This is a genomic window from Brevundimonas sp. 01N35, assembly GCF_056399785.1.
This window is the reverse complement of record NZ_JBFTRZ010000007.1, coordinates 55402-109598: the sequence shown is the minus strand read 5'-3', so window position 1 is coordinate 109598 and position 54197 is coordinate 55402. Positions and strand designations below refer to the sequence as shown.

General features: G+C 67.0%; 62 protein-coding genes and 2 tRNA genes (1 of these 64 running past the window's edge). 38 read left to right on the top strand and 26 right to left on the bottom strand.

Annotation, left to right across the window (positions count from 1 at the left end; all coding sequences use genetic code 11):
- The first annotated feature begins 171 nt into the window (after positions 1-171).
- Positions 172-888 (top strand): hypothetical protein, encoded by a 717-nt coding sequence (locus tag AC1DJ5_RS09215; protein ID WP_477020398.1) that lies wholly within the window; start codon positions 172-174, stop codon positions 886-888.
- 117 nt (positions 889-1005) lie between these two features.
- Here the strand turns inward: AC1DJ5_RS09215 and AC1DJ5_RS09210 are convergent, their stop codons facing one another.
- From AC1DJ5_RS09210 to AC1DJ5_RS09175, 8 genes are all read right to left on the bottom strand, one after another.
- Positions 1006-1710 (bottom strand): SOS response-associated peptidase, encoded by a 705-nt coding sequence (locus tag AC1DJ5_RS09210; protein ID WP_477020397.1) that lies wholly within the window; start codon positions 1708-1710, stop codon positions 1006-1008.
- A 274-nt stretch (positions 1711-1984) separates the two neighbouring features.
- Positions 1985-3244, bottom strand: coding sequence for a Y-family DNA polymerase (locus AC1DJ5_RS09205; protein WP_477020396.1), 1260 nt, complete (start codon positions 3242-3244; stop codon positions 1985-1987).
- Entirely contained in the window at positions 3241-3681 is a 441-nt protein-coding gene (locus tag AC1DJ5_RS09200; RefSeq protein WP_477020395.1) for a LexA family protein, read from the bottom strand. The genes AC1DJ5_RS09205 and AC1DJ5_RS09200 overlap by 4 nt, the downstream gene beginning before the upstream one ends.
- A 2-nt stretch (positions 3682-3683) precedes the next feature.
- Positions 3684-3908 carry a hypothetical protein gene (locus AC1DJ5_RS09195; protein ID WP_477020394.1) on the bottom strand — a complete coding sequence of 75 codons (225 nt, stop codon included), beginning with the start codon at positions 3906-3908 and terminating at the stop codon, positions 3684-3686.
- Entirely contained in the window at positions 3905-4069 is a 165-nt protein-coding gene (locus AC1DJ5_RS09190; RefSeq protein WP_477020393.1) for a hypothetical protein, read from the bottom strand. The genes AC1DJ5_RS09195 and AC1DJ5_RS09190 overlap by 4 nt, the downstream gene beginning before the upstream one ends.
- 205 nt (positions 4070-4274) lie before the next feature.
- Positions 4275-4349 (bottom strand) — tRNA-Val (locus tag AC1DJ5_RS09185).
- Positions 4350-4435: 86 nt separating this feature from the next.
- On the bottom strand, positions 4436-5725 hold the full coding sequence (locus AC1DJ5_RS09180) for a dicarboxylate/amino acid:cation symporter (RefSeq protein ID WP_477020392.1): 1290 nt from the start codon (positions 5723-5725) through the stop codon (positions 4436-4438).
- A 269-nt stretch (positions 5726-5994) separates the two neighbouring features.
- On the bottom strand, positions 5995-6681 hold the full coding sequence (locus AC1DJ5_RS09175; RefSeq protein ID WP_477020391.1) for an HAD-IA family hydrolase: 687 nt from the start codon (positions 6679-6681) through the stop codon (positions 5995-5997).
- A gap of 73 nt (positions 6682-6754) precedes the next feature.
- On the opposite strand from AC1DJ5_RS09175, the gene glmU reads away from it, so the two are divergent.
- On the top strand, positions 6755-8122 hold the full coding sequence (gene glmU / locus AC1DJ5_RS09170) for a bifunctional UDP-N-acetylglucosamine diphosphorylase/glucosamine-1-phosphate N-acetyltransferase GlmU (RefSeq protein WP_477020390.1): 1368 nt from the start codon (positions 6755-6757) through the stop codon (positions 8120-8122).
- A complete protein-coding gene (gene rpiA / locus AC1DJ5_RS09165) occupies positions 8119-8802 on the top strand; it encodes a ribose-5-phosphate isomerase RpiA (protein ID WP_477020389.1) in 684 nt (227 codons plus the stop codon). Before glmU ends, rpiA begins: the two co-directional genes overlap by 4 nt.
- A 12-nt stretch (positions 8803-8814) precedes the next feature.
- Here rpiA and AC1DJ5_RS09160 read toward each other — a convergent pair whose 3' ends face one another.
- On the bottom strand, positions 8815-9759 hold the full coding sequence (locus tag AC1DJ5_RS09160) for a hypothetical protein (RefSeq protein ID WP_477020388.1): 945 nt from the start codon (positions 9757-9759) through the stop codon (positions 8815-8817).
- Positions 9760-10163: 404 nt separating this feature from the next.
- Here AC1DJ5_RS09160 and gor point away from each other — a divergent pair, with 404 nt between their 5' ends.
- From gor to AC1DJ5_RS09085, 15 genes are all read left to right on the top strand, one after another.
- Positions 10164-11552 carry a glutathione-disulfide reductase gene (gene gor / locus AC1DJ5_RS09155; protein ID WP_477020387.1) on the top strand — a complete coding sequence of 463 codons (1389 nt, stop codon included), beginning with the start codon at positions 10164-10166 and terminating at the stop codon, positions 11550-11552.
- A 77-nt stretch (positions 11553-11629) separates the two neighbouring features.
- Positions 11630-12376, top strand: coding sequence for a class I SAM-dependent methyltransferase (locus AC1DJ5_RS09150; protein WP_477020386.1), 747 nt, complete (start codon positions 11630-11632; stop codon positions 12374-12376).
- Between the two features lie 249 nt (positions 12377-12625).
- Entirely contained in the window at positions 12626-13525 is a 900-nt protein-coding gene (mmsB, locus tag AC1DJ5_RS09145) for a 3-hydroxyisobutyrate dehydrogenase (RefSeq protein WP_477020385.1), read from the top strand.
- A gap of 328 nt (positions 13526-13853) precedes the next feature.
- Positions 13854-15080: a 5-aminolevulinate synthase gene (gene hemA, locus AC1DJ5_RS09140; protein ID WP_477020384.1), complete on the top strand. Its 1227-nt coding sequence runs from the start codon at positions 13854-13856 to the stop codon at positions 15078-15080.
- Positions 15080-15262, top strand: coding sequence for a DUF6898 family protein (locus AC1DJ5_RS09135; RefSeq protein WP_441456325.1), 183 nt, complete (start codon positions 15080-15082; stop codon positions 15260-15262). The genes hemA and AC1DJ5_RS09135 overlap by 1 nt, the downstream gene beginning before the upstream one ends.
- A gap of 211 nt (positions 15263-15473) precedes the next feature.
- Positions 15474-16757 (top strand): serine hydroxymethyltransferase, encoded by a 1284-nt coding sequence (gene glyA / locus AC1DJ5_RS09130; protein ID WP_477020383.1) that lies wholly within the window; start codon positions 15474-15476, stop codon positions 16755-16757.
- 12 nt (positions 16758-16769) lie between these two features.
- The gene (gene nrdR, locus AC1DJ5_RS09125; protein WP_441456323.1) at positions 16770-17249 is read left to right on the top strand and encodes a transcriptional regulator NrdR; all 480 of its coding nucleotides are present in this window, start codon (positions 16770-16772) and stop codon (positions 17247-17249) included.
- Positions 17249-17875: a RibD family protein gene (locus tag AC1DJ5_RS09120; protein WP_477020382.1), complete on the top strand. Its 627-nt coding sequence runs from the start codon at positions 17249-17251 to the stop codon at positions 17873-17875. Before nrdR ends, AC1DJ5_RS09120 begins: the two co-directional genes overlap by 1 nt.
- Positions 17876-17967: 92 nt before the next feature.
- Positions 17968-18570 (top strand): riboflavin synthase, encoded by a 603-nt coding sequence (locus AC1DJ5_RS09115; protein ID WP_477020381.1) that lies wholly within the window; start codon positions 17968-17970, stop codon positions 18568-18570.
- Positions 18570-19703 carry a 3,4-dihydroxy-2-butanone-4-phosphate synthase gene (gene ribB / locus AC1DJ5_RS09110; protein WP_441456320.1) on the top strand — a complete coding sequence of 378 codons (1134 nt, stop codon included), beginning with the start codon at positions 18570-18572 and terminating at the stop codon, positions 19701-19703. Before AC1DJ5_RS09115 ends, ribB begins: the two co-directional genes overlap by 1 nt.
- The gene (gene ribH, locus AC1DJ5_RS09105; protein WP_477020442.1) at positions 19700-20161 is read left to right on the top strand and encodes a 6,7-dimethyl-8-ribityllumazine synthase; all 462 of its coding nucleotides are present in this window, start codon (positions 19700-19702) and stop codon (positions 20159-20161) included. The genes ribB and ribH overlap by 4 nt, the downstream gene beginning before the upstream one ends.
- A gap of 41 nt (positions 20162-20202) precedes the next feature.
- Positions 20203-20697, top strand: a complete 495-nt coding sequence (gene nusB / locus AC1DJ5_RS09100; RefSeq protein ID WP_477020441.1) for a transcription antitermination factor NusB — start codon at positions 20203-20205, stop codon at positions 20695-20697.
- Positions 20684-21673, top strand: a complete 990-nt coding sequence (gene thiL, locus AC1DJ5_RS09095; RefSeq protein ID WP_477020380.1) for a thiamine-phosphate kinase — start codon at positions 20684-20686, stop codon at positions 21671-21673. The genes nusB and thiL overlap by 14 nt, the downstream gene beginning before the upstream one ends.
- A 43-nt stretch (positions 21674-21716) precedes the next feature.
- Complete coding sequence (locus AC1DJ5_RS09090) at positions 21717-22151, top strand: hypothetical protein (protein WP_477020379.1); 435 nt, start codon at positions 21717-21719, stop codon at positions 22149-22151.
- 202 nt (positions 22152-22353) lie between these two features.
- Positions 22354-24504, top strand: coding sequence for a sodium-translocating pyrophosphatase (locus AC1DJ5_RS09085; RefSeq protein ID WP_477020378.1), 2151 nt, complete (start codon positions 22354-22356; stop codon positions 24502-24504).
- 104 nt (positions 24505-24608) lie between these two features.
- On the opposite strand, the gene bamE is transcribed toward AC1DJ5_RS09085, so the two are convergent.
- Complete coding sequence (bamE, locus tag AC1DJ5_RS09080; protein WP_477020377.1) at positions 24609-25088, bottom strand: outer membrane protein assembly factor BamE domain-containing protein; 480 nt, start codon at positions 25086-25088, stop codon at positions 24609-24611.
- Positions 25089-25175: 87 nt separating this feature from the next.
- On the opposite strand from bamE, the gene AC1DJ5_RS09075 reads away from it, so the two are divergent.
- The 7 genes from AC1DJ5_RS09075 to AC1DJ5_RS09045 all read left to right on the top strand — a co-directional run bounded on the left by AC1DJ5_RS09075 (position 25176) and on the right by AC1DJ5_RS09045 (position 29331).
- Entirely contained in the window at positions 25176-25703 is a 528-nt protein-coding gene (locus AC1DJ5_RS09075; RefSeq protein ID WP_477020376.1) for a ubiquinol-cytochrome C chaperone family protein, read from the top strand.
- Positions 25700-26233: a YceD family protein gene (locus AC1DJ5_RS09070; protein WP_477020375.1), complete on the top strand. Its 534-nt coding sequence runs from the start codon at positions 25700-25702 to the stop codon at positions 26231-26233. The genes AC1DJ5_RS09075 and AC1DJ5_RS09070 overlap by 4 nt, the downstream gene beginning before the upstream one ends.
- A 98-nt stretch (positions 26234-26331) precedes the next feature.
- On the top strand, positions 26332-27405 hold the full coding sequence (plsX, locus tag AC1DJ5_RS09065) for a phosphate acyltransferase PlsX (protein WP_477020374.1): 1074 nt from the start codon (positions 26332-26334) through the stop codon (positions 27403-27405).
- Positions 27402-28379 (top strand): beta-ketoacyl-ACP synthase III, encoded by a 978-nt coding sequence (locus AC1DJ5_RS09060; protein WP_477020373.1) that lies wholly within the window; start codon positions 27402-27404, stop codon positions 28377-28379. The genes plsX and AC1DJ5_RS09060 overlap by 4 nt, the downstream gene beginning before the upstream one ends.
- Positions 28380-28452: 73 nt before the next feature.
- The gene (locus AC1DJ5_RS09055; RefSeq protein WP_441456311.1) at positions 28453-28761 is read left to right on the top strand and encodes an integration host factor subunit alpha; all 309 of its coding nucleotides are present in this window, start codon (positions 28453-28455) and stop codon (positions 28759-28761) included.
- A gap of 5 nt (positions 28762-28766) precedes the next feature.
- Complete coding sequence (locus tag AC1DJ5_RS09050) at positions 28767-29183, top strand: MerR family transcriptional regulator (protein WP_477020372.1); 417 nt, start codon at positions 28767-28769, stop codon at positions 29181-29183.
- Positions 29184-29254: 71 nt separating this feature from the next.
- Positions 29255-29331: transfer RNA gene (locus AC1DJ5_RS09045), tRNA-Pro, on the top strand.
- 133 nt (positions 29332-29464) lie between these two features.
- On the opposite strand, the gene AC1DJ5_RS09040 is transcribed toward AC1DJ5_RS09045, so the two are convergent.
- From AC1DJ5_RS09040 to AC1DJ5_RS09030, 3 genes are all read right to left on the bottom strand, one after another.
- Complete coding sequence (locus AC1DJ5_RS09040) at positions 29465-30406, bottom strand: FkbM family methyltransferase (protein ID WP_441456309.1); 942 nt, start codon at positions 30404-30406, stop codon at positions 29465-29467.
- A gap of 105 nt (positions 30407-30511) precedes the next feature.
- Positions 30512-30721, bottom strand: a complete 210-nt coding sequence (locus AC1DJ5_RS09035; protein WP_477020371.1) for a DUF2842 domain-containing protein — start codon at positions 30719-30721, stop codon at positions 30512-30514.
- The gene (locus tag AC1DJ5_RS09030) at positions 30721-30975 is read right to left on the bottom strand and encodes a transglycosylase (protein WP_477020370.1); all 255 of its coding nucleotides are present in this window, start codon (positions 30973-30975) and stop codon (positions 30721-30723) included. The genes AC1DJ5_RS09035 and AC1DJ5_RS09030 overlap by 1 nt, the downstream gene beginning before the upstream one ends.
- Before the next feature lie 131 nt (positions 30976-31106).
- Here AC1DJ5_RS09030 and AC1DJ5_RS09025 point away from each other — a divergent pair, with 131 nt between their 5' ends.
- Positions 31107-32174, top strand: a complete 1068-nt coding sequence (locus tag AC1DJ5_RS09025) for a COX15/CtaA family protein (protein ID WP_441456306.1) — start codon at positions 31107-31109, stop codon at positions 32172-32174.
- 1002 nt (positions 32175-33176) lie between these two features.
- On the opposite strand, the gene cobS is transcribed toward AC1DJ5_RS09025, so the two are convergent.
- Both cobS and AC1DJ5_RS09015 read right to left on the bottom strand, forming a co-directional pair.
- Positions 33177-34181 (bottom strand): cobaltochelatase subunit CobS, encoded by a 1005-nt coding sequence (gene cobS, locus AC1DJ5_RS09020; protein ID WP_477020369.1) that lies wholly within the window; start codon positions 34179-34181, stop codon positions 33177-33179.
- Between the two features lie 59 nt (positions 34182-34240).
- Positions 34241-34669, bottom strand: a complete 429-nt coding sequence (locus AC1DJ5_RS09015; RefSeq protein ID WP_441456239.1) for an organic hydroperoxide resistance protein — start codon at positions 34667-34669, stop codon at positions 34241-34243.
- Positions 34670-34800: 131 nt separating this feature from the next.
- On the opposite strand from AC1DJ5_RS09015, the gene AC1DJ5_RS09010 reads away from it, so the two are divergent.
- Positions 34801-35070, top strand: coding sequence for a hypothetical protein (locus tag AC1DJ5_RS09010; protein WP_477020368.1), 270 nt, complete (start codon positions 34801-34803; stop codon positions 35068-35070).
- Here AC1DJ5_RS09010 and AC1DJ5_RS09005 read toward each other — a convergent pair.
- Positions 35030-35701 carry a J domain-containing protein gene (locus AC1DJ5_RS09005; protein WP_441456237.1) on the bottom strand — a complete coding sequence of 224 codons (672 nt, stop codon included), beginning with the start codon at positions 35699-35701 and terminating at the stop codon, positions 35030-35032. The genes AC1DJ5_RS09010 and AC1DJ5_RS09005 overlap by 41 nt on opposite strands.
- 60 nt (positions 35702-35761) lie before the next feature.
- On the opposite strand from AC1DJ5_RS09005, the gene AC1DJ5_RS09000 reads away from it, so the two are divergent.
- From AC1DJ5_RS09000 to AC1DJ5_RS08980, 5 genes are all read left to right on the top strand, one after another.
- Positions 35762-36049: a BolA family protein gene (locus tag AC1DJ5_RS09000; RefSeq protein ID WP_477020367.1), complete on the top strand. Its 288-nt coding sequence runs from the start codon at positions 35762-35764 to the stop codon at positions 36047-36049.
- Positions 36050-36151: 102 nt separating this feature from the next.
- Positions 36152-37960 carry an ATP-binding protein gene (locus AC1DJ5_RS08995; protein WP_477020366.1) on the top strand — a complete coding sequence of 603 codons (1809 nt, stop codon included), beginning with the start codon at positions 36152-36154 and terminating at the stop codon, positions 37958-37960.
- A 91-nt stretch (positions 37961-38051) separates the two neighbouring features.
- Positions 38052-38975, top strand: coding sequence for a mechanosensitive ion channel family protein (locus tag AC1DJ5_RS08990; RefSeq protein WP_441456234.1), 924 nt, complete (start codon positions 38052-38054; stop codon positions 38973-38975).
- A gap of 3 nt (positions 38976-38978) precedes the next feature.
- The gene (locus AC1DJ5_RS08985; RefSeq protein WP_477020365.1) at positions 38979-39995 is read left to right on the top strand and encodes a threonine aldolase family protein; all 1017 of its coding nucleotides are present in this window, start codon (positions 38979-38981) and stop codon (positions 39993-39995) included.
- Between the two features lie 49 nt (positions 39996-40044).
- The gene (locus tag AC1DJ5_RS08980; protein WP_477020364.1) at positions 40045-41931 is read left to right on the top strand and encodes an ABCB family ABC transporter ATP-binding protein/permease; all 1887 of its coding nucleotides are present in this window, start codon (positions 40045-40047) and stop codon (positions 41929-41931) included.
- Here AC1DJ5_RS08980 and AC1DJ5_RS08975 read toward each other — a convergent pair.
- The 6 genes from AC1DJ5_RS08975 to AC1DJ5_RS08950 form a co-directional block, all read right to left on the bottom strand.
- Positions 41919-42401 (bottom strand): chemotaxis protein CheE, encoded by a 483-nt coding sequence (locus AC1DJ5_RS08975; RefSeq protein WP_441456232.1) that lies wholly within the window; start codon positions 42399-42401, stop codon positions 41919-41921. The two genes, AC1DJ5_RS08980 and AC1DJ5_RS08975, sit on opposite strands and share 13 nt — an antisense overlap.
- The gene (locus AC1DJ5_RS08970) at positions 42398-42973 is read right to left on the bottom strand and encodes a response regulator (protein ID WP_441456231.1); all 576 of its coding nucleotides are present in this window, start codon (positions 42971-42973) and stop codon (positions 42398-42400) included. Before AC1DJ5_RS08970 ends, AC1DJ5_RS08975 begins: the two co-directional genes overlap by 4 nt.
- Positions 42974-43061: 88 nt before the next feature.
- Positions 43062-44012 carry an acetyl-CoA carboxylase carboxyltransferase subunit alpha gene (locus AC1DJ5_RS08965; protein WP_477020363.1) on the bottom strand — a complete coding sequence of 317 codons (951 nt, stop codon included), beginning with the start codon at positions 44010-44012 and terminating at the stop codon, positions 43062-43064.
- 84 nt (positions 44013-44096) lie between these two features.
- Complete coding sequence (locus AC1DJ5_RS08960) at positions 44097-44264, bottom strand: type II toxin-antitoxin system HicA family toxin (RefSeq protein WP_441456245.1); 168 nt, start codon at positions 44262-44264, stop codon at positions 44097-44099.
- A 29-nt stretch (positions 44265-44293) separates the two neighbouring features.
- Entirely contained in the window at positions 44294-44518 is a 225-nt protein-coding gene (locus AC1DJ5_RS08955) for a DUF1902 domain-containing protein (RefSeq protein WP_441456229.1), read from the bottom strand.
- A gap of 17 nt (positions 44519-44535) precedes the next feature.
- Positions 44536-45438: a site-specific tyrosine recombinase XerD gene (locus AC1DJ5_RS08950; protein ID WP_477020362.1), complete on the bottom strand. Its 903-nt coding sequence runs from the start codon at positions 45436-45438 to the stop codon at positions 44536-44538.
- 60 nt (positions 45439-45498) lie between these two features.
- Here AC1DJ5_RS08950 and AC1DJ5_RS08945 point away from each other — a divergent pair, with 60 nt between their 5' ends.
- From AC1DJ5_RS08945 to AC1DJ5_RS08935, 3 genes are read left to right on the top strand one after another with little or no spacing between them, the layout of a single operon-like run.
- On the top strand, positions 45499-46080 hold the full coding sequence (locus tag AC1DJ5_RS08945) for a shikimate kinase (RefSeq protein ID WP_441456244.1): 582 nt from the start codon (positions 45499-45501) through the stop codon (positions 46078-46080).
- On the top strand, positions 46077-47183 hold the full coding sequence (aroB, locus tag AC1DJ5_RS08940) for a 3-dehydroquinate synthase (RefSeq protein WP_477020361.1): 1107 nt from the start codon (positions 46077-46079) through the stop codon (positions 47181-47183). Before AC1DJ5_RS08945 ends, aroB begins: the two co-directional genes overlap by 4 nt.
- Positions 47180-47767 carry a GNAT family N-acetyltransferase gene (locus AC1DJ5_RS08935; RefSeq protein ID WP_477020360.1) on the top strand — a complete coding sequence of 196 codons (588 nt, stop codon included), beginning with the start codon at positions 47180-47182 and terminating at the stop codon, positions 47765-47767. Before aroB ends, AC1DJ5_RS08935 begins: the two co-directional genes overlap by 4 nt.
- Here the strand turns inward: AC1DJ5_RS08935 and AC1DJ5_RS08930 are convergent.
- Positions 47764-48183 carry an MliC family protein gene (locus AC1DJ5_RS08930; RefSeq protein WP_477020359.1) on the bottom strand — a complete coding sequence of 140 codons (420 nt, stop codon included), beginning with the start codon at positions 48181-48183 and terminating at the stop codon, positions 47764-47766. The two genes, AC1DJ5_RS08935 and AC1DJ5_RS08930, sit on opposite strands and share 4 nt — an antisense overlap.
- Positions 48184-48199: 16 nt before the next feature.
- Positions 48200-48679 (bottom strand): tRNA adenosine(34) deaminase TadA, encoded by a 480-nt coding sequence (gene tadA, locus AC1DJ5_RS08925; protein WP_477020358.1) that lies wholly within the window; start codon positions 48677-48679, stop codon positions 48200-48202.
- A 12-nt stretch (positions 48680-48691) separates the two neighbouring features.
- Here tadA and AC1DJ5_RS08920 point away from each other — a divergent pair, with 12 nt between their 5' ends.
- Genes AC1DJ5_RS08920 through AC1DJ5_RS08910 form a run of 3 tightly spaced genes read left to right on the top strand, consistent with a single transcriptional unit; the run spans position 48692 to position 52154 of the window.
- Positions 48692-50539 carry a pseudouridine synthase gene (locus AC1DJ5_RS08920; protein WP_477020357.1) on the top strand — a complete coding sequence of 616 codons (1848 nt, stop codon included), beginning with the start codon at positions 48692-48694 and terminating at the stop codon, positions 50537-50539.
- Between the two features lie 3 nt (positions 50540-50542).
- Positions 50543-51115 (top strand): 16S rRNA (guanine(966)-N(2))-methyltransferase RsmD, encoded by a 573-nt coding sequence (gene rsmD / locus AC1DJ5_RS08915; RefSeq protein ID WP_477020356.1) that lies wholly within the window; start codon positions 50543-50545, stop codon positions 51113-51115.
- 19 nt (positions 51116-51134) lie between these two features.
- Positions 51135-52154: a Kelch repeat-containing protein gene (locus tag AC1DJ5_RS08910; RefSeq protein WP_477020355.1), complete on the top strand. Its 1020-nt coding sequence runs from the start codon at positions 51135-51137 to the stop codon at positions 52152-52154.
- Here AC1DJ5_RS08910 and AC1DJ5_RS08905 read toward each other — a convergent pair.
- Positions 52144-52614, bottom strand: coding sequence for a low molecular weight protein-tyrosine-phosphatase (locus AC1DJ5_RS08905; RefSeq protein ID WP_477020354.1), 471 nt, complete (start codon positions 52612-52614; stop codon positions 52144-52146). The genes AC1DJ5_RS08910 and AC1DJ5_RS08905 overlap by 11 nt on opposite strands.
- 169 nt (positions 52615-52783) lie before the next feature.
- On the bottom strand, positions 52784-54197 hold the 3' portion of the coding sequence (gene mutL / locus AC1DJ5_RS08900) for a DNA mismatch repair endonuclease MutL (protein WP_477020353.1). Its footprint extends 509 nt past the window's final position; only the last 1414 of its 1923 coding nucleotides appear in the window; the start codon falls outside the window, past its right edge; its stop codon occupies positions 52784-52786.

Genomic DNA, 54197 nt, shown 5'->3' with positions numbered 1-54197 from the left:
CAAGCTACGAGCAAGGGCCGCGAATAGGACGTGTTCAGTTTCGCTGGAGCTGGCCGTGCTTTTTCGCTGCGAGTTAAGTCATCATCTAACGTTCGAACGCTGAGGCGTTCGCCAGCATGCCTTTATTAGAAGAACCGCTGGAAAAGCATTTGAATTGAAGGGGCGATAGTCTTGGCCAATCCTCGTTGGGGTATCGCTTTGCGAGGTGGCGACGCTGACTTGGCTGATTGGCGGTTCATGCTCAGGCCGCCCTTTGATCCGTGGGTCGAACAGCGCACCGTGCATGGACAGGATATGCCGGTACTGTTTGCGGCTATTCTGGAGGAGGCCGCGAGCGCGCTTGATGTTCGTCAGATAGCCGACGTTTTAGTTGGCCGGGTTAACGGCGCGATCGCTCTCAGCGGTCGCGGCGCCAGGGTAGCCATTGCGGGTGTGGTGGATGCCGGTGATGGCGTTCCGGTGCTCCATACGTTTGTAACTGGCAGTGCTGTGCTCCCGGCTTTGCAATCATCGGCTACCGTTACCGTGAGGAACCCGGACGGTAGCATTCCCGCTCCGGCCCCTCCGGCCCTTCCAGCCGCTTCTCTGGCGCAGCTTTGGCTCGATGCAGGTGCGACAGACTATGTTGAGGAGCTTCTCGTCTATGCAGGCCGGGCGGACAATTGGTTTGACCTATACAAGCTGATCGAAGTGTCAGAGGTCATTCATGGCGGTGAGCATGCGCTGCGGGAGGCCTACCCTGACATCAAGGCCGCCAAGGTTACCGCCAACATTTATAGGCACAGTCGGGCAAAGGGGCTCCAGTTGCCCCCCAATTTGCTGGCCTTTGAAGACGTAAAGGCGCGTGCCTTTCACGCGGCTAGGTTGGCGCTAGAGCGATCGCGCTAACTGCCTAGCGGTATGACGAGCTATCAAAACTTCAGAAGCCGCTTTGTTTTCAAGAGCGCCCTTATTGTTTGGTAGTGTAGGCCAATCCCAATGGCCATTTCGTCAATTGCCCGATCGTCAGATCGGCACAAGCGCGTCGGCCGGCAAGGCGCGCTGCAGTTCTTTCGCGACCTCCCACGGCGCCGACATCCACATCTCGATCTCGTCGGGTTCCGTTAGGATCACCGGCATGGCCTTGGGGTGAACCGATTTCACCGGCTCGCTGGGCTCGGTCGTCAGGAAGGCGAACAGGTCGCAGGTCTCCTTGCCGGTCTTGATCTTGCGCACGCAAGACCAGTCGCGGACGTAGACACCGGCGAAGAAGGCCAGAGGATCGTACTGGGTCTGGTCCAGTTCGAACCAGACCGGCTGGTACTTGCCCTCGGCGTCGCGGCCGGGCTCGCTGAAGGCGTCGAACGGGACCAAGCACCGGTTCTCAGGCTTCAGCCAGGGCTTCCAATGCGACGACGACGTGTTGCGGACGTTTGTGGTTCCGCTGTCGGGCTCCAGCTCCAGCAGCTTGGGAAAGTCCACGTCATTGCCCTTGGCGCGCAGCTTGTCCGCCCGCTTGGTCGCGGCGTCGAACTGCGCCTTCTTTGACGACGGCATGCCCCAGCGGGCCACGGCCAGCTCACGGACGCCGTCGGCGCCGGTCCTGACGATGGGCGCGGCGTAGTCGGGGTAGATGTCGCGCGGCTCCATGTTGCCAACGTCGGAGCGGATGGCCCTCGCCAGATCGAGGATCGCCTGGGGCCCGCTGCGCTGTCGGTAGAGGTTGCACACTGTCAGAGGCAGGTGGGGCAGAGGGGGTATTCGGCGGAGGTCGCCTCGTAAGCAGGGAAAGTACATCTGCAATGCAGGCACTCCGCCACCATGGGGCCGGTTGGGGCGGGCGGGCGCTGCCGTCGCCGCGCCTCTGCCTCGCGCTCTTCATCTGTAAAACTGGACATGGCTCCTCCTCGGCGAAGCCTCTCATGATGATCAACGTTTGTGGAGTCGCGATAAGCAGTCGTCGCTGTATGAGCGGTAGCCCGGCCATCAGCGCCGCTCAGTTGTCCTACGCTCTCGCGATCGGGGTTTCGTTCAGGCGGGTGGTCCAGCGCGGACTGCGCATGTCCTGTTTCAGTCCCCATGGCTTCTGATAGGTGACGCCTGCGGGCGCGAGGGCGTGACGTCCGAACCTCAAGTTCACCGCGTCCATCGCTCGCATCAGGTCCTCGCGGCGCGGGTCGGGTTGGTTCCACAGATCCAGTGCCGCGTCCGCCGGGGCGATCAGGCCTTCCAGCATGACGCCTGCCTTGGCGTAGAGGTAGCCGTCGGCCCATAGGCGTCGCGCCAGACGGCCAGCGGCGGCAGACAAAACAAGGCTGTCGTTCGTTGCGACGGGGAAGGTTTCGACGCCTGAGGCCGATCGCTGAGGCCCGGCGCGGTGGCGTGAGGTGAAATAGAACACTTGCAGCTGAGGTGCGGCGCGTTGATGTCTGCGCAGCTTCTCGCCCGCCCGCACGGCGTGGGTGCGGATGGCCTGCTCCATCTCCGCCAAGGTCGTGACCGGTCGGCCGAAGGACCGGGTGACGGCTATGCCTTTTCTCGCTGGAGCTGAGACTTCCAGATCGCTGCAATGGATGCCCGCCAGTTCAAGCGCGATGCGTTCGCCGGTGACCGACAGGATTTGCCGTGTCGACTTTGGGGGCAGGGCCGCGACGTCGGCGGCGGTGTGTACCCCATGCGATGCAAGGCGTGCAGTCAGGGCGCGGCCGATGCCCCAGATGTCGGCGACGTCCAGGGTCGCCAGCAGTTCCATGCGGCGGGATGGATCGGTCAGGTCGCAGACGCCTTCGAACGCGGGCCGCTTCTTGGCCAGGTGGTTGGCGGCCTTGGCCAGTACGCGGGTCGGGCCGAGGCCGACGCACGTCGGGATGCCCGTCCAACGCAACACCGTGTCGCGCATACGTCGCGCATGGGCGATCGGGTCAGGCGATCGGGTCAGGTCGAGGAAGCTTTCGTCGATCGAGTAGACCTCGACGTCGTCAGCGAACTGCTCATAGACGGCGTTTACCCGGCGGCTCATGTCGCCATAGAGGGCGTAGTTGGAGGAGCGCACTCGGCCGCCTGCCTTCAGATAACCATCGCGGATTTCAAACCACGGCGCGCCCATCGGAACGCCAAGGGCTTTAGCCTCTGGCGTGCGGGCGACTACGCAGCCGTCGTTGTTGGACAGGACGACGACGGGTTGTCCGATCAGCGATGGATCGAACACCCGTTCGCAGGAACAGTAGAAGCTGTTGCCATCTGACAGGGCGTAGACGCGGGTCATGATGGGGGGCGGTGGGCCGTCAACGACCATGTTACCACGCCCCAGATCATTGCCTCGGACGCTTCGTCCAAGATCAGGTGCGCCATTACCGGGTTGTCGAAGTCCAGGGCGAGGTGTCCGCCGCCAAGGCGACGCACCCGTTTGACGCTGGGCAGGCCGTCAATAATTGCGACGACGACATCGTTCGGCTTCACTTTCAGCGATCGATCGACCACGACGAAGTCCCCATCGTTGATCCCAGCGCCGATCATCGATGAGCCGGACACGCGCCACATGAATGTGCTGATCGGGTTCGTTACGATCAGATGTGCGGGGTCAAGGGCTTCTTCGACATAGTCGTCAGCGGGGCTGGGAAAGCCAGCGCATACAGATGACCCCATCAGCGAGATCGGCAGGAGCGCGCCGGTACGCAATTGCACGGCAGACAGGGGTTTCATCTTCAGACTGCTGAGGCAGCTCCGGGGTGGTCGCCATGCGCGTACATGACCTCGAACGTCGCCCGCACCTTGTCCACGGTGCCGGGTGCGATGCGGTTCAGATAGGCTGCGTGCCGGGCGAGCATGTTGATCATGACGGGGTCGTGCTGCGCCGCTTCACCGTGGCGCCAGATGGCGACCATCTGAGCGAGGGCAGTTTCGATCTGCGTGGGCGTGGGGGCGCTCATCGTGCAGGCCTCCCGATATGGGTCATGCCAGCGATCAGACCGGCCAGAGGGCTGATCGTCTTCTCCTGCCTTTCCGTCTTGCGCCGAGCATCGAGTTCACGGTCGAGTTCAGCTAGGTCGCGGGTAAACGTTTCATCCGGGCTGCAGGGTTGCGTGTCCATATTCCATCCTCCGAGTTGCCGACCCGGTTGGACTCGTAGTGGCGAACCCGGCTTGCGAGCAAGTCACTTGTTCGCGTTATGTTCTCATATCCACAGGCGCGCCAGCCAGCCATCTGGCGGATGGATGCCGAGCGTTTCAGGAGTATTTCTGGGGGAGTTTCTGGGGGGCACTTAGTGCCTCAATCACCCAAGTGATTGAAAGAAATGGTGGACGCGACAGGGATTGAACCTGTGACCCCCTCGGTGTGAACGAGGTGCTCTCCCGCTGAGCTACGCGTCCAGCGCAGAACGGCCAAATCGAAAAGGCTTGGGCCGTCGGGAGGCGCGATGTAGCCCGCGATTCCGACGACGGCAAGCCTCATTCGATCAAATACCGGCGGCGCGGACCCCTTCCGGCGTCTCGGTGTCGGGGTCGCCAGGCAGCCAGGCGACGTGACCGTTGTAGATGTTCTCGTTCAGGATCTTCTCTTCCTTGGCGACCAGGACCGGGACCAGCATTTGGCCGGTGACGTTGGTGGCCGTGCGGATCATGTCGATGATCCGGTCGATGGCGACGATATAGCCGATGCCTTCCAGCGGCAGCCCCGCCGTCGACAGGGTCAGGGTCAGCATGACGATCGAGGTGCCGGGAACGCCAGCGGTCCCGAGCGAGCCCAACACTGCCGTCAGGCCGATCAGGACGTATTGGGTCAGGCTGAGGTCGATGCCGAAATACTGGGCGATGAAGATGGCCGCGATGGCCGGGTAGATGGCGCCGCAGCCGTCCATCTTCACATTGGCGCCCAAAGGCACGGCGAAGGCGGCGTAGCCCTGGGGCACGCCCAGACGCTCGACCGTCTGGCGCAGGGTGATCGGCAGGCTGCCCATCGACGAGGAGGTGGCGAAAGCCGTCTGCTGCGCCGCGAAGGCGCCGCGGAAGAAGCTGGTGATCTTCAACCCGTGCAGCTTCAGCAGGCCCGAATAGACGATCAGGATGTGGAACAGGCAGGCGGCGTAGATGGCGAAGATGAACTTGCCCAGCGGCAGCAGCGCCTCCCAGCCGTAGCCGCCGACGACCGAGCCGATCAGGCCGAATACGCCGAAGGGCGTCAGTTGGATCACCCAGCGGGTGATGCGGAAGATCAGCGCCGCGCCCTCATCCACCAGCCGCCGCGCGTTCTGCGCCCGGTCGCCCAGCGCCACCAGCGCCGCGCCTACCAGGGCCGAGAAGAAGATGATCTGCAGCACCTTGCCCTCGCTCAGCGCCGCGAAGGGGTTCGTGGGCACGATGCCCAGCAGCACTTGCAGCGGGGTGGGGATATCGCGCGCCTTCACCTCGCCCAGCGGCAGGTCCGACAGGCCGACGCCGGGATTGATCAGATGGCCGAAGGCGAAACCGACCAGCACCGCCAGCAGCGAGGTGATGGCGAACCACACCAGTGTCCGCACCCCCAGCCGCACCGCGCCGACGCCTTCGCCCAGCTTGGCGATGGAGCTGGCGATGGTGAACAGCACCAGCGGCGCCACCACCATGCGGATCAGGTTCAGATAGACGTCGCCGATCGGCTTCAGCCAGACGGTCGCCTGCTCGCGCAGGATCAGGCCGGCGATGATGCCCAGGGCGAAACCGGCGGCGGTGCGTTGCCAGAGGGGGATGGCGAAGAAGCGACGGAACATGACGACCTTTGGGGAGGAGCGGTCGGTCTATGTGTTTGCAGGCGTGCGTTACGGCAACCGCGACGGGCGCAGATGGCGCGCAGAAGTTCTGTCTGGATGTTTAGATTTTCTAACTCTGATCCTTCTCCCCTTGCGGGAGAAGGTGGCCCGTCAGGGCCAGATGAGGGGTCTCGCTACGCTCTGAAGGCGGCGAGTTGAATGTCCCGCAACCCCTCATCCGTCAGCCTTCGGCTGCCACCTTCTCCCGCAAGGGGAGAAGGGAAGATGCGTTAAGGCATCACCTCGGCCAGCGCCGCTTCGAACCCGTCGTAGTGGTCGATCACCACATCCCCGCCCAACTCGTCGCGCGGCACGTCGTTGTAGCCGAAGCCGACGACGATGCAGGCCACGCCCGCGTCCTTGGCCGCCTTGGTGTCGGTGGTGCTGTCGCCGACCATGACGCAGCGCACCGGATCGCCGCCCGCCTTCTGCACCGCCTCATGGATATGGGCGCCGCTGGGCTTGCGGGCCGAGACCGCGTCCGGCCCGGCGATGAAGGCGAAGTGCTTGGTCAGGTCCAGCGCCTCGATCAGGGCGACGGACAGGTCGGTGCGCTTGTTGGTGGCGACGCACAGGATCGCCCCGCGCCCGGCCAGCCGCTCCAGCGCCGGAACCACGCCGTCGAAGGCGCGGCTCTCGTCGGCGATGTGGGCCAGGTAGTCCTCGATGAAGCGGTCGAACAGACCGGGGGCATGGGCCTCGTCCCAGGCGGCGCCGGCCTCCATGAAGCCGTGACGCAGCAGGGCCATCGCCCCGTGCCCGACCAGATGCCGGGCCGAGGACAGGGGCACGGGCGGCAACTCATACTCGACCAGCATCCGGTTCAGCGTGCCGATCAGGTCGGGCGCCGAGTCCACCAGAGTCCCGTCCAGGTCGAAGGCGATGGTCCAGCCTTCCAGATCGCGTTCGATGGTCACTCTTGTCTCCCGGCTCGCGCAGACCTCGGCAATGGGCTAGATCGCGCAGGACGACAAGCCGCCGGATCGATTCATGACCGCACCCCACCCTCGCGCCGCCATCATCCTCGCCGCAGGCCAAGGCACGCGGATGAAGTCGCCGCTGCCCAAGGTGCTGCACCCCGTCGGCCAGCGCGCCATGCTGGATCACGCCATCGACGCCGCCGAGGCCCTGGGCTGCGAGCGTATCGTCGTCGTCGTCGGTTCTCATTCGCCCGAGGTCCGCGACCACGTCGTGCGCCGTCTGGGCGAGGACTCCATCGCCGTTCAGGACCCACCGCTCGGCACCGGCCACGCCGTGCGCGCCGCTGAGGCCGTGCTGGGCGACTTCATCGGCCATGTGGTCGTGACCTATGGCGACGTGCCGCTGCTGAAGGCCGCCGACATCGAGCCGGTCTTCGCCCCAGACTTCGCCAATCGGCATGAAGGCGTCACCGTCATCGGCTTCGAGGCCCGCGATCCCGGCGCCTATGGCCGTCTGATCCTCGACGGCGACGACCTTCTGGCCATCACCGAGGCCAAGGAGGCTTCGGAACAGGTTCTGGCGATCACCGCCTGCAACTCCGGCGTCATGGCCGCGCCGGTCGGCCTGCTGTTCGACCTGCTGGCCCAGGTGAAGAACGACAACGCCAAGGGCGAATACTACCTGACCGACGTGGTCGAGCTGGCCCGCAAGCGCGGCGCCCCGACCCGCGCCGTCTTCGCCGCCGAGGACTCGGTCATGGGCGTCAATGCGCAAGGCGAACTGGCCCAGGCCGAGGCCCTGTTCCAGTCGGCCCAGCGCGAGCACTTCCTGGCGGCGGGCGTGACCATGTCGGCCCCCGACACCGTCCACTTCGCCTGGGACACGGCAGTCGGCGCCGGCACGACCATCGAGCCCTTCGTCGTCTTCGGCCCCGGCGCCCGCGTGGCCGAGGGCGCGCGCATCCGCAGCTTCAGCCATATCGAAGGCGCCAAGGTCGCGACCAAGACCGAGGTCGGCCCCTACGCCCGCCTGCGCCCCGGCGCGGACCTGGGCGAGGGCGTCAAGGTCGGCAACTTCGTCGAAGTCAAGAACGTCCGCATGGACGCAGGCGCCAAGGCCAACCATCTGGCCTACCTCGGCGACGGGACGGTGGGGGCCAAGGCCAACATCGGCGCGGGCACGATCTTCTGTAACTACGACGGCTTCTTCAAACACCGCACCACGGTCGGCGAGGGGGCCTTCGTCGGCTCGAACAGTTCGCTGGTCGCCCCCGTGACTATCGGCGCGGGCGCCATGGTCGGCTCCGGCTCGGTGGTGACCAGGGACGTCGCGCCGGGCGACCTGGCCCTGGGCCGCGCCGAACAGACGACCAAGTCGGGCTGGGCCGCCCGCTTCATGGACACGATGCGCGCAAAGAAGGCGGCGAAATCCCAATGAGCGACCTGCAGAAGAAGAATGCCGGCGAAGCCGCCGCCGCCTATGTCGAGGCGGGCATGGTGGTCGGTCTGGGCACCGGTTCCACCGCCGCCTGGTTCGTCAAGGCGCTGGCGGCGCGCGGGCTGGACGGCCTGCGCTGCGTGCCGACGTCGGAACGCACGGCTGATCTGGCGCGTGAGCTGGGCCTGACCCTGTCGACGCTGGAGGACACCCCGCGCATCGACCTGACCGTCGACGGCGCCGACGAGATCGGCCCCGGCCTCGCCCTGATCAAGGGCGGCGGCGCGGCCCTGTTGCGCGAGAAGCTGGTGTGGGAGGCGTCCGAACGCTGCATCTGTATCGCCGACGCGGCCAAGGTGGTGCCGGTGCTGGGGACCTTCCCCCTGCCGATCGAGGTCGTCGCCTTTGGTCACAAGACCACCGCCAACCGCATCGCCGACGTCCTGGCCGACCACGACATCCCCATGCCCGCTCGCGTCCGTCAGGCCGACCGCGGCCTGATCCGCACTGACGGCGGCAACCTCATTTATGATGCGGCCTGCAAGATCATCGCCGACCCGGCCCGCCTCGCCGCCGACCTCAAGAGCCTGACCGGCGTGGTCGAACACGGCCTCTTCCTCGACCTGACTGACCTGGCCATCATCGGCACGGACGATGGGTTCGAGACGCGGGCGCCCTAAGGCTCCTTGCTCCTAGTCTTGCGTCTGCTCTTCTGCGCGCAGCCGTTCGTGGGTGCGTCGGATCGAAGAGGTGATCTCGGAGCGCGCCGCACTAAGGCTCTTGCGGGTTCGCTGGGTGTCATAGAGGCCGGCCAGATAGGCCTTGTCCCATTCGGTGAGGCTGACGACGCTTTCAGGCGCATCGAAGACATTCAGGATCGACGCATAGCGGCTGGTGTCCGCCTTCGGATCAATCTGGGCGAAGGTGACCATGGCGATGTAGTCGGCCAGTTGCTGAATCTGGACGTTGGCGAGTTGATTGGCGTCCACGACGACGATGGTTCGGAAAATGTCATCAACGATTTGCGTGCTGAGACGCGAGGCGAAGACGTTGAGGACTGGCACGTACGAATAGACGGACTCACAGCTTCCCTGGCACTCGCCCGGTATGCGCGTAACGCGTTCGCCGGTGACGGCATCCACGGGCATGCTGACCTGCCACCAGCGTACCGGCTGGTTGGACGATTGAAACGCCCGCAAGGCGGCGCCGCCTCGATCCATGCCTGATCCGCCCATCCGGAAGGTGTGCTTGCTGTCCTGAGTCATTTGAGCGGCCATGGCGTTGGCGTCGCTGGCGGCGATGATGAGCACGTTCGGCGAGCATCCGGGCGCGCCGGTTCTCAGACCCAGATCGCTGGCTACGGTTGAAACTCGGTCGACCAGATACTGGGCGGTTTCGGGCTCGAAGTGGGCGGCGCCGATGCAAAGCTTGCCGCGCCACCGCGCCAAGCTCCGATTCGGATTGGGGGCTGCGACGGAGCCTACGAAGTCGTCGATCATGGATTCAAGCGAGCGCCCGGTGACCTCAACGTCCTCAAGGCGAACGGGCGCGTCCTCGACGCCGGGTCCAGCTTGGACGGTCGGCGTATTCTGTACAGGAGTTGTTGAAAGCAGGGCGGCCAGGGCGAGCGCGATCACGACAATCTCCGGTTCAATCTATCGATGTTATTTTAGAGTTATGGCATGAGGTGCATAGGTCAAATCGGCATGAGCGACCTGCAGAGCGAAGAAGAACGTCGGCGAAGCCGCCGCCTATCTCCCCTGACCTTCGAGACCGCTCACCGACGGTCGAAGCCGTCGGTGAGCGGTTCGCGTTCCTGGGGTGCGACGGTGATTGCGAGGGCGGCGAGGAGGGAAGCCAGCATGAGAGCCTTCTTTCGAAGATTGTCGTTCGGCGAAGCCTCGATCAAATCGAGAGGCGGGTCAAATGGCGCCCGGCTTGCGTCCGGCGTGGCTCCTGCCTAACTGCCGTGCCTGTGCGAGGCGCGCCGATGGATGCGCCCTTTGATTGCTGCGCCGCCACGGCGCCCGGAGCTTACCGAATGTCCGACGCCTACGACTACGACCTCTTCGTCATCGGCGCCGGTTCGGGCGGGGTGCGCGCCGCGCGGCTGACCGCGCTGGGCGGCAAGAAGGTGGCCGTGGCCGAGGAGTATCGGGTCGGCGGCACCTGCGTCATTCGCGGCTGCGTGCCCAAGAAGTTCATGGTCATGGCCTCGGAAGTCAGCCACGCGCTGGAGATTGCCGAGGGCTATGGCTGGTCCTTCGCTGACGCCAAATTCGACTGGCCGACCTTCCTTCAGGCCAAGGACGTCGAGATCGCCCGCCTGTCGGGCATCTACGCCGCCAACCTGGGCAAGGCGGGTGTCGATCTGGTCCACGGCCGCGCCGTGATGAAGGACGCCCACACCGTCGAGATCGTCGGCAAGAACCAGACCTTCACCGCCGAGAAGATCCTGATCGCCACCGGCGGCCGTCCGTGGAAGCCCGAGGACCTGCCGGGCGTTGAACACGCCATCACCTCCGAAGAAGCCTTCCACCTGCCGGAACTGCCCAAGCGCATCCTGATCGCGGGCGGCGGCTATATCGCGGTCGAGTTCGCGGGCATCTTTGCTGGTCTGGGCGTCGAGACGACCCTGATCTATCGCGGGCCGAATATCCTGCGCGGCTTTGACGACGACGTGCGCGCCCATCTGGCGGGCGAGATCGAGAAGCGCGGCATCAAGGTCATCCTGGGCTGCCAGCACACGTCGATCGAGAAGACCGAGAGCGGCCTGGTCAACCACCTGGGCAACGGCATGACGCTGGAGACCGACGTGGTCATGTTCGCCACGGGCCGCGTCCCCTACGTCAAGGGACTGGGGCTGGAAAACGCGGGCGTCGAGCTGAACGACGAGGGCGCCATCGCCGTTGATCCCTTCTCGAAGACCTCGGCCGACAACATCTGGGCCATCGGCGACGTGACCGACCGGATGAACCTGACGCCGGTCGCCATCCGCGAGGCGGTCGCCTTCCACGAGACGGTCTACAAGAACAACCCGCAGCACTTCGACTATGAAGCCGTCGCCACCGCCGTCTTCAGCCAGCCGCCGGTCGGCGTCGTCGGCCTGAGCGAGCATGAGGCGCGCCGCGCCTGCACGAACGGCGTCGATGTCTATGTGACCCGCTTCCGGCCGATGAAGTACGCCTTCACCGGCTCGGAGGAGCGGGTGCTGATGAAGCTGGTGGTCGACGCCGACAGCCAGCGCGTCGTCGGCGTCCACATCGTCGGCCCGGAAAGCCCGGAGATGATCCAACTGGCCGCCATCGCCGTGAAGGCCGGCCTGACCAAGGCCCAGTGGGACGCCACCTGCGCCGTCCACCCGACCATGGCCGAGGAACTGGTCACGCTGAAAGAGAAGCAGTCCCCGGCGTCGATGTCGGCGGGCTGAACCCTGTTGGATGAGGCGGCTTGCCAGTCGCCTCATCCACGCGCCTTATGCGGCCCAGCTTTCCCGGAGGTCGCCCCATGAAGTCCTGCCTGCTCGCCGCCGCCCTGTCCGCCCTGCTGGTCGCCGCTTCGCCGGTTCTGGCCCAGAGCGCCCCGCCGGCTGGTCTGGTGCAAAGCGCCGTCGCCGACAGCTTGCGTCCCGCCGACGAGGTCGCGCGCGATCCGCTGCGTCATCCGGCCGAGATCCTCGCCTTCGCCCAGCTTCGGCCGGGCCAGCGCATCGCCGACATCCGCCCCGGCGCGGGCTATTTCACCCGTCTGTTCGCGCGGGTGGTGGGCGAGGGCGGTCACGTCTACGCCTTCGTGCCCAACAAGACCGCCGAGCGCGAGAACCCGCGCGCCGACGCCCTGGTCGCCGCCTATCCCAACGTCAGCCGCGTCAACGGCGACCTGGACGCCATGGCCTTTGACCAGCCGCTGGACGTGGTCTTCATGAGCCAGGAATACCACGACTTCCACATCCCCAGTTTCGGCGTGGACGTGACCCGGATGAACGCGGCCATCTATGCGGCGCTGAAGCCCGGCGGCCTGTTCGTGGTCATCGACCATCAGGCCGCCCCCGGCGCCGGCAACACCGTCGTCGGGACCCTGCACCGGATCGAGGGCGCGCAGTTGCGCAAGGAGGTTGAGGCCGCGGGCTTCGTCTTCGACGGCGAGACCTCGGCGGTGGCCAACCCGGCGGACAATCACAGCCTGAACGTCTTCGACGAGGCCATTCGCGGCAAGACCGACCAGTTCGTCTATCGCTTCAGAAAACCGCTATAGGTTGTTCTTGGGCGTCATTCTCGGCCTTGTGCCGAGAATCCATAAACACGACATCCCAAGTTCGGGGCGCCGCGCGGTCCTGGCGACGCTCGAGTGTCTGGATCCCCGGCACAAGGCCGGGGATGACGCATGAAGGGGGGGGCAGAGCGTGAGACACCGGCCTTTGGGCGCGACCTATCAAACTGGTGACTGGCGAAGCGGGCCGGGCGGCGCTAACCCTCGGCCAAAATCCATAAGGGAAACGCTCTGATGACTTGCATCGCCTTCATCGGTCTCGGCAACATGGGCGGCGGCATGGCCGCCAATCAGGCCAAGGCCGGGCATGACGTCGCCGCCTTTGACCTGTCGCCCGCCGCGCTGGAACGGGCCGCCGAGGCCGGGTGCCGCACGGTCAGTTCGGTCGCCGAGGCCGTGAAGGACGCCGAGGCGGTCATCACCATGCTGCCCGCCGGACCACACGTGCTGGGCGTCTATTCGGAACAGATCATCGGCGTGGCCCCGGCCAGCGCCTTGTTGCTGGACTGCTCGACCATCGACGTGGAGACGGCGCGCAAGGTCGCGACGCTGGCCAAGGACGCCGGCTACGCCTTCGCCGACGCCCCCGTCTCGGGCGGCACCGCCGCCGCCGACGCCGGCACCCTGGCCTTCATGGTCGGCTGCGACGAGGCGGACTTCGCCCGTGTCGAACCGGCCCTGGCCCCCATGAGCCGCATCACCATCCGCGCCGGCGACCACGGCGCGGGCCAAGCGGCCAAGATCTGCAACAACATGCTGCTGGGCATCTCGATGATCGGCACCTGCGAGGCCATCGCCCTGGCCGAGAAGCTGGGCCTGGAGCCGGAACGCTTCTTCGAGATCGCCTCCAAGTCCTCGGGCCAGTGCTGGAGCGTCAGCAACTACTACCCCTGGGCCGGCCCGGTCCCGACCGCCCCCTCGAACCGCGACTACGAAGGGGGCTTCGCCACCGCCATGATGCTGAAGGACCTCAAGCTGGCCCAGGACGCCGCCGCCAAGGCGGGCGCCACTACGCCGCTGGGCGCCCAGGCCGAGGCCCTCTATTCCCTGTTCAACGGCCTCGGCTACGGCGGCAAGGACTTCTCCGCCATGGTGCAGATGCTGCGCGGGCGGCTGGATACGCTGGCGAACTAGGGCCTGCTTCTTTCCTCCCCACGAAGTGGGGAGGGGGACCACGAAGTGGTGGAGGGGGCGGCGCAGACGTCAGCCGTCGAGTCGCCCCCTCCGTCTCGTCGCCTTTCGGCGCCGATCCACCTCCCCATCGCTGCGCGACAGGGAGGAAAGTGGGTCTCAGCCCGCGTCGGGTCGGGAGGTCCCGCAGGGCCGACGACCGCGGGCCACTAAAATGAGAACCGTTATCATTTAAGGGCTTGAGACACTTTGTCCCGCTCTCGACATGGACAACGCTGGGCGGTGAGCGCAATTAGGCGCGGAAAGCTGTATAAGCGAAAGAACTGCCGCCTTGTTCGACTATAAGTCCGCCTTTCAAAGCTCTGTTGAGCAGGTTCGCAGCGAAGGCCGCTATCGCGTCTTTGCCGATCTGAAGCGCGTGCGCGGCCAGTTCCCGCAGGCGGTCCGCCGCCGCGAGGACGGGTCCGAACAGGACGTCGTGGTCTGGTGCTCCAACGACTATCTGGGCATGGGCCAGCATCCGGTGGTGCTGGACGCCATGAAGGCCGAGATCGACGCCGTGGGCGCCGGGGCTGGCGGCACGCGCAATATCTCGGGCACCACGCGCTCGGCGGTTGACCTGGAAGCCGAGCTGGCCAGCTGGCACCAGAAGGAAGCGGCGCTTCTGTTCACCTCGGGCTATGTGGCCAATGAGGCGACGCTGGCGACGCTGCAGAAGATTCTGCCGGGCCTGATCATCTTCTCCGACGCCCTGAACCACGCCTCGATGATCGAGGGCATCCGCCACGGCGGCGGTCCGCGCCACATCTTCCGTCACAACGACCTGGAACACCTTGAGGAGCTTCTGGCCGCCGCCCCGCTGGGCGCGCCCAAGCTGGTCGCCTTCGAGAGCGTCTATTCGATGGACGGCGACATCGCCGACGTCGCCGGCACCGTCGCCCTGGCCAAGAAATACGGCGCCATGACCTATCTGGACGAGGTCCATGCGGTCGGCCTCTACGGCGCCACCGGCGCGGGCGTGGCCGAGCGCGACGGCCTGCTGGACGGCATCGACATCGTCGAATGCACCCTAGGCAAGGCCATCGGCGTCATGGGCGGCTATATCGCCGCTGACGCGGTGATCGTGGACGCGGTGCGCAGCTGGGCCTCGGGCTTCATCTTCACCACCAGCCTGCCGCCGGCCTTGACCGCCGGGGCCTTGGCCTCGGTCCGTCACCTGAAGGCGCACCCGGAACTGCGCGTCGCCCATCAGGAGCGCGCCGAGACCCTGAAGCGCCGCCTCAGCGCCGCCGGCATCCCGGTCCTGCCCAGCGTCAGCCACATCGTGCCGGTGCACGTCGGCAATCCGGTGCACTGCAAGCTGATCTCGGATATGCTGTTGGAAGACTTCGGCATCTACGTCCAGCCGATCAACTACCCGACCGTGCCCAAGGGCACCGAGCGCCTGCGCTTCACCCCGTCGCCGGACCACGACGACGGCATGATCGACAAGCTGGTCGACGCCATGGACAAGCTCTGGTCGCACTGCAACGTGGCCCGGCAGCCGGTCGCCGCCTGATGGCCGAGACGGAGCTGGGCGAAGTTCTCGTCGAGTTCGTCCGCAACGGGACCTATGTGAAATGCTCGGCCGTGCACGCGGCCACGGGCGTCGAGGTCTCGGCCATGGGCCCGGCCGCCGAGCCGCGCGCGGTCGAACGCGTGGCGATCGCCAAGCTGAAGCGGGCGTTGTCGCAGCGCTGAATTCTCCCTGTCATCCCGGCCGAAGCGCAGCGCAGAGCCGGGACCGCCCGACACGCCGACGTTGGCGCTTCCAGCGGTCCCGGATAGCGGCTGCGCCGCTTCTGGGATGACGGGGGTGAGCGGCTTCCAGCCCCCTAGATGTTGTGGTGTTCGGCGGCGCGGCCTAGATAGGTGCCGTCGTTTCCGCCTTCAGCCTTCGGGATGCCCGCCAGTGACCGCCTTTACCCACGACGCATATTTCTCCAAGACCCTCGCCGACGCTGATCCGGCGATCTTCAAGGGCATCCAGGGCGAACTGGGCCGCCAGAAGGAGCAGATCGAGCTGATCGCTTCGGAAAACATCGTCTCGCAGGCGGTGCTGGACGCGCAGGGCTCGGTCCTGACCAACAAGTACGCCGAGGGCTATCCGGGGCGCCGCTACTATGGCGGCTGCGAGTTCGTCGACATCACCGAGGACCTGGCCCGCGAGCGCGCCAAGGAATTGTTCGGCGCCGCCTTCGCCAACGTCCAGCCCCACTCGGGCGCCCAGGCCAACCAGGCGGTCTTCTTCACCCTGCTTCAGCCGGGCGACACCTTCCTCGGCATGGACCTGGCCTGCGGCGGTCACCTGACGCACGGTTCGCCCGCCAACCAGTCGGGCAAGTGGTTCCGCCCCGTGACCTACAAGGTTCGCGAAGACACCCACCTGATCGACTACGACCACGTCGCCGAAATGGCCGAGAAGGAGAAGCCCAAGCTGATCCTGGCCGGCGCCTCGGCCTACAGCCGCCACATCGACTTCAAGCGCTTCCGCGAGATCGCGGATTCGGTCGGCGCCTATCTGATGGTCGACATGGCCCACTATGCCGGCCTGATCGCCGGCGGCGCCTATCCCGACCCGGTGCCGCACGCCCACGTCACCACGACGACGACGCACAAGACCCTGCGCGGCCCGCGCGGCGGCATGATCCTGACCAACGACGGCGACATCGCCAAGAAGATCAACTCGGCCGTCTTCCCCGGCCTGCAGGGCGGCCCGCTGGAGCACGTCATCGCCGCCAAGGCCGTGGCCTTCGGCGAAGCCCTGAAGCCCGAGTTCAAGGGCTACGCCCAACAGGTGGTCAAGAACGCCCAGGCCCTGGCCGGCGTCCTGGTCGAGCGCGGCCTGGCCATCGTCTCGGGCGGCACGGACAGCCACCTGATGCTGGTCGACCTGCGTCCCAAGGGCGTGACCGGCAAGGCCACCGAGCATGAGCTCGAGAAGGCGTTGATGACCTGCAACAAGAACGGCGTGCCGTTCGACACCGCGCCCTTCACCGTCACCTCAGGCGTCCGTCTGGGCACCCCGGCCGGCACCACGCGCGGCTTCGGCGAGGAAGAGTTCAAGCAGATCGGCCACTGGATCGCCGACGTCGTCTCGTCGATGAACGGCGGCGACGAAGCCGATCCGGCCGTCGTCGCGGGCGTGGCCGCCCAGGTGCGCGAACTGACCGCGCGCTTCCCGATCTATCGCTAAGGGAACGACTGGATGAAGTGCCCCTTCTGCGGAAACCCGGACACTCAGGTGAAGGACAGCCGCCCGTCTGATGACGGCGCGGCCATCCGGCGCCGCCGGTCCTGTCCGCAGTGCAACGGGCGCTTCACTACCTTCGAGCGGGTGCAGCTGCGCGAGCTGATGATTCTGAAGCGCAACGGCCGCCGCACCCCCTTCGACCGCGACAAGCTGGAACGCTCGCTGGGCATCGCCCTGCGCAAGCGCCCGGTGCAGCCCGAGCAGGTCGAGCAACTGGTCAGCCGCATCGTCCGCCAGCTGGAAAGCCTGGGCGAGACCGAAATCCCGTCCAGCATCGTCGGCGATTTCATCATGAAGGCGCTGAAGTCGGTCGATGAGGTCGCCTACGTCCGTTACGCCTCGGTCTATAAGGACTTCCGCCACACGGGCGACTTCGCCAAATTCCTCGGCGCCGAAGGGCTGGATGAGGGCAGCGACGACTCTGGCAAGGGCTGATGCGCCCGCGCGTCACCCTGAAGCTGGCGACGTCGCTCGACGGCCGCATCGCCACGGCCTCGGGCGAGAGCCAATGGATCACCGGGCCTGAGGCGCGCCAGCAGGGCCATCGCCTGCGCGCGACCCATGACGCCATCTTGGTCGGCGTCGAGACGGTGCTGGCGGATGATCCCGAACTGACCGTGCGTCTGCCGGACTACGCCGGGGCGCATCCCCTTCGCGTCGTGCTGGACAGCCGTTTGCGCACCCCCGCGACGGCCAAGGTCGCCAGCGGCAACACCCTGATCCTGACGACCGTCGCCCCCCACGCCATCGGTCAGGCCGAGGTCATCAGCGTCCGAGCCGAGAACGGCCGCCCCGCCATCGACGCCGTGCTGGATGCCCTGACCGCGCGCGGCGTCGGCTCGCTGCTGATCGAGGGCGGCGGCCGCGTCGCCGCCTCCTTCTTGCAAGCCGGCGTGGTGGACGCGATCGAATGGTTCCGCGCCCCGATCCTGCTGGGCGGGGGGGGGCGGCCCTGCGTCGCGGGTCTGGCGCTTGCAAACTTGGCCGATGCCCCCAAGTTCCGTCGTCTGGGCGTCGAGCCTGTCGGAGACGACCTGTGGGAACGCTACGCAAGACTGTGATGCGTCCAATCAGGCCCCTGTCCGATGGTCGATTTCAGACGATTCAGACTAATTAGACTCTGTTTTTTGGGTCCGAAGGGACCGGAGCTTTCATGTTCACCGGCATCGTCACCGACATCGGCCGCGTCCGCAGCGTCCGCCAAACCGACCGCGACCGTCGCTACGAGATCGAAACCGTGTGGGACACGGCGACCATCGATCTGGGCGCCTCCATCAGCCACGCGGGCTGCTGCCTGACGGTGACGGAGAAGGGCCATGATGAGCGGGGGGGCTGGTTCGCCGTCGAGGTCTCGGGCGAGACCCTGTCCAAGACCAAACTGGGCGACTGGACCGAGGACACGCGCGTCAATCTGGAACGCGCCGCGAAACTGGGCGACGAACTGGGCGGCCATATCGTCTCCGGCCACGTCGACGGCCTGGGCGAGGTCGTCTCGATCACGCCCGAGGGCGGATCGCACCGCATCGTGGTCGAGGCTCCGGCCCCGCTGCACCGATTTATCGCGCCGAAGGGCTCAATCACCGTCGATGGGGTTTCCCTGACGGTGAATGGGGTGCAAGAGCGCCGCTTCGACTTGAACATCATTCCGCATACGTGGAATGCGACCACGCTCGGCGGCCTGAAGGTCGGCGACAAGGTCAACCTGGAGATCGACATGCTGGCGCGCTACCTCGCGCGGTGGCAGGAGACGGCGTGATGCAATTGGCGGCGAACATGGACGACAGCCCGATCAGCCCGATCGAGGACATCATCGAGGACGCCCGCAACGGCCGCCCCTATATCCTGGTGGACGCCGAGGATCGCGAGAACGAGGGCGACATCATCATTCCGGCCCAGTTCGCCACGCCGGATCAGATCAACTTCATGATCAAGCACGCCCGCGGTCTGGTCTGCGTGGCCATGACGGCCGAGCGCGCCAAGCAGTTGCGCCTGCCGCCGATGGCCGCCGAGAACCGCGAGAGCATGGGCACTGCCTTCACCGTCTCGATCGAGGCCAAGGAAGGCGTCACGACCGGCATTTCCGCCGCCGACCGCGCTCATACCGTCCAGGTCGCCGCTGACCCGACCAAGGGCGCCGACGACATCGTTTCGCCCGGCCACATCTTCCCCCTGGTCGCCCGCGACGGCGGCGTTCTGGTCCGCACCGGCCACACCGAGGCCGCCGTCGACATCAGCCGCATGGCCGGTCTGACCCCCGCCGGGGTGATCTGCGAGATCATCAAGGACGACGGGACGATGGCGCGGATGCCCGACCTGATCGCCTTCGCCCAGCTGCATGGGCTGAAGATCGGCACCATCGCCGACCTGATCGCCTATCGCCGCCGCACCGAACGCTTTGTCGAGCGGGTGCTGGAAACGCCGTTCGAGAGCGTTCACGGCGGGCCGTTCAAGCTGATCCTGTACCGCAACACCATCGAGGGCGCCGAACACATCGCCCTGGTGCGCGGCGACATCGACCCGACCAAGCCGACGGTCGTGCGGATGCACCAGATCGACTTCGCCGCCGACCTGCTGGGCCATGTCGAGGCGCGTCAGGACTATATTCCGAAGGCGATGCAGGCGCTGACCGCCAATGACGGTCCGGGCGTCGTCGTCTTCCTGCGCGATCCGGGCCTGCACGGCCTGGCCGAGCGGCTGGGCGGGGCGGACAAGCCCGCCGCCGCGGATCGTTCGCTGAAAGCCTATGGCGTCGGGGCCCAGATTCTGCTCGACCTCGGCGTCAAAGACATGATCGTGATGAGTTCGACGCGGCCCAATCCGACGGCGCTTGAAGGCTACGGCCTGCGCATCGTGGGCTGGCGCGACATGGACGGAGAAGACCAATCCTGAACGACCCAACCCGCGTCCTCATCGTAGAGGCGCGCTATTACGACGATCTGGCTGACGCCCTTCTGGAAGGGGCCAAGGACGCCCTGCGCGCGCGAAACGTGCAGTTCGACGTCGTCACCGTTCCCGGCGCGCTGGAGGTTCCGACCGCCATCGCCATGGCCGAAGAGGCTGGCCGCTATCCGACCGCGCCGCGCTATGACGGCTATGTCGCCCTGGGCTGCGTGATCCGGGGCGAGACCTATCATTTCGAGATCGTCTCGGATCAGTCGGCCGCCGGCCTCATGCATCTGGGCCTCAAGGGCCTGGCCATCGGCAACGGCATCCTGACGACCGAGGATGAAGAACAGACCTGGGCCCGCGCCCGTCTGAGCGAAGGCGATAAGGGCGGCGGCGCCGCCCGCGCCTGTATGGATCTGATCGCGCTGCGCAAGCGCCTGCGCGGAGGACTGGCATCGTGACCGAGTCGACCAAACCCACCCCGGCGACCGTCGCCGAAGTCATGGCCCAGTTGGCCGAGGCCGACAAAGCCCGCGCCGAGCCGCAACTGACCTCGCGTCAGCGTCGCGCTCGCACGGTCGCCCGTCTGGCCGCCGTCCAGGCCCTGTATCAGATGGAGTTGGCGGGCGAAGGCGTGGACGTCATCGTCAAGGAATTCCGCGATCACCGCTTCGACGCCGACATCGACGGCGCGCCCCTGGCCGAGGCCGACGAGGCCTGGTTCTCGGACATCGTCCACGGCGTGGTCGAGGATCAGCGCGGCATCGACGAAGCGGTCAAGGCGCGCCTGGCCTCCAACTGGCGGCTGGAACGTCTGGACGCCACGCTGCGCGCCCTGCTGCGCTGCGGCGCCTGGGAACTGAAGTCCAAGCCCGACGTCCCGCGCGAAATCGTCATCGACGAGTATGTCGAACTGGCCAAGGCCTTCTTCGACGACGCCGAAGCCAAATTCGTGAACGCGGCGCTCGACGGCGTGGCGCGCGATGCCCGCGATTGATGTCGCTGGCGAGTTCGAGACCATCCAGCGGCTTCTGAAGCCGCTGGCGCACCCGGAATGGGCGAGGGGGCTGGCCGACGACGTGGCCGTGCTGCCCTCGCGTCCAGGGCATGATCTGGTTCTGACCAAGGACGCCATCATCGAGGGCGTCCACTTCCTGCCCGACGACCCACTGGACACGGTGGCGCAGAAGCTGCTGCGCGTGAACCTGTCCGATCTGGCCGCCAAGGGGGCCGAGCCCTTCGGCTATCTGCTGGCCTGCCACTGGTCCGAGCGCTGCGGCTGGCCCGAGCGCGAGGCCTTTGTCGCCGGCCTGCGGCGAGATCAGGCCATCTTCGACATTTCCCTGCTGGGCGGCGACACGGTCAAGACGCCGGGACCGGCCAGCTTCTCCGCCACCATGCTGGGCTGGGCGCCGGTGGGGTCCACCGTCAGCCGCGCCGGCGCGCGGCCCGGCGATCTGGTCTTCGTCACCGGCACCATCGGCGACGGCTGGCTGGGCCTTCAGGCGGCGCAGGGCAGCCTGTCGCTGGAGCCCGAGCGCATGGACGCGCTGGAGGCCGCCTATCGCACCCCCATGCCGCGCGTGGAGTTCGCCACGGTCGTGCGCGGCCTGGCCACCGCCAGCGCTGACGTGTCCGACGGCCTGCTGGCCGATGCCGGCCATATCGCCGAGGCCAGCGGCGTGGGCATCGAACTGGATCTGGAGGTTCTGCCCCTGTCGGCGGCGGCTCAGGCCTGGCTGGACAGCCGCGTGGACGCGCAAGGCGCTCTGGAGCTGCTGGCGACCGGCGGCGACGATTACGAGATCGTCCTGACCGTCCCGGCCGGGGCCGAGAACGCCCTGCGCCGCGAGGCCGACCGCCGCCATCTGCGCCTGACCCGCATCGGCCGGGTGGTGGAGGGCAAGGGCATGGTCGTGCGCCACCTCGGGCACAAAATCACCCCCACCCGAACCGGCTGGGTTCACGGCTAGGCCCGCAACGGAATCCTAACGGGGCACAGAGCAGGATAGCATCATGCAACGTCGCGCCCTGATCCAGGCTGGAGCCTTCCTGACCGCCTCTGTGGTCGCTGTCGCCAGCGGGGCGCGCGCCTCCGAGAAGGCTGAACCCGCTGTCGCCGCCTTCTTGAATCTGCCCGGGATGGGGCTGCCGATCATCACCGACGGCCGGGTGCGGAACTACGTCTTCGTGGTGCTGAAACTGCACCTTGGCCCCGGCCATACGGTCGAGGCGGTGCGGGCCAAGGAGGCCTATCTGCGCGACGCCCTGGTCCGGGCCGGCCACCGGACCCCCTTTGTCCTGGCCAACAACTGGACCGCACTGGATACGGCCGCGCTCAGCGCCAGCCTGATCCGCTCGGCCTCGACCCTCATCGGCCCGAGCGCGATTACGCGGGTGGAGATCGTCAGCCAGGCGCCGCGTCGTCGCACTGGGCTGCCCGCCGGCTGACCCTCCGCTTGAATTTGGCCTGACCCGGCTCGAAGAGCGGTGTTGCGTCACCTCCCCGCATTTGACACTGTTAAGCCGCAATTCCCGGGGGGCGTGAGGTTGCGTCCGTAGGCGCACGGGGGGACCGGAAGGCGGCCAGAGGCGAAAACGCCCGTCCGCGCCAAGGATCCGTGTGCTCGTTGCACAAGGGCTTGGAAACGCCATGATGAATTACGTTTGGCTGGCCATCGCGGCCGGCGCGCTGGGGGTGCTTTACGGCGCCGTCCAGACCGCCGTCCTGATGAAGGCCGGCACTGGTAACGACAAGATGCGTGAGATCGCCGCGGCGATCCAGGAGGGGGCGTCCGCCTATCTGAAGCGTCAGTACACAACTATCGGAATGGTCGGGGTCGTGATTCTTATCGCGGCCTTCTTGCTTATTGGACCCTGGGCCGCGCTCGGGTTCCTGATCGGGGCGGTGCTGTCGGGATCGGCCGGGTTCGCCGGGATGCTGATCTCTGTCCGCGCCAATGTGCGAACGGCGCAGGCGGCGTCTGAAAGTCTGGCCAAGGGGCTGGACCTGGCGTTCCGCTCGGGGGCCATCACGGGCATGTTCGTGGCGGGCGGCGCCTTGCTGGGCGTGTCTGGCTACTACGCCTTCATGACCCTGGGCATGGGCTTTGAGACCACCAGCCGCGCGGTCGTCGACGGCCTGGTGGCGCTGGGCTTCGGCGCCTCGCTGATCTCCATCTTCGCGCGACTGGGCGGCGGCATCTTCACCAAGGGCGCCGACGTGGGCGGCGACATGGTGGGCAAGGTCGAGGCCGGCATCCCCGAGGATGATCCCCGCAACGCAGCCACCATCGCCGACAACGTGGGCGACAACGTCGGCGACTGCGCCGGCATGGCTGCCGACCTGTTCGAGACCTATGCGGTCACGACCGTGGCGACCATGGTGCTGGCGGCCATCTTCTTCCGCAATCAGCCCTATGTGGAGGTGATGATGCTGCTGCCGCTGGCGATCTGCGGCATCTGCATCGTGACCTCGATCATCGGCTCCTTCTTTGTCCGACTGGGCAAGGGCGGCAACATCATGGGGGCTCTGTATCAGGGCCTGATCGTCACCGGCGTGCTGTCGGTCGTCGCGGTCTGGTGGGTCATCCATCAGCTGGTCCCCGCCGGCGGGGTCGAGGTGCAGGGTCAACTGATCCAGCCCATGAACCTGTTCTGGGCCGGGGTCGTCGGCCTGCTGGTCACGGCGGCCATCGTGGTCATCACCGAATACTACACCGGCACCGGCTTCCGCCCGGTGAAGTCGGTGGCCAACGCCTCGGTCTCGGGGCACGGCACCAATGTGATCCAGGGTCTGGCCGTGTCGCTGGAATCGACGGCCCTGCCGGCGCTGACCATCATCGTCGGCATTGTCGCGGCCTTCCAGTTGGCGGGCCTGTTCGGCATCGCCATCGCCACCACGACCATGCTGGGCGTGGCGGGGATGATCGTGGCGCTGGACGCCTTTGGACCCGTCACCGACAATGCGGGCGGCATCGCCGAAATGGCGGGCCTGGCGCCGGAAGTCCGCGTCTCGACCGACGCCCTGGACGCGGTGGGCAACACCACCAAGGCCGTGACCAAGGGCTACGCCATCGGTTCGGCGGGCCTGGGGGCGCTGGTGCTGTTCGCCGCCTATGTGGAGGACCTGAAGTTCTTCGCGGCCGAGGCGCAGCCGGGCAGCTTCTTCTACGGTCTGGGCGACGTCGCCTTTGACCTGTCCAACCCTTACGTCGTGGTCGGCCTGCTGTTCGGGGGACTGCTGCCCTTCCTGTTCGGGGGAATGGCGATGACGGCGGTGGGGCGCGCCGCCGAGGCCGTCGTGGCCGAGGTGCGTCGTCAGTTCCGCGAGAACCCGGGCATCATGACGTTCCAGACCAAGCCGGAGTACGGCAAGGCGGTGGACATCCTGACCAGCGCGGCCATCCGCGAGATGATCGTGCCCAGCCTGCTGCCGGTGCTGTCGCCGATCGTCCTGTTCGTCGTGGTGCTGTTCATACAGCCGGACAAGGCCAACGCCTTCGCCGCGCTGGGAGCCATGCTGATGGGCGTCATCGTGACCGGCCTGTTCGTGGCCATCTCGATGACCTCGGGCGGCGGCGCCTGGGACAACGCCAAGAAGCTGATTGAGGAAGGCTTCACAGACAAGAACGGCGTGGTCCACGGCAAGGGCTCTGAGGCGCACAAGGCCGCCGTCACCGGCGATACCGTGGGCGACCCCTACAAGGACACCTCTGGTCCGGCGGTGAACCCGATGATCAAGATCACCAACATCGTGGCGCTGCTGCTGCTGGCGGTGCTGGCGAGCGGGAAGATCGTCTAGGGGCTCAGGCCGTCTTGGAAACGAAGAACGCCCCGGAGAGCGATCTCCGGGGCGTTTTTTTTAGGGCCTATGCTCGCGACGCGGTCGCTCGCGGCTTTGAGGCCTTAGTCCGGGCGGCGCTGGCCGGGGACGTCTTCCTCGGTGCGCGGCAGCTGGCCGCGGCCGACGTTGCCCAGCAGTTGTTCGAGAATGGTCAGCTGACGGCCGCGGGTCGGCGTCTCGCGACGTTCCATGGCGATCTGGCGGCCATCCGCGAGGCTGAGCGTGCGGACGGCGGCAACCTTGTCGTCGGTCTTGTTGAAGGTGATCTCGGTCACCGAGCGCTGCGACACCTGCGGCTTGTTGTAGGTATAGCGCTCGGTCATCTGGGTTATATAATACCAGACGGTGTCGGGCTCGAAGGTCGAGGTCGTCGAGGGCGAACCCAGACGCGCCAGGACGGTTTCCTTGGTGTCGGTGCCGGCCATGACATCCTGGGGCTTGGCGTCGATCGCCTGGAAGCCCTGGGTGGCGACAGTGGGCGCACAGGCGCCGGCTGCGGCGGCCAGCGAAATCGCGGCGAAGATCGATGTAAATCGGGGCATCAGCGTGGGCCTCAGCAGAACAAGGTCTTTGACCTAACCGGCGCTGCGTCCTAGTGCAACGGCGCGGCGGAAAAGGGGCCGGTGATCATGCTTAGAAATCTCTTCCGACAACGACCCGATGAGCGCCAGGGCGACGCCCTGTATGCCTTGGCGGTCGAACAGGCTCGCCAGCCGGCTTTTTACACTACGCTGGGCGTGGCGGACCGGATCGACGCCCGCTTCGAGCTCTACACCCTGCACGTCCTGATTCTGTTCCTGCGGCTCAAGGGCGACGGCGAGCGCGGCGAGGTGGCCGCGCAGAAGCTGTTCGACACCTATATCTCGTCGCTGGACAACACCCTGCGCGAGTTAGGCGTGGGCGACGTCTCCGTCGGCAAGAAGATGCGCAAGCTGGGCGAGTCCCTGTATGGTCGTATGAGCGCCTATGAAGGGCCGCTGCGCGCCGAGGACATTGACGCCATGGCCGCCTCGCTGGCCAAGAACGTCTATGAAAGCGCCGACGCCGCGACGGGACACGCCTTGGCGCGTTACGCCGTGGCCTCGCGTCAGTCTCTGGCGACGCAAGCGTTTGAAACCGTGTCCAGCGCTCCGGCCTGGTCGGAGATTACCGTATGAACGACGTCCCCCCCTTGCCCTATAGCGAGCCGCTGCGGCTGCATCACATCGGCGCCGGCGTGCATCGCCGCCTGACGCCGGACGCCGACGCCCGCAAGCGCGTCGCCCGCGCCCTGGACCTTCAGGCGCTCGACATGTTCGAAGTGGACATCAACCTGCTCCCGACCGTGTCCGGCTGGCGTCTGGACGGGCGGGTCATGGCCGACGCGGTTCAGACCTGCGGTCTGACGCTGGAGCCACTGCCGGTCCATATCGACCGCAAGTTCTCGATCCAGATGGTCGAGGCGACCGAGCGCGAGCCCGACGAGGACGCCGAAATCGATCTGGAACTGGACGACGATTCGGCGGATCAGATCGAGGACGGGCGTCTTGATCTGGGCCAATACGCCGTCGAACAACTGGCGTTGAGCCTCGATCCCTTCCCGCGCAAGCCGGGTGCGAGCTTCGAGCAGCCGCCGGAACCGGGTGAAATCTCGCCTTTCGCGGTGCTGAAGGGCCTACGCCCGAGCGACGGTTCGGACCAAGGTTGACCTGACGGCGACCTAGTAGCATCCCAAGGGTGCGACATTTGCGTCCCGCATCCCTATATATGAAGCCGCGACAAGACGGCGACGGAGTCCATTTCCACTTGGCATCCCCAACACTGATCTCGCTCGACGCCATGGGGGGAGACCACGGTCCCTCGGTCGTGGTCGGCGGCGTGAAGGACTATCTCTTGCGGCATGACGGCGAGGGTGTGCGCTTCCTGCTGCATGGCGACGAGGCGGCGATTCGCGCCGAGATGGCGCGCTGCGGCCTGACGGACGTCGCCTGCGAGGTGCGCCATACCGACAAGGTCGTGGCCATGGACGAAAAGCCGGCCCAGGCGATGCGCCGGGGCAAGGGTTCCAGCCTGTGGAACGCCATCGAGGCGGTGAAGACGGGCGAGGCCAAGGCCGCCGTGTCCGCCGGCAACACCGGCGCCCTGATGGCCATTTCCAAACTGCTGCTGCGCATGGCGGCGCCGGGGCTGGAGCGTCCGGCCATCGTCGCCAGCTGGCCGACCATGCGCGGTTATACGGCGGTGCTGGATGTCGGCGCCAATATCGGCAGCGACGCCAAGCAACTGATCGAATTCGCCATCATGGGCGAGGCCTTTCAGTCGGCCGTGCATGGCGTGGCCAAGCCGACGGTCGGCCTGCTGAACGTCGGCTCCGAGGATATGAAGGGCCATGACGAGGTGCGCGAGGCCCACGCCATCCTACGCCAGGGCGGGATTCCGCTGGCCTATCACGGCTTCGTCGAGGGCGACGACATCGCCAAGGGCACGGTGGACGTGATCGTCACCGACGGCTTCACCGGCAATATCGCCCTAAAGACGGCCGAAGGCACGGCGCGCTTTATCTCCAGCCTGCTGAAAGAGGCGCTGACCTCGGGTCCGATCGCCAAGCTGGGCGCGCTGATCGCCATGCCGGCGCTGAAGCGCATGGCCGCCAGGATTGACCCCAACGCCATCAACGGCGGGCCTCTGCTGGGCCTGAACGGAATTGTCGTGAAAAGCCACGGCGGCGCCACGCCGCGGGGCTATGGAAACGCCATCCGCATCGCCGTCGATCTGGCGCGTAGCGATTACATGGCCAAGGTCGGGGCCAATCTGGGGCGGCTCGCCGCCCTGGACCAGCCCGCGCCCGCCGCCGAAACCATCGGGGAGACCCACCAGTGAGCGTCATTCGCAGCGCCGTGACCGGCGTCGGTTCTTTCCTGCCGGAGAAGGTCGTCACCAACGCCGACCTGGCCAAATTCGTCGATACCTCTGACGAGTGGATCGTCGAGCGCACCGGCATTCACCAACGGCACCAGGCCCGCGACGACGAACCGACCAGCGATCTGGCGGTCGAGGCCGCGCGACGCGCCCTGGCCGACGCGGGCAAGACGGCCGCCGACGTCGATCTGATCATCGTCGCCACCACCACGCCCGACCAGACCTTCCCCGCCACCGCCGCCATCGTGCAGCGCAAGCTGGGTGCGCCGGTCGGCATCGCCTTCGATGTTCAGGCCGTCTGCTCGGGCTTCGTCTATGCGATGAGCGTGGCCGACGGCTTCGTCGCGCGCGGCATGGCCAAATGCGCCCTGGTCATCGGCGCCGAGGAAATGACCAAGCTGATGGACTGGAGCGACCGGACCACCTGCGTCCTGTTCGGCGACGGCGCCGGCGCCTTTGTCATCGAACCGCGTGAGGGCCAGGGGACCAAGGCTGATCAGGGCTTGCTGGGCTTCGCCCTACGCTGCGACGGCACCAAGTCGGACATGCTCTATGTCGACGGCGGTCCCGCCACGACCGGCACGGTCGGCCATCTGAAGATGCTGGGCAATCAGGTCTTCCGCCACGCCGTGGTCAACATCGCCGAAGCCATCACCGGGGCGGCCGAGGCCGCGGGCGTCTCCATCGCCGAGATCGACTGGTTCGTGCCGCACCAGGCCAACCAGCGCATCATTCGGGGTGTCGGCGAACGCCTGGGTCTGGACGAGCACAAGGTCATCTCGACCGTGGCCATGCACGCCAACACCTCGGCGGCCTCCATCCCCTTGGCCATGGATGCGGCCATCAAGGACGGGCGGATCAAGCGCGGCGATCTGGTGCTGATCGAGGCCATGGGCGGCGGCCTGACGTGGGGCGCGTGCGCCTTCCGCTTCTAGATCTGTATTCAGGGCTTTGATTCGGGGCGACTTTGCCCTTTTATGCGTGCGGGCTTGGCAGGGGAGAGATGCAGTGACGGGACAACAGACCCTCACCCGGGCGGATTTGTGCGAGGCGGTGCATGAAGAGGTGGGCTTGTCCCGCCAGGAATGCTCGGGCCTTGTCGAGCGTACGCTCGAACTGGTCGTCGAATCGCTGGAGCACGGCGAGACGGTGAAGCTGTCCGGATTCGGCGTCTTCCAGGTGCGCGAGAAGCGCGCCCGGATGGGCCGCAACCCCAAGACGGGCGAACCGGCCGCGATCAACCCGCGCCGGGTCATCAGCTTCCGCGCCTCGCAGATCATGAAGAGCCGGGTGCACGACGCCGTCGTCGAGGACTGACGAGCGTGGCCAAGAGCCCCAACGCCTTTCGCACCATTTCCGAGGCCGCTGACGAAGTCGGCGCGCCGCAACACGTGCTGCGCTTCTGGGAGACGAAGTTCGACTTCATCGCCCCCGTCAAACGCGCGGGCGGGCGGCGATTCTATCGGCCCGAGGACGTCACCGTCCTGAAGGCCGTGCGGCGGCTGCTGCACGACGAGGGACTGACGATTCGCGGTGTTCAGCGCCTGCGCAAGGAGCAGGGTCTGGCCCGTCTGGCCGCCTATGGCGATCCGGCGACGACGCTGGAGATCGATTCGGAACTTGAGCGGGAAACGGCCCACGTCGCGACGGCGCGGCCGTTTGAATCCGCACGCCTGGGCGCTGTTCTGGCCGACCTGGAGTCGGCGAAGGCGCGTCTGGAGGCGGTTCTTCAGCGCTGAGGCGAACTTGTTGTTCGAAGAGCGTTTTAGCGTTTGCGGACTGCGAAATCGCCGTCTATACGGAGCGCCTTCGGAGCGTGGCGCAGCCTGGTAGCGCACTTGACTGGGGGTCAAGGGGTCGCAGGTTCGAATCCTGTCGCTCCGACCATTTCGACATTGGTCGGAATATTTGACGGGCGGTCTGCCATGCGGCGGACCGCCCGTTCAACTTTCAGGTCAATCCGAATCCGACTGTTTGTTCACGGCAGGCCTCAGCGGCCGCCCGCTGACTTCACGGGGCGTTAGAACGGTGAAAGCACGACGCTTATGGGAGCGTCGGTGACCAAGCCGTCCACGTCGGCGAGGATTTCGTCGGCCTTGCCATCGAGAAGCCGCCGCACTTCATAGCCGAGATCCTTTACCAGGGCGCCGAAGTCGCCAATCGCCATTCCCGATACAAACTGAAGGGCAGGATCATACAGTTCGGTCAGGATGATTGGTCGATGGCGGGCGAGGGTCTGTCTCGCGCCTTTGAGCGCCAGTCCCTCGGCGCCCTCAATGTCCATCTTAATGAGGGACAAGCGACCGTCGATGTTCAGGTCGTCGACGGCGATGGCGCGTGCGGATTGGATCGCCATGCCCTCTCCGAACATTTCCACGTCAGACATGACCCGGGTTCCACCGGGATTGTTCCCTCCCTCAAGCCATACAAGACGCGATTGGCCGGGCCGATCCGACACGATGGCGTCGTGAAGCTGGACGATGTCGTCAATCGCGTTATCGACGATGGATCGGGCGAGGAGGGCTCGGGTCTCGTTGCGGGGCTCAAAGGCATGCACGACGCCGGATGGACCGACGATTTGGGCCGCCAGAGTCGTGAACCAGCCAATGTTGGCGCCGACATCGAGGAAGGTGTCGCCTTCGCGGAGTTCCGCGCGGACGAATTCAGTTTCGCTGGGCTCATAGGAGCCTGTCAGGCAGACGCGCGATACGTACATATCAGCAAGGTCGAGCCACAGGCGTCGGCCCGCGATCTCTGTGCTGACCGGCGTGAAGCCCGCAAAACCACTATGTTTCCGCACCCGGCTCACATATTCCGGTGAGTGAAGGATGTTCGACAGAAAATCGTCGAGCGGCATCCCGTGGGCCAGTGCAGTCGTTGCCTGGGCCAGGCCGGCATGGCCGGGTTCTCGCCCGAGGATGGCCCGAAAAGCCGCCCTCACGATTTCGGTCGATTCAAACATCCCGATCCCCCTCCAGGGTCGAATTTCATCAACCCTGCCGATTCCGCAGAACGGTGGCATGGGAAGCGGGAGGGGCTCAAGCCCGAAGCCGGCCCGTCGGGCGTTTCAGGCCTTCGGTTTCGGGTCGCGCTCGGCCCAGCGCAGCAGCGGGATCAGGGGGACGCCCCAGCCGATCCCGGCGACCGTGAAGAAGATCAGGTCCAGCCACCAGATGTTCGGCAAGCGGTCGTTGATCGTCACCGCACCCCAGACCCAGAAGGTGAGGAACAGCAGGACGCCGACAGTGGCGACGAATCGGCGGGCGCGCGGCGGCATCAGCGCTTGCTCCGAAACAGGAAGAAGGCGACCAGGCAGATCACGGCGGCGATCAGGGACCAGACGACCCAGGTCCAGTCGCTCAGCGTGGCCACGGCGAAGACGCGGATGGCCAGGAAGGCGCCGCATCCCGCCCCGACGGCGGCGACGAGGATGGTTCCACCCAGGCCGCGTCGGCCGGTCAGCAGGTCGGCGATCCAGGCCAGGGCAAGCGCCCCCAGGACGGCGATGGCGATATCCGCGTATGGCGCCACGGGCGCTCCTTTAAAACTGTGCGACGCTTTGGCGTCGAAAGCGACTCGATCTTGCCGCGCTGGAGGGGCATACCGCCCCGGTCGCCCGGTGGGTTTGGCGACAGTGTATCGGGGCGAACGGCAGGCGTCGAATGAACCGTTTTGTAAATCAGGATAGCAGCCGCGCTGTGGCGTCATGGCTGTTCTTCAGCGCGGCCATGGTCTTCGCCATGGTGGTCATTGGCGGCGTGACGCGCCTGACGGGCTCGGGCCTGTCGATCACCGAGTGGAAGCCCATCATGGGCGCGATCCCGCCGCTGAACGCCGCCGATTGGGCCGACGCCTTCGAGAAGTACAAGGCGATCCCGCAGTACGCCCAGATCAACGCCGGCATGAGCCTGGGCGAGTTCCAGGGCATCTTCTGGTGGGAATGGCTGCATCGGTTGTTCGGGCGGCTGATCGGCGTGGTCTTCGCGGTTCCCTTCCTCGTCTTCCTGTTGATGCGGCGGATGCCCAGGCGGCTGATCCTGCGCTGCCTGATCCTGCTGGCGCTGGGCGGTCTGCAGGGGCTGATCGGTTGGTGGATGGTGTCCAGCGGCCTGTCGGAGCGGGTGGATGTCGCGCCGGAGCGGCTGGCGACCCACCTGGGTCTGGCCTTCCTGATCTTCGCCGGCCTGATCTGGACGGGGCTGGAGGCCTGGTCCGGGTCCGACTATTCGCGCTCGCCCAGGGGCTGGACCTGGGGCGCGGGTCTGCTGCTGGGCGCGATCTTCCTGCAATGCCTGCTGGGCGGCCTGGTGGCCGGGGCCAAGGCGGGCTTCGTCTATACCGACTGGCCGATGATGAACGGCGCGGTCTTCCCGCCGGTGGAATGGGGCAAGGGGGCGCTGGCCTTCCTGCACGATCAGGGACTGGTGCAGTTCAATCACCGCATCGGCGCCTATCTGCTGCTGGCGGCGGGCACGGCCTATGCGATCCACGCCTGGCGCTGGCGGCTGGCCGAGGGGCTGGGCCTGTCGGCCTTCGTCCTGGCGGGAGCTCTGTGGCTTCAGGCGGGGCTGGGCGTCGTCACCCTGATGCACGCCGTGCCGATCACGCTCGGCGCGCTGCACCAGGCGGTCGCGGCCCTGGTGCTGGCGGCGGCGACCGTCAACCTGTGGCTGGTCCGCCGCTCGCGCCCGCGCCTATTCATGAGCGGACCGCGTTCCACGGGCTTCTGATCGCGAAGGTCGGGCATTACTTGCAACGTCGCGAGACCCCTCATCCGACCTCGCTCCGCTCGGCCACCTTCTCCCGCAACGGGAGAAGGGCATTTTGGGTGCGCTATCGCCCTTTGGGCTGCTTGAGCGCGGACGCCCGCCTCGCGAGATCGCGGGCGGCGGAGGGCTGGGCGGGGCGCCGGGCCTTCGCCCGGAGTGGATGTAGTTTTACCGTTTCGACGAAAGCAAAGCGCCCCGCGCGAAGAGTTGGACATGAGCTCGGGGCAGGCACCGTTGTTTACGGCTACCCCCGGCGCCCATGACGGGCAGGCCGCGCGACGACGCGGTCCTGGAACGGTCCGAGTAACCCCCTCGACCCTGACCGGAGCCTCTATGGCGGACGGGTCGAACGCCCCGTCGCTAGGCCCCAGCGGCGTCATGAATGGAGTGTGGTCTATCGCCCTTCGGGCTACTTGAGACCACGATAGGAAGAAGCGCGTTCGCGCCGCCTCGTCTCTCACTCCTGAACCGCCCGCCTGATCCATCGCCGCCTTCCGCTGGGTGCTCCCTTGCCCGGTGCGCGCGACGAGAGGCTGACGGTCCGACAAGACCCCCGTTCTCTCCGCTCCCGCCGCCGCTTCGGTTCGCCGGCCGAGCGAGCCCTCCCTTGCGACGGGACAGGTGGAGCATGGCGCGGTTGGCGGGTGGGGCGAGGTGATGGGGGCTGGCGTTGACGCGATCGCTTGCGGGGTCAGGGATTGGGCGGGGGGATTGTGATGGCTGCACCTTAATACCGCTCACCCCGGCGGACGCTGGGGTCCAGTCCTGGGGCGACAAGCGGGGCGCGTGGGGCTCGCACTGGATCCCGGCGTCCGCCGGGATGAACGGGAGGATGGTGCGGAAACCCCTCATCCGTCCGCCTTCGGCCGCCACCTTCTCCCGCAAGGGGAGAAGGAGACTTAAGAGCGCTAACGCCCTTCGGGCTGCTTGAGCGTCTTCTCCCGCAAGGGGAGAAGGAAGAGGTTACCCCACCTTCACCCGCGTCGCGGCTTCCGGCAGATCCTCGCCGAAGGCGCGCTGGTAGAACTCGGCGATGGTGGGGCGTTCCAGTTCGTCGCACTTGTTCAGGAAGGTCAGGCGGAAGCTGAGCGCCAGGTCGCCGCCGAAGATCATGGCGTTCTGGGCCCAGGTGATGACCGTGCGGGGCGACATGACGGTGGAGATGTCGCCGTTCATGAAGGCGTTGCGGGTCATGTCGGCGACGCGGACCATGGCGGCGATGCGGCGCTTGCCGTCGGCGTCGTTCCATTCGGGGATCTTGGCGGCGACGATCTCGGCTTCGACGTCGTGGTCGAGGTAGTTCAGGGTGGTGACGATGTTCCAGCGGTCCATCTGACCCTGGTTGATCTGCTGGGTGCCGTGATACAGGCCCGAGGTGTCGCCCAGACCGATGGTGTTGGTGGTCGAGAACAGGCGGAACCAGCGGTTCGGGCGGATGACGCGGTTCTGATCCAGCAGGGTCAGGCGACCCTGGGCCTCCAGCACGCGCTGGATCACGAACATCACGTCGGGACGGCCGGCGTCGTATTCGTCGAACACCAGGGCGACCGGGCGTTGCAGGGCCCAGGGCAGGATGCCCTCGCGAAACTCGGTGATCTGCTTGCCTTCTTTCAGGACGATGGCGTCCTTGCCGATCAGGTCGATGCGGCTGATGTGGCTGTCCAGGTTCACGCGCACCAGCGGCCAGTTCAGGCGGGCGGCGACCTGTTCGATGTGGGTCGACTTGCCGGTGCCGTGATAGCCCTGAACCATGACGCGGCGGTCGAAGGCGAAGCCGGCGCAGATGGCCAGCGTGGTCTGCGGATCGAAGCGGTAGCTGTCGTCGATCTCGGGCACATGGCTGTCGCGCGTGTCGAAGGCCGGCACGAGCATGTCGGAATCGACGCCGAACGCCTCCCTCACCGTCACCTTGCGGTGCGGTTCCAGCGTGACCAGGGGATCGGGCGAAGCGTCGAGGGGAGAGGTCATGGCTCCCATCTAGTGCCCCCGCGCGCGCGGCTCAACACGCGCGCGAGGAAACTGGACGGTTATTCCGCCGACAGCGCCACGTCGACGTTGCCGCGCGTGGCGTTGGAGTAGGGGCAGAACTGATGCGCCTGCTGGATCAGGTCGTCGATAACGGCGCGGTCGAGGCCGTGGTCGGTGATCCTGAGCGCGACATCAAGGTTCAAGCCTTCGCCGCGGGTGTTCTTGCCGATGCCGATCCCGGCGGTGACTTTCGTGTCCGGGGCGACGGGGGTTTTCGCCTTGCCCGAGACCAGGCGCAGGGCGCCGAGAAAGCAGGCGGCGTAACCGGTGGCGAAAAGCTGTTCGGGGTTGGTTCCGACGCCGCCCTTGCCGCCCATTTCGGTGGGGACGGACAGGTGAACGTCGATCTTGCCATCGTCGGTGGCCGAGCGACCCTCGTCGCGACCGCCTCCCGAGGCCGTGGCGTGTGCACGATACAAGACTTCCATCAGGCGACTCCTTTGGCGTTTCGAGGAATCGGATATGGGCGTCAGCAGCTCAGAAACAACGGTTCTGTGATTCGTGTAATCCACAAGGGGGTGTTAATAGTTTGTTCATCGCTTCCGTCGGGGAAGGTGCCATGAACACGCACACGCAGTACTTCTGCTACGTTTATCACGCGCCCGAAAGCACGCCGCTGATGTTCGCGTTGGACGCGGACAGTTTCCCCGAAGCCGTGCAAGAAACGCGGATTCGGTTGCTGGATGAAAACGGCGAGGCCGCCTTCGCTGAAATCTGGGACGGCTCGGGCGAAGGGGCGATGACCCGCGTCGCCGGCCAGCCTCGGTCGGGCGGACTGCTTCGTTCGCTCAGGCGTGCCCGGCCTTCTTCAAGGTTTTCCAGGCCTTGATGACGCGCTGAAGCTTGGCCTCGGCGCCGCGGTCGCCGCCGTTGGTGTCGGGGTGGAAGCGCTTCAGCATCTCATGATAGCGCGCCTTGATGGCCGCCTTGTCGACGCCGGGCTTCAGATCGAGGTCGGCCAGGGCCGCCCGCTCGATCTTGCCGATGCGGTGCACCTCGGGCGCGGCGGGGCCGGCCTGGTCCTGGGTGCGGCGGCCGAACAGGCCGAAGCTGTCGCGCCATGAACCCGCGCCCTCGGTGTTGGCCGTGCCCATCTTGGCGGCGAAGGCGGCGGCTTCGCGCGTGTTCTTGCCGGCCTTCATCTCCCAGGTCGGGCGGCCGCCGGTCATGGCCTCGTTTTCCTGGGCGGCGCGGACCTGGCCCTCGCTCATGCCGGCGTAGAAGTTCCAGCCCTTGTTGTACTGGCCCGCATGCGGCTGACAGAAGTCGTAGAAGTCAGCCAACTGCTCGCGCGACTTGGGCGCCTTGGCCGTCGCCGGGCGGCTGCAGTCCGGCCACTGGCACGGCTTCTCGCCGGGCTTCAGGTGCAGGACATCGGCCTCGGCCTGTTCCTCTTCCGGCTTGGGCGGCTTCACTCGAATATCGGTGAAGCGGGGTTTGTATTGAAAAGACGCGGACATCGCCCGAAGTGTAAGCCTGATTTGGACAGCTTCAAGGAACGACCGATGTCAGATGGCCCCGTGGCGGCACTTATCCGCGAAAAACTGACGGCAGCCTTCGCTCCAGCGCGGATCGAGCTGGAAGACGACAGCTGGAAACACGCCGGTCACCACCATGAGGGCGGCATGGACGCCAAGGACGGCGGCGAGAGCCATTTCCAGCTGATGATCGTGTCGGACGCTTTCGAGGGGCAGGGGCGGATCGCGCGACAGCGGGCGGTCAACGCCGCGCTGAGGGACGAGTTGTCGGGACCGGTTCACGCGCTTTCCGTCCGTGCCCTGACGGTGCGCGAGGCCGCTTCAGCCTAGACGGTGTGCCGCTTTGATACGTAAATGTCCTCATTCATCTCGTCTTAGAACCTTCATCCTAGCGTTTGGCTCGAACTGATTTGCAAAGGCGGGGGCTAGCGAATGGTGGAATCTGACGGGATCAAGGGACTGGACGGACAAGCGCCCGGTGAAGCCGCACAGGCGCTGACCGCGATCCTGCAGACCCATTATCTGCGCTATCTGATCATCGTCAGCTGGGCCGTCGGCGTGATCGCGACCGTCGGCATGGTCCAGGGAACGGCGTGGTTCGTCGCCACCCTGGCGGCCGGCGCCCTGCGCGGCGAGGTTGAAAAGCGTGTCAGCCAGCGTGTCGGCGCCGGCTGGGGCATGGTGTTCCCGGCCGTGGCGACGGGCACGACGGCGGTCTGGGCCGTGGCCCCGCTGATCGCCTGGTTCTCCAAATCGCCCTTTGGCCATGAACTGGCCATCGCCTTGCTGGTGTCGGGCTATGTGCTGGTGTTCGCCCAGCTGCGCAGTTCGCCGCGTCAGGCGATCATGATTTCCTCGCCCTATGGCGTGGCGGCGGCGATCATCGTCGTCAGCCTGCTCGGCGGGCCGTTGTTCTGGCCCTTCCTCGCCCTGGTGCCGTTCACGGCCGCGAGCCTGTTCGTCCTAGTGACCATGACCATGCTTCGCGAAGAGCGCATCCGCGCCTTCCAGACGCATCAGTCCCATCTGATCGAGGAGCTCGAGACCGCGCGCGACAAGGCGGACGCGGCGAACCAAGCCAAGTCCAGCTTCCTCGGCGTCATTTCGCACGAACTGCGCACGCCGATGAACGGGGTGCTGGGGGCGGCGCAGCTTCTCAGCGCCACGCGGCTTGAGGGGACGCAACGCGAGTACCTCTCGATCATCCGCAACTCGGGCGACAACCTGTTGAGCCTGCTCAACGACATCCTCGACATGACCAAGATCGAGGCGGGCAAGATGAGTTTCGACGTGGTCGATGTTCAGATCGAGGATCTGCATCGCCGCATCATCGGGCCCTTCGTGGCCCAGGCCGAGGCGAAGGGGCTGAATTTCATCTCGACGTTCGAGGGCGAGATGCCCGCGGTGGTTCGCGGCGACCCTCTCCGTGTCTGTCAGGTGGTGCAGAACCTGCTTTCGAACGCGGTCAAGTTCACGGATCAGGGCGACATTCGCTTCAACGTCTATAGTCGGCGCATTTCCGACCGCCGCGTGGCGTTCGAGTTTTCGGTCACCGACAGCGGGTCGGGCATTTCCACGGAGGACCTGGATCGGCTGTTCCAGCCCTTCACCCAGGTCGACAACTCCTCGACGCGTAAATTCGGCGGCACGGGGCTGGGCCTGACCATCGCGCGGCGCATGGCGCAGATCATGGGCGGCGACATCACGGTGACCTCCACCCTGGGCGAAGGGTCGACCTTCACCCTGGCGGTCGAGGGCGAAGTGGTCGAGTGGAGCCGCCCCGAGATCGCCGAGGAGATCGACGCCGATATCGCGAACAGCCATGATCTCGACGTGCTCGTCGTCGAGGACCATCCGGTCAACCGCATGATCCTTGAGGCCTGGATGGGGTCGGCGGGGCACCGCACCAGCACGGCCGAGAACGGCGAACTTGCGGTCGAGGCGGCGAGGAACCAGCGCTTCGACCTGATCATCATGGACGTCAACATGCCGGTGATGGACGGTCTGACGGCGACTCGGCTGATCCGGGAAGGCGGGGGCGTCAATATCGATACGCCGATCGTCGTCCTGTCCGCCTCGGCGCGTACCGAAGATCATGAGGCGGGTATGGCCGCCGGCGCCGACGCCTATATGAACAAGCCCATCGATTTCCGCGGCCTGGCCGTGCTGATGGGGCAGGTGCAGGGCGGTCGCGGGGCGATGCACAAGCTGGTTGAAGTCGAGTCCGCCGCAGCAGCCTGAAGCTCTGGTCGCCGATGGTCCTTGGGGAATTGAATGAAAAGCCCGCCCTCTAGGGCTTCCATTCGCGGGGGCAGACGCTAGACCCAAGGCCATGTCTTTCCTGCATGAAACACTGACGCAGACGGTCGCCGTGGGTGAAAGGCGACTGACCGTCGACGCCGCCATTCTGGCCAAGCTGGCCGACATGGCCGGCGATCTGGCGATCAATCTGACGATCGCGGCGTTGATCTCCGTCGCCACCCTGTTTGTGGCGCGTTGGGCGGCTGGCGTGACGCGGCGGGTGCTGGGCCGGATGCGGGCCTTCCGTCATGACCAGACGGTGCTGAGCTTCGCCGCTCAGGTCGTGCGTGTCGTGATCATCATCATCGGCATGATCGCCGTGCTGCAGCGTCTGGGCGTGCAGACGACCTCGATCATCGCGGTTCTGGGCGCGGCCTCGCTGGCGGTGGGTCTGGCCTTGCAGGGCACGCTGTCGAACGTGGCGGCGGGGGTCATGCTGCTGATGCTGCGACCTTATCGCGTCGGTGAGGCGATCGACGTCGGCGGCGCGTCGGGCACGGTCCAGAAGCTGGACCTGTTCACGACCCAGCTGACGAACGCCAACAACCACAAGATCGTGATCCCGAATTCCAAGGTCCTGAGCGACGTCATCATCAATCTGACGGGGCAGAAGACGCGCCGGATCGAAATCAAGTTCACCGTCGGCTATGGCGAGAACCTGAAGACAGCGTCCAGCATTCTGGCGGGGGTGGCGGCGGCCCACGGCAAGGTGTTGGCCGATCCGACGCCGTGGACCGGCGTGACGGCCCTGAAGGAAAGCGCTGTGGAAATCACCCTGCACGCTTGGGTCAAGGTCGGCGACTGGTGGCAGACCCAGGCCGACCTGATGCAGGGCGGCAAGGAGGCGCTGGACGCCGCCGGAATCGAGATACCCTTCCCGCATCAGGTCGAGGTGCCCGCGAAGGACGCCAAATTCGCTCGCGTCGTCATGGCGCCGGCAGAACAGGAAGGCTGACTCGTGCGCTACGATTTCGGATCGGACAACACCGCCGGCATGGCGCCGGCCGCCCTGAACGGCCTGATCGGGGCCAATACGGGCTTTGCCCGCGCTTACGGCGCGGACGAGACCTGCGCGCGGGCCGCGGACTTGATCCGTCAGCGTCTGGACGCCGATGCGGAGGTGCGGTTCGTGTTCAGCGGCACGGCGGCCAACGCCATCGCCGTGTCCATGCTGGCCCAGCCCTATGAGGCGGTGCTGACGCACCACGCGGCCCATATCTGCACCGACGAGACGGGCGCGCCGGGCTTTTTCGGTCACGGCGTCGGTCTGATCGGCCTGCCGGGCTATTCGGGCAAGATCGAAACCGTGGCGCTGCGCGCGGCGCTGGACGAACCGGTGGTGGGTCATCGCCAGCCAGCGGCGGCGTTGAGCGTGACCCAGGCGACGGAATACGGCGCGGTCTATTCCGAGGAAGAGCTGCGCCACCTGATCGAACCGGCGAAACAGGCCGGTCTGGGCGTGCACATGGACGGAGCGCGGCTGGCCAATGCGGTCGCGGCGGGCTTCGACCTCAAGGACATTCCGCGTCTGGGCGTGGACATTCTGGTGTTCGGCGGGGCCAAGGCGGGGGCGAACTGCGCCGAGGCTCTGGTCATCTTCGACAAGAGCCTGACGCGGCGGATCGACAACCGGCTGAAGCAGGCCGGGCAGACGGCGTCCAAGGCACGCTTCCTGGCCGCGCCGATCCTGGGCCTGCTGGAATCCAACGCCTGGGAGGACGGCGCCGCCCACGCCAATCTGATGGCCCAGCGTCTGGCCGACGGCATCGAAGCCCGCTCGCCTTTCGTGCTGGCGCATCCGGTCGAGTCCAACGCCGTCTTCGTGCGGATGTCGGACGACGCGCATCAGAAGCTGAACGCCCTGGGCTGGGCCTGTTACCAGTTCGACGACGGCTCGGTGCGGTTCGTCTGTTCCTGGGCGACGACCGAAGGCGCGGTCGATGAACTGCTCGAAGCTATCGCGAGCCTGAACTGAATGTCGCTTTCGTTCCGGCGCGGCGAGACCCATATGCTGGAGCATGGCGATGCGCGGTGAACGATCCGGCCGACGGGGCGACTCCACGGTCAAGGCCATGACCGCCGGGCAGGCGCAGACGAAGCAGGAGGCGCCGCCGACCCTGCAAGCCTTGTCCGACCTGCTGCGCGTCGTCGGCCGTTCGGGCGCGCCGCAACTGCCGTGGCGCATCACCGGGGCCATCGCCCTGACGCTGGCGGGCAAGGGGCTGGGCGTGCTCGCGCCCCTGATCCTGGGCGCGGCGGTCAACCATCTGGCGGCGGGGCAGGGCGCAGCGGCGGCGGTCGGCTGGGGTTTCGCGGGTTTCGCTGTGGGTTGGGCCCTGGTGCGGTTCCTGTCGGCGGCCACGCCGCAGCTGTCGGACGTGATGTTCGCACCGGTTCGGGCCGCCGCGCAGCGCAAGACGGCGGCTGAGACCTTTGCTCATGCCCTGAGCCTGTCGCTGGACTTCCACCAAACCAAGCGGTCGGGCGCCCTGTCGCGGACCATGGACCGCGGTTCGCGCGCGGTGGATTTCCTGCTGCGCATCCTGGTGTTCAACCTGGGACCGACGGCGGTCGAACTGGTTCTGGCGGCGGCGGTGCTGAGCGGCAAATACGACTGGCGCTTCGGCGCGGTGGCGATCGGGGTGGTGGCCGTCTATGCGGCGACGACCTTCGCCATGGCCAACTGGCGGCTGGAGCATCGCCGGGCGATGAACGCCGCCGACAGCGAGGCGGCGGGTCTGTCGGTCGACGCCCTGCTGAACTATGAAACCGTCAAGTCGTTCGGGGCAGAGAGCCGGGCCGCCGAGGCCTATGACCAGTCACTGTCCACCTATGTGGATGCGGCGCTGAAGGCCAACACGTCCCTGGCGGTGCTGAACCTGATCCAGGGCCTGATCATGAACATCGGCCTGGGGATCATGGCCGTCATGGCCGGGTTCGAGGCGGCGGCCGGTCGGATGGGGCCGGGCGACGTGACAGCGGCGGTGCTGATCATGATCTCGCTGTATGCGCCGTTGAACATTCTGGGCTTCGCCTATCGGGAAATCCGCCAATCCTTCATCGACATGGAGGAGATGCTGAAGGTGACGCGGCAAGCGCCGCAGGTGGCCGATGCGGCGGATGCGGTGGATCTGCCGCGCCCCGCCAGCGGGCATGGGGCCGAGATCGTGTTCGACCATGTCGGGTTCCGCCACGATGCGCGGACCAGCGGCCTGGACGACGTGAGCTTTGTCGCTCCGGCAGGCACCACCACGGCCCTGGTCGGGCCGTCGGGCGCGGGCAAGTCCACCATCGTCAAGCTGGCGTTACGTCTTCTGGACCCGCAGGAGGGGCGGGTGCTGATCGACGGTCACGACGCCCGGGCGGTGACGCAAAGCTCTCTTCGCGCGGCGGTCGCCCTGGTGCCGCAGGACGTGGCCCTGTTCAACGATTCCATCCGCGCCAACATCGCCTTTGCTCGGCCCGAAGCCGACGACGCCGCTATCTGGGCCGCGGCCGAGGCGGCGGAACTGGCCGATTTCATTCGCAATCTGCCCGAGGGCATGGAGACGCGGGTGGGCGAAAGAGGCCTGAAGCTGTCGGGCGGCGAGCGTCAGCGCGTGGGCATCGCCCGCGCCCTGCTGGCCGATCCCTGCATCCTCATCCTGGACGAGGCGACCAGCGCCCTGGACAGCCGCACCGAGGCGGCGATCCAGAAGACGCTGCGCAAGGCGCGGGCGGGCCGCACGACCCTGGTGGTCGCGCACCGGTTATCGACCGTGGCCGACGCAGAACAGATCCTTGTCCTCAAGGCCGGACGGATCGTCGAGCGCGGGGCGCACCATGAACTGGTGGCGCGTCAGGGCGGCGAATACGCCAGCCTGTGGCGCAAACAGACGCGCGGAGCGAAAAGCCAGGCTCAGTCGGGCTGAACCCCGCCGGGGACCTTGGCTTTCAGCACGTCCTTGAGGCTGGCCAGAACCTGGGTGCGGGCCTCGGCGGCTTCACGGGGAAGCGTCAGCAGCAGACGCAGGGCCTGGGCGTGGACGGTGACGATGCGCCAGTCGAAGGTCTTGTCTTCGGGCGCGGCGTCGATCAGGTCGCACAGGTTGGCGGCGGCCGTGCACAGGTCTTCCAGTTCGAACGGCCCGGCGGCGTCGATGACGGCGCTGGAATGGTCATAGGCCCGATCCAGAACCCGAGAAACTTCGTCCGGCGACGCGGCCGGCTGCAGGAGGGCCAGAGCGGCGACCTGCTCCTCGATGACCGCGCGGCTGCGCGCTTCCATCTCGGCCAGATTGGCCTTGGCCTGGGCCAGGGCGACGCCGGCGCTGACGCCGCCGGGCAGGTCAATCAGGGTCGACAGGCGCGCGCGGCGGCGGTTGTGCGTGATGACGGTCATAGCTCGATCGACGCTCTGCGTTGGGCTTCGAATTCAGCCTTGCGGATTTCCACGGAACGACGCTCCAGCCCCTTCCAGGGTTCCGAACGGAAGCGGCGATCAGGTCCGAAATAGTCGCCGACCTCGAGGAAGGGGCGGGTGTCGCGGGCGACCCAGACGATCCGTTCCAGCAGGACGCCCGCGCTGAAGGGCTTGGTGATCAGGAAGTTGGCGCCGCAGTCGCGCGCCTCGGACACCTTGGAACGGCGGACGTGGGCGGCGGTCATGATGACGGGGGCGAAGGCGTTCGGTTCCAGTCCCGACCGGCGCAGCCAGCGCACGAACTCATAGCCGGTCATGCCGGGCATTTCGCAGTCGACCAGGATCAGGTCGACGGGTCGGTCGCGCAGCACGCCGATAGCCTCGGCGGCGCTGCTGCATGAGTGGCGGACCTTGATGCCGAAGCCGAGTAAGGCCTGGGACGTCAGTTCCAGGGCGAACGGCGAATCGTCGATGACCATCGTCACCGCGCCGTCGAAGTTGAACACCGCGCTTTCGCGCAGCGATTCGCCGACCCCGTTCATGCCGCGCATGAAGAGGCCCTGGCGTGCAGAGGGGAGAAGGAGGCGAATCGCATGGCGTCAGCTTCGACGGCGCAGGGCCGTCGTGCAATGCGCAGGATCAGCTCAGACGGCCGATAGCGTAGAAGCGATCGGCGCGCGCCTTGCGGATCTGGTCCGCCGACAGCGACGACAGCGACTTCAGTTCATCTTCCAGCACGTCGCCGACCGATTGGATGGCCGTCTCGCGCGCGGTGTGGGCGCCGCCGAGCGGTTCCGGAATCACGCGGTCGACGATCTTCATCGCCATCAGATCGGGGGCGGTGATCTTCATGGCCATGGCCGCGTCGCGCGCGCGGGTGCCGTCGCGCCACAGGATGCCGGCCGCGCCCTCGGGCGAGATGACCGAATAGATGGAGTGTTCCAGCATCAGCACGCGGCTGGCGGCGGCGATGGCGATGGCCCCGCCAGAACCGCCTTCGCCTGTCACCGTGGCGATGGAGGGGACGCCCAGGGTCAAGCCGCGTTCAGTCGAACGGGCGATGGCTTCGGCCTGGCCGCGCTCTTCGGCGCCGAGGCCCGGATAGGCGCCGGCAGTGTCGACGAAGGTCAGGACCGGCAGGCCGAAACGCTCGGCCATGTCCATCAGGCGCACGGCCTTGCGATAGCCCTCAGGGCGAGCCATGCCGAAATTGTGGGTGATGCGGGTCTGGGTGTCGTGACCCTTTTCGTGGCCCATGATCACGACCGACTGGCCGCGGAAGCGGGCGAGGCCGCCCAGGATCGCCTGGTCGTCGCCGAACTGGCGGTCACCGTGCAGTTCGACGAAGTCGGTGAACAGGCCGTCGATATAGTCGATGAAATGCGGGCGCTGGGGGTGGCGCGCGACCTGGGTGCGCATCCACGGGTCGAGATTGGCATAGGTCTTGACGCGCAGGGCGTCGGCCTTCTTGCGAAGGGCGGCGATCTCGGTCTCGAACGAGCCGCTGGTGGGCGCGAGCAGCGACAGCTCCGCGATCTTGGCTTCCAGCTCGGCGATCGGCTTTTCGAATTCGAGGTAGTGCGTGGCCATCAGGCGTCCGTGAGGAGGAAGCGCGCTTGGCGCTACGGAAAGCGGCGGAACCTAGAGCCCAGAACGCCGCGGAGCAAGCGGGGTTCAGAAGGCCTTGGGCAGGCCGGCCTGTTTAAGGATTTCATTGGCCATGTGCCGGAGGGGTTTGGAGGGGACCGTGACCTGAACGCCAGTCTGTCCGTTTCGCCATTTCTCGTGACTGCCCTTGCCTCCCGGAATCGGGGCGAAGCCAGCGTCACGCAGCAATCTCACCAAGTCCCGGTAGTGATCGCTGACCAATTTTAGGCGGCCGCGAGGTCGAGCTGTCGGGAGGCTTCAAAGCGGATGGCGACGGGTTCGTGGATATCGAGATTCGAGGCGAGGAGGTCGGGCGCGAAATGCCGGATCAAATCCTCGAATTCTTCCAGCGTCTCGGTCTGAAGAACCAAGCCGGGAATATCGGTTTCGCTGTACCAAACCTTGGCCTCAGCGTCCCAAAGCGCCTTGACGTAGAAGGATCGTGCCATGGGCGGACTATGGCCCTTCAGTCGTCATGCGCCAAGGGGTGCTTGGAGTGGACGACCTGGGACAGGCGGTCGACGGCGACGTGGGTGTAGATCTGGGTGGTCGAGATGTCGGCGTGGCCCAGCAGGGTCTGGACCACGCGCAGGTCGGCGCCGCCTTCCAGCAGGTGGGTGGCGAAGGCGTGGCGCAGGACGTGGGGGCTCACGCGGGCCGGGTCGATATTGGCCGTCAGCGCCGCCTGATCCAGAAGCTGGGCGAAGCGGCGGGGCGTCAGATGGCCGGTCTTGCCGTGCGAGGGGAAGAGCCAGATGCTTTCGGGCGTATTCGGATTGCGCGCGGCGTCGCGGGCGGTCAGCCAGGCCTTGATCGCCTCGCGCGCGGCGGCGTTGAGCGGGGCCAGCCGTTCCTTGCCGCCCTTGCCGCGCACGATCAGATAGGCAGGATCGCGACGCACCGCCTCGACCTTGAGCCCCAGCAGTTCTGAGACGCGCATGCCCGAGGCGTAGGCCATCTCGACCAGGGTGACGAGGCGAATGCCCGCCGCGCTGTCGGCGGCACCCGCCGCAGCCAGCAGGGCCTCGATCTCGTTGCGGCTCAATGTCTTGGGCAGGCTGCGGCCCTGTTTTGGCGCGTCGATGCGGCGGGACGGATCGTCCTTTCGCCAGCCTTCGCCCAGGGCGAAACGGTAGAACTGGCGCACGGAAGACCGTCGGCGCGCGGCGGTGGCCGCCGACAGGCCGCGTCGCGACAGGTCGGCGAACCAGGCCTCCAGCGCCGCTTCATCTGCGGCCATCAGGCCGCCCGCGTCGCCCAGCCAGGTCTCGGCGTCGGCCAGATCACGGCCATAGGCGGACAGGGTGTGGGGCGAGGCGTCGCGTTCGACGGCCATCATTTCCAAAAAGGCCTCGACCTGAGGCGTCATGCGGCGCGCTCAACACGGGTGTGGAGCGAACGCGTGTCTCGTGTAGAGGGTATAGGAACCATGCCTGCCGACGCCTCGCCCGATTCCACGCCCTTGTCGCCATCCTTGGCGCTTGACCGCACCATAACCCTGGTGGGGCTGATGGGCGTGGGCAAATCGACCGTGGGGCGCAGGCTGGCGCAACGGCTGGGCCTGCCCTTCTACGACGGCGATCACGAGATCGAGTCAGCGGCCGGGATGACGGTCAGCGAAATCTTCGCCAGCCGGGGCGAGGCGGAGTTTCGGGCGGGCGAGGCGCGGGTCATGCGCCGCCTGCTGGAAGGACCGCCTATCGTGCTGGCGACCGGCGGCGGGGCCATGCTGAACCCCGAGACGCGCGCCCTGATGAAGCAACATTCGGTCAGCGTCTGGATGCGCGCCGACCTGAAGGTGATCGCCGAACGGGTGCTGCGGCGCGACACCCGGCCCCTGTTGCGCGGCCGCGATCCGTTGGAGGCGCTGAGCCAGTTGGCCGAGGCCCGCTATCCCATCTACGCCGAAGCCGATCTGACGGTGGATGTCGGCGGCGGCTCGCACGGCCAGGCGGTCGAGGCGATCATGAAGGAACTGCGGCGTCACGCCCGCGAGGAGACCCGCCGATGACGACGACGATCCCGGTCGGAGGCGAGGGCTTCGCCGCCTATGAAGTCGTGATCGGGCGCGGCCTGCTGAAAGAGGCGGGGGCACGCGTCGCGGCGTTGAAGCCGACCCAGACCTTTATCGTCAGCGATGAAACGGTGGCGGCCATCCACGGCGAGACGGTGCGCGCGACGCTGGAAGGCGCGGGGCTGAAGACCGGGATCGTGACCGTGCCGGCGGGCGAGGCGTCCAAGTCGTTCGAGCAGCTTGAGGCCGTGCTGGATCGGTTGCTGGCCGAGGGGCTGGACCGCAAGAGCATGGTCGTGGCGCTGGGCGGCGGCGTGGTGGGCGATCTGGCCGGGCTGGCGGCGGCGCTGTTCATGCGCGGCATAGACTTTGTGCAGGTGCCGACGACCCTGCTGGCCCAGGTGGACTCCTCGGTCGGCGGCAAGACGGCCATCGACACGCCGCGCGGCAAGAACCTGATCGGCGCCTTTCATCAGCCGCGGCTGGTGCTGGCCGACATCGAGGCGCTGGCCAGCCTGCCGGTGCGGCAGGTGCGTTCGGGCTGGGCCGAGGTGCTGAAGCACGGGCTGATCTGCGATGCGGCCTTCTTCGACTGGTTGGGCGGAGAGGGGGCGGCAGGCGCCGAGGGCGATCCTGACGCCCTGGAACGGGCGGTGATCCGCTCGGTCGAGATCAAGTCGCAGATCGTCGGCGAGGACGAGAAGGAGGCGGGGCGGCGCGCCCTGCTGAACCTGGGCCATACATTCGGTCACGCGCTGGAGGCGGAGTTGGGCTTTGGCGACGCCCTGACCCACGGCGAGGCGGTGGCCCTGGGCTGCGCCATGGCCTTCCGCTTCTCGGCCCGTCAGGGGCTGTGCTCCGCAGCCGACGCCGAAAAGGCCGAGGCGGGGATCAAGGCGGCGGGGCTGCCGACGCGGCTGGCCGAGGTGGATCAGGTCTTTAACGCCGACGCCCTGATCGGGCGGATGGCCGGGGACAAGAAGGCCGAGGGCGGGCGGCTGACTCTGATCCTGGCGCGGGCCATCGGCGACGTCTTTACCGACAAGGACGTGGATTCTGAGGCGGTGCGGGCCTTCCTGATCGAGGAAGGCGCAGCGTGAAGCTGAGCCCCGTTGTCCTTGAGAACCGTTTTGTCCGGCTGGAGCCGTTCACGGCGGCGCTGGAGGGCGAGGTGAGGGCGGCGCTGGACTGCGACCCCGACGCCTGGAACGGCATGGTCAGCGCGGCCTACGGCGAACATTTCGACGGCTGGTGGGCGGCGGCGCTGAAGGCCATGGCGAGCGGCTCGCGCATCGCCTTCGCCGTGCGTCGTCTGAGCGACGGGGCGGTGGTCGGCACGACCAGCCTGTATGAGATCAAGCCCGAACATCGGCGCTGCGAGATCGGCTCGACCTTCTATCGGCCCGAGGCGCGCGGCGGACCGGTCAATCCGGCCTGCAAGCGGCTGTTGATGGGGCATGCCTTCGACGCGGGCGCGGTTCGGGTCGAAATCATCACCGACGCCCTGAACGCCGCCAGCAGCGCGGCCATTCGCAAGCTGGGCGCGCGCGATGAGGGCGTGCTGAGGAAGCACAAGATCACCTGGACGGGGCGGGTGCGCGATACGGCGCAGTTCGCGGTTCTGGACGACGACTGGCCCGAGGTGCGGCGCAAGCTGGACGAACGACTGGCGGCCTTCGCCTAATCCACCGCGCGGCAGTTGGCCGGGTCGCGGTCGGTGACGGTCCAGACGGCCTGATCGCCCTTGCCACGCAGGTCGTGACCGGAGGCCCGGTACCAGATGCCGTCGGCGGCGCGTTCCTGATACAGGTCCACCGCTTCGCCGTTGGAGGTGCGCACGGTCGCCATGCGACGCGGATTGTCGAAATCCACGGTCAGGCGCTCGCTGTTGTTGCAGAGATAGACGGCGCGGATGACACGGTTCATCGCGCTGTCCTGAATCTCGGCGCCGGTGCGGCGATGGGCGGTTTGGGCCTCGATGGCGCGGTCGCGAACCTCGTCGCCGCTGGTCGGAGCCTTGCGGGGTTCGGGGGCGCAGGCGGCCAGGATTGCGACAAGAACGGCGCCGCCCAGCGGGGCGATCGATCGGCGGTTTTTCAAGTGAGTGCGCCTCTGGTTACGCTTGTGCGGTCAACGCCTGGTCAAGCTTAGCGTTCCGCCCCTTGCGTCGCGACCGGAAGAAGGCGCGCAGGGCGGCGGCCGCGGGCTCGGCCATCACGCCGCCTTCGACGGCGGGCCGCCAGTGGCAGGTCGGCTGATCGAAGAAGCGGCCGCCGTGGAGGATCGCTCCGCCCTTGGGGTCGTCGGCCCCCCAGACGACGCGGCCGATGCGGGCATGACTGATGGCGCCGGCGCACATGGCGCAGGGTTCCAGCGTCACATAGAGAGTCAGGTCGGTCAGGCGGTAATTCTGCAACGTTGCCGCAGCATCGCGTAAGGCCACGATCTCAGCATGAGCCGTCGGATCATGGGCTCCTATGGGGCCGTTTTGCCCACGACCAACCACTTTGCCGGACGATTCGTCGACAATTACCGCGCCGACCGGCACTTCGCCCGCTTGCGCCGCAGCTTGCGCCAGATCGAGCGCCATGCTCATGAACCGCTCATCATGGATCGCCATCCCAAAGACAACGACAAGAACCCCCGCTTCCGTCAAGACGACGGCCCACGCGGACCCCGTAAATTCGCCGACGCGCGCCCGGACAAGGGCGGCTTTGGAGACCGAAAAGGCCCGCCACGCGGGGACCGCAAGGATGATCGGGGCGACAAGCCTTTTGTGAAGGGCGCCGGCAAGGGCGGCCCGAAAGGGGCCAAGGAAGCAACTGCCCCGGCTCGCAGCGAGCGAATCGCCAAGGCCATGGCCCGCGCTGGCATCGCTTCGCGCCGCGAGGTCGAGCGTCTGATCGGTCTGGGCAAGGTGGCGGTGAATGGCCGCATCCTGGACACGCCGGCGACCCTGGTGACGCGCGACGACGTCATCACCGTCAACGGCAAGCCCATGGGCTCGGCTCAGGCGACGCGCGTCTGGCGCTATCACAAGCCGGCCGGCCTGCTGACCAGCCACAACGACCCGGCGGGCCGTCCGACCGTGTTCGACGCCCTGCCCAGCGGCCTGCCGCGCGTGATTTCGGTCGGTCGACTGGATATGAACACCGAAGGCCTGCTGCTGCTGACCAACGACGGCGAGCTGAGCCGGGCGCTGGAACTGCCTGACACGGCCCTGGTGCGTCAGTACCGAGCTCGCGCTCGCGGCCGCATCACCCAGGCCGAACTGGACAAGCTGAAGACCGGCTGCACCGTCGACGGCATCCACTATGGCCCCATCGAAGCGACCATCGACAAGGCCAAGGAAAAAGAGGACGGCGAGCGCAGCTCGGCCAACCTGTGGATCAGCGTCTCGATCACCGAAGGCAAGAACCGCGAAGTCCGCAAGGTTCTAGAGTCCATCGGTCTGACCGTGAACCGCCTGATCCGTCTGGCCTATGGTCCGTTCCAACTGGGCACGCTGCCCGTCGGTTCGGTCGAGGAAGTCGGCCCGCGCGTGATCCGCGAAATGCTGGCCGAGCACATTCGGCCTGAGAACCTGCCGACCGGCAATACGGTCTCGACGCCGGCGCCCATCCCAGGCCGTCGCACCTCTTCGCCCATCGTGGCGGGTCGGTCGGGTTCGGCGATGTCGGATCCCTCGCGCAAGCCGAGCCGCGTTCGCGCGGCCAACGAGGCGACCGAGAACGCCGTCGATCGTCGCGACCGTCCGGCCAAGAAGGAAGGCTGGGCCAAGTCCGCGCCCAAGACCGCCCATCCCAAGCGCACCTTCAAACCGCGCGAGGGTTCGCCGGGCTATGCTGGCGGCGACCGTCCGCAGCGTGCGTGGGCGCCGCGTGAGGATCGCGGCGGCGATCGCCCGCAGCGCGACTTCAAACCGCGTGAAGGCGGTTTCGGCGATCGTCCCCAGCGTGACTTCAAGCCCCGCGAGGGCGCGCCCCGTTCGGGCGGGGATCGTCCGCAACGCGACTTCAAGCCGCGTGAAGGCGGTTTCGGTGATCGTCCTCAGCGTGACTTCAAGCCCCGCGAGGGCGCGCCGCGTTCGGGCGGCGATCGTCCGCAACGCGACTTCAAGCCGCGTGAAGGCGGCGCCTTCGGCGACCGTCCGAAGCGTGACTTCCAGCCGCGTGACGGTGCGCCGCGTTCGGGCGGTGATCGCCCGCAACGCGATTTCAAACCGCGTGAAGGCGGTTTCGGTGATCGTCCTCAGCGTGACTTCAAGCCCCGCGAGGGTGCGCCGCATTCGGGCGGCGATCGTCCGCAACGCGACTTCAAGCCGCGTGACGGCGCACCGCGTTCGGGCGGCAAGCCTGGCGGCTTCGGCGGCAAGCCGGGCGGCTCGCGTCCCAGCGGCGGCGGCAAACCCTTCGGCGGCAAGCCTTCGGGCGGTCGCGGCGGTCCGCGCGGCTAAGCCATGCGGATCGTTGCCGGGAGCCTGAAGGGGCGCGCCATTCTCGCGCCCGAGGGGCAGGGCACGCGCCCGACCTCGGATCGGGCGCGCCAGGCCATCTTCAATGTGCTGGAGCACGCGTCCTGGGGCGAAAGCCTTCAGGACGCGCGCGTCATGGACATCTACGCCGGATCGGGCGCTCTTGGTTTTGAAGCCCTGTCGCGCGGCGCGGCCTTCGCTCTGTTCGTCGAGATTGACGACGGCGCGCGGGGCGTGATCCGCGAGAACATGGACGCCTATGGCCTGTTTGGCCGTGGCCGAGTGCATCGCCGCAGCGCCACGGATCTGGGCGAGCGCCCCGGCTCGGTGGGGGAGGCCTTCGACCTGGCCTTCCTCGACCCGCCCTACGCCAAGGGACTGGGCGAACAGACGCTGGCGCGATTGCTGGAAGGCGACTGGCTGAAGCCGGGCGCCATCGTGGTGTTCGAGCGCGGCTCGGACGAGGCCGACATCGACACGCCGGGTTATGAGCGTCTGGACGCTCGCGACTACGGCGCGGCGCGCGTGCTGTTTCTGAGGCTCGCGCCGGGCGCCTGACGCGGCTAGGCTTAGCTTCATGAGCCAGATCGACCGCCGCGCCTTCCTTGCCGTCACCGCTGCTGCGACCGCCTTGCCGGGCCTCGCCCGCGCTTCGGACGGCTGGACCGTCCGCAGTTCCATGCCGTGGGCGACGCAGGAAATCTATTGCGCCGCGCATGAGGGGGCGGTTGTGGTCGCCGGCGGACTGATCCGCGGCGCCGGCGGCGGACTGCACATCAACGACCGCACGGCGATCTACGACGCGGCCGCCCACCGATGGAGCGAGGGGCCGCGCCTGCCGCAGCCGCGCCACCATCCGATGCTGGCCTCGGCCGCTGGGCGGGTTTGGGCCTTTGGCGGCTATGACCGACGCGACGGCGGCGAATGGACGGCGATGACCGATGTCTGGGCGATGGATCGCGACGTCTGGGCGCAGGTCGGTCAGATGCCCGAGCGGCTGTGCGAGACGGTCGGCTTGTCGCTGGACGACCGGGTGCATCTGGTCACCGGCCGCTCGCCCAAGGGCGAGAAGAACGGCCAGTGGGGCGATCAGGGCGACGTGGCGACCCATCTGGTCTTCCACGCGGCGGACAATCGCTGGGAGACGGCCCGTCCGGCGCCCATGGCCCGCAACAGTGCGGCGGGCGCGGTGCTGGACGGGAAGCTCTATGTGGCGGGCGGCCGCGCGGTCGAGAGCGGCGGCACGGGGCGGATGGACCGCTACGACCCGGCCGGGGATCGTTGGGACATGCTGGCGCCCATCCCGGCCTCGCCTGCGACGGGGCGGCAGGTCGGCGGCGGTCTGGCGATGGCGGCGGCGGATGGCCGCCTGGTCGCCTTCGGCGGCGAGTGGTTCGAGGGGCGAAGCGGCGGCGTCTTCGCCGAGACCTGGGTCTACGATCCGGCGCGCGACGTCTGGGCGGCCGGACCGGCGATGCGGACGCCTCGGCATGGGCTGGCGGGCGCGAGCGTGAACGGCGTCGTCTATGCCATCGGGGGCGGCGAGGTCGCTTCGGGCGGGAAGGCTAGTGGCGTCGTCGAGGCGCTCAGCCTCTGAGCTGTTGCAGGACGCGGGCCAGACCGCGCGCGCCCTCGGTTACCTCGGCCCAGGTGACGTCGAAGCCGTCGTCGTCGCCGAAATAGGGATCGGCGACGGGTCGGCCCTCGCGGCCCGCGACATGATCGAGCAGCAGGCTGAGTTCGGCCGTGGCGTCGACGGGGGCGAGGCGGCGCAGGTTGGCGAGGTTGTCCTCGTCCAGCGCGACGATGTGGGTGAAGCGGCGGAAGTCGGCGGGCTTCACCTGACGACCGCGCAGGCTGGAGATGTCGACGCCGTTCTTCTTCGCCACAGCCTGGGCGCGCGGGTCGGGCGGATCGCCGACGTGCCAGCCGCCGGTGCCGGCGGAATCGACCGTCACGTCCAGCTTCAGGCGGCGAGCCTCTTCGCGGAAGGCGGCCTCGGCCAGCGGCGAGCGACAGATGTTGCCGAGGCAGACGAAAAGGACGCTGTAGGTCATGAGATCAGAGTAGCGAAACGGCGGGAATTTCAAATGCTCCCTCTACTCCGCTCATCCCGGCGGACGCCGGGATCCAGTCCTTTGGCCACACCCGCGGTGGTCAGATCAAAGCCGCACTGGCTCCGTTCTCACTGGATCCCGGCGTCCGCCGGGATGAGCGGGTGTGTGGTCAGCGTCTGCCGAACAGCTTTTCGAGATCGTTGAGTTTGAGCTCGACGTAGGTCGGGCGGCCGTGGTTGCACTGGCCCGAGTGGGGCGTGGCCTCCATCTGGCGCAAGAGGGCGTTCATTTCGGGGGCGCTGAGGACGCGGCCGGCGCGGACGCTGCCGTGGCAGGCCATGGTGCCGCAGACCTCGGCCATGCGCTCCTTCAGCGACAGGGCGGCGCCGTGTTCGGACAGGTCGTCGGCGATGTCGCGGATCAGGCCCTGAACATCGGTGTCGCCGAGCAGGGCGGGGGTTTCGCGCACCAGCACCGCGCCCACGCCGAAGGCCTCGACGATCAGACCCATCTCGGCCAGTTCCTCGGCCTTGGCGGCGACGCGCTGGGCCTCGGCGGGGTCCAGTTCGACCACCTCGGGCGTCAGCAGGGCCTGACGAGTGACGGCGCCGTGGGCCATCTGCGCCTTCATCCGCTCATAGACGAGGCGTTCGTGGGCGGCGTGCTGATCGACGACGACCAGGCCGTCGCGGGTCTGGGCGACGATATAGGTGCCGTGAAGCTGGGCGCGGGCGGCGCCGAGGGGGTAGTCGATCAGGTCGGTCGGCGGCTGGGCGCCGGGCGCGATCTGGCCGGCGTGTTCGGCTTGAATCTCAGCCAGGGTGCGGAAGCTGGGAGCGGCGGCTTCCCCGGTCCAGGTGTGCTCGACGCGGGCGGAGCGCTCGTTCAGGCCGGGCAGGTTCTGGGCGGCGGCGGCCGGTTGCGACCAGCCCTGCCAGCCGCTCCAGCCCGGCGCGGCCTGGTTGAAGGATTGAGCCGAGGGAGAGGAGGGGCTGTAGGCGCCGCCCAAAGCCTCGCCCGTATGCGGCCGGAACCCGGCCAGAGCGTCGGCGGCGACCGTGGTCGAGGCGCGGTGGCCGGCGGCGTGCAGGGCGTGACGCAGGGCGCCGACGATCAAGCCGCGCACCAGGGCCGGATCGCGGAAGCGGACCTCGGCCTTGGCGGGATGGACGTTCACGTCGACGTAGAGCGGGTCGATGTCGAGGAAGAGGGCCGCCGCCGGGTGCCGGTCGCGGGCCAGGAAGTCGGCGTAGGCGCCGCGCAGGGCGCCTTGCAGCAGGCGGTCGCGCACCGGGCGGCCGTTGACGAACAGGAACTGGTGCGCCGCATTGCCGCGCGAATAGGTGGGCAGGCCCGCATAGCCGGACAGGCGCACTCCATCGCGTTCCTGGTCGATCAGCAGGGCGTTGGCTTCGAAGTCGCGGCCCAGCAGGGCGCCGAGGCGTTTCAGGCGGCCTTCGAAGCCGGGATGTTCGGCGGGCAGGCGCAGCGTCACCTTGCCGTCCAGCGACAGGGTGAAGGCGACGGCTTCGTGGGCCATGGCCTGACGCTTGATCTCCTCCGAGATGGCCATGGCCTCGGAC

What these genes read in the sequence shown, in the direction of transcription:
- mmsB (WP_477020385.1), top strand. Translation starts at nt 12,626, where the DNA reads ATGACTTGCATCGCCTTCATCGGTCTCGGCAACATGGGCGGCGGCATG.
- AC1DJ5_RS08920 (WP_477020357.1), top strand. Translation starts at nt 48,692, where the DNA reads ATGGATCGCCATCCCAAAGACAACGACAAGAACCCCCGCTTCCGTCAA.
- rsmD (WP_477020356.1), top strand. Translation starts at nt 50,543, where the DNA reads ATGCGGATCGTTGCCGGGAGCCTGAAGGGGCGCGCCATTCTCGCGCCC.
- cobS (WP_477020369.1), bottom strand. Translation starts at nt 34,181, where the DNA reads ATGACCTCTCCCCTCGACGCTTCGCCCGATCCCCTGGTCACGCTGGAA.
- AC1DJ5_RS08975 (WP_441456232.1), bottom strand. Translation starts at nt 42,401, where the DNA reads ATGACCGTCATCACGCACAACCGCCGCCGCGCGCGCCTGTCGACCCTG.
- AC1DJ5_RS08905 (WP_477020354.1), bottom strand. Translation starts at nt 52,614, where the DNA reads ATGACCTACAGCGTCCTTTTCGTCTGCCTCGGCAACATCTGTCGCTCG.
- ribB (WP_441456320.1), top strand. Translation starts at nt 18,570, where the DNA reads ATGCAATTGGCGGCGAACATGGACGACAGCCCGATCAGCCCGATCGAG.
- AC1DJ5_RS09035 (WP_477020371.1), bottom strand. Translation starts at nt 30,721, where the DNA reads ATGCCGCCGCGCGCCCGCCGATTCGTCGCCACTGTCGGCGTCCTGCTG.
- AC1DJ5_RS09120 (WP_477020382.1), top strand. Translation starts at nt 17,249, where the DNA reads ATGCGCCCGCGCGTCACCCTGAAGCTGGCGACGTCGCTCGACGGCCGC.
- AC1DJ5_RS09025 (WP_441456306.1), top strand. Translation starts at nt 31,107, where the DNA reads ATGAACCGTTTTGTAAATCAGGATAGCAGCCGCGCTGTGGCGTCATGG.
- AC1DJ5_RS08910 (WP_477020355.1), top strand. Translation starts at nt 51,135, where the DNA reads ATGAGCCAGATCGACCGCCGCGCCTTCCTTGCCGTCACCGCTGCTGCG.
- AC1DJ5_RS09200 (WP_477020395.1), bottom strand. Translation starts at nt 3,681, where the DNA reads ATGAAACCCCTGTCTGCCGTGCAATTGCGTACCGGCGCGCTCCTGCCG.
- bamE (WP_477020377.1), bottom strand. Translation starts at nt 25,088, where the DNA reads ATGCCCCGATTTACATCGATCTTCGCCGCGATTTCGCTGGCCGCCGCA.
- nusB (WP_477020441.1), top strand. Translation starts at nt 20,203, where the DNA reads ATGGCCCAGTTGGCCGAGGCCGACAAAGCCCGCGCCGAGCCGCAACTG.
- gor (WP_477020387.1), top strand. Translation starts at nt 10,164, where the DNA reads ATGTCCGACGCCTACGACTACGACCTCTTCGTCATCGGCGCCGGTTCG.
- AC1DJ5_RS09205 (WP_477020396.1), bottom strand. Translation starts at nt 3,244, where the DNA reads ATGACCCGCGTCTACGCCCTGTCAGATGGCAACAGCTTCTACTGTTCC.
- AC1DJ5_RS08980 (WP_477020364.1), top strand. Translation starts at nt 40,045, where the DNA reads ATGCGCGGTGAACGATCCGGCCGACGGGGCGACTCCACGGTCAAGGCC.
- AC1DJ5_RS09040 (WP_441456309.1), bottom strand. Translation starts at nt 30,406, where the DNA reads ATGTTTGAATCGACCGAAATCGTGAGGGCGGCTTTTCGGGCCATCCTC.
- rpiA (WP_477020389.1), top strand. Translation starts at nt 8,119, where the DNA reads ATGAGCGACCTGCAGAAGAAGAATGCCGGCGAAGCCGCCGCCGCCTAT.
- AC1DJ5_RS09150 (WP_477020386.1), top strand. Translation starts at nt 11,630, where the DNA reads ATGAAGTCCTGCCTGCTCGCCGCCGCCCTGTCCGCCCTGCTGGTCGCC.
- AC1DJ5_RS09195 (WP_477020394.1), bottom strand. Translation starts at nt 3,908, where the DNA reads ATGAGCGCCCCCACGCCCACGCAGATCGAAACTGCCCTCGCTCAGATG.
- glmU (WP_477020390.1), top strand. Translation starts at nt 6,755, where the DNA reads ATGACCGCACCCCACCCTCGCGCCGCCATCATCCTCGCCGCAGGCCAA.
- AC1DJ5_RS08970 (WP_441456231.1), bottom strand. Translation starts at nt 42,973, where the DNA reads ATGCGCGGCATGAACGGGGTCGGCGAATCGCTGCGCGAAAGCGCGGTG.
- AC1DJ5_RS08990 (WP_441456234.1), top strand. Translation starts at nt 38,052, where the DNA reads ATGTCTTTCCTGCATGAAACACTGACGCAGACGGTCGCCGTGGGTGAA.
- AC1DJ5_RS08950 (WP_477020362.1), bottom strand. Translation starts at nt 45,438, where the DNA reads ATGACGCCTCAGGTCGAGGCCTTTTTGGAAATGATGGCCGTCGAACGC.
- AC1DJ5_RS08995 (WP_477020366.1), top strand. Translation starts at nt 36,152, where the DNA reads ATGGTGGAATCTGACGGGATCAAGGGACTGGACGGACAAGCGCCCGGT.
- AC1DJ5_RS09075 (WP_477020376.1), top strand. Translation starts at nt 25,176, where the DNA reads ATGCTTAGAAATCTCTTCCGACAACGACCCGATGAGCGCCAGGGCGAC.
- nrdR (WP_441456323.1), top strand. Translation starts at nt 16,770, where the DNA reads ATGAAGTGCCCCTTCTGCGGAAACCCGGACACTCAGGTGAAGGACAGC.
- AC1DJ5_RS09070 (WP_477020375.1), top strand. Translation starts at nt 25,700, where the DNA reads ATGAACGACGTCCCCCCCTTGCCCTATAGCGAGCCGCTGCGGCTGCAT.
- AC1DJ5_RS09085 (WP_477020378.1), top strand. Translation starts at nt 22,354, where the DNA reads ATGATGAATTACGTTTGGCTGGCCATCGCGGCCGGCGCGCTGGGGGTG.
- AC1DJ5_RS08955 (WP_441456229.1), bottom strand. Translation starts at nt 44,518, where the DNA reads ATGGCACGATCCTTCTACGTCAAGGCGCTTTGGGACGCTGAGGCCAAG.
- AC1DJ5_RS09005 (WP_441456237.1), bottom strand. Translation starts at nt 35,701, where the DNA reads ATGTCCGCGTCTTTTCAATACAAACCCCGCTTCACCGATATTCGAGTG.
- AC1DJ5_RS09115 (WP_477020381.1), top strand. Translation starts at nt 17,968, where the DNA reads ATGTTCACCGGCATCGTCACCGACATCGGCCGCGTCCGCAGCGTCCGC.
- AC1DJ5_RS09090 (WP_477020379.1), top strand. Translation starts at nt 21,717, where the DNA reads ATGCAACGTCGCGCCCTGATCCAGGCTGGAGCCTTCCTGACCGCCTCT.
- AC1DJ5_RS09015 (WP_441456239.1), bottom strand. Translation starts at nt 34,669, where the DNA reads ATGGAAGTCTTGTATCGTGCACACGCCACGGCCTCGGGAGGCGGTCGC.
- thiL (WP_477020380.1), top strand. Translation starts at nt 20,684, where the DNA reads ATGCCCGCGATTGATGTCGCTGGCGAGTTCGAGACCATCCAGCGGCTT.
- aroB (WP_477020361.1), top strand. Translation starts at nt 46,077, where the DNA reads ATGACGACGACGATCCCGGTCGGAGGCGAGGGCTTCGCCGCCTATGAA.
- AC1DJ5_RS09010 (WP_477020368.1), top strand. Translation starts at nt 34,801, where the DNA reads ATGAACACGCACACGCAGTACTTCTGCTACGTTTATCACGCGCCCGAA.
- tadA (WP_477020358.1), bottom strand. Translation starts at nt 48,679, where the DNA reads ATGAGCATGGCGCTCGATCTGGCGCAAGCTGCGGCGCAAGCGGGCGAA.
- AC1DJ5_RS09180 (WP_477020392.1), bottom strand. Translation starts at nt 5,725, where the DNA reads ATGTTCCGTCGCTTCTTCGCCATCCCCCTCTGGCAACGCACCGCCGCC.
- AC1DJ5_RS09135 (WP_441456325.1), top strand. Translation starts at nt 15,080, where the DNA reads ATGGCCGAGACGGAGCTGGGCGAAGTTCTCGTCGAGTTCGTCCGCAAC.
- AC1DJ5_RS09190 (WP_477020393.1), bottom strand. Translation starts at nt 4,069, where the DNA reads ATGGACACGCAACCCTGCAGCCCGGATGAAACGTTTACCCGCGACCTA.
- AC1DJ5_RS08945 (WP_441456244.1), top strand. Translation starts at nt 45,499, where the DNA reads ATGCCTGCCGACGCCTCGCCCGATTCCACGCCCTTGTCGCCATCCTTG.
- AC1DJ5_RS08965 (WP_477020363.1), bottom strand. Translation starts at nt 44,012, where the DNA reads ATGGCCACGCACTACCTCGAATTCGAAAAGCCGATCGCCGAGCTGGAA.